The organism is Streptomyces sp. NPDC000941, assembly GCF_053599555.1.
Map to the genome: position 1 here is coordinate 1 of NZ_JBSFMM010000028.1, position 57,671 is coordinate 57,671.

The 57,671-nt window shown below is 70.1% G+C and carries 42 protein-coding genes and 4 pseudogenes (1 of these 46 running past the window's edge); 28 read left to right on the forward strand and 18 right to left on the reverse strand.

Annotation, left to right across the window (positions count from 1 at the left end; translation table 11 throughout):
• A partial coding sequence (locus tag ACWDSL_RS12045; protein WP_450484310.1) for a DUF4132 domain-containing protein occupies window positions 1-1,677 on the forward strand: 1,677 nt, incomplete at its 5' end.
• A gap of 39 nt (window positions 1,678-1,716) precedes the next feature.
• Here the strand turns inward: ACWDSL_RS12045 and ACWDSL_RS12050 are convergent.
• The gene (locus ACWDSL_RS12050) at window positions 1,717-2,364 is read right to left on the reverse strand and encodes a TetR/AcrR family transcriptional regulator (RefSeq protein WP_450484312.1); all 648 of its coding nucleotides are present in this window, start codon (window positions 2,362-2,364) and stop codon (window positions 1,717-1,719) included.
• 184 nt (window positions 2,365-2,548) lie between these two features.
• Between ACWDSL_RS12050 and ACWDSL_RS12055 the strand changes: the two genes are divergently transcribed.
• The 3 genes from ACWDSL_RS12055 to ACWDSL_RS12065 all read left to right on the forward strand — a co-directional run bounded on the left by ACWDSL_RS12055 (window position 2,549) and on the right by ACWDSL_RS12065 (window position 6,342).
• On the forward strand, window positions 2,549-3,985 hold the full coding sequence (locus ACWDSL_RS12055) for an MFS transporter (RefSeq protein WP_450484314.1): 1,437 nt from the start codon (window positions 2,549-2,551) through the stop codon (window positions 3,983-3,985).
• Window positions 3,986-4,144: 159 nt separating this feature from the next.
• Window positions 4,145-4,621, forward strand: a complete 477-nt coding sequence (locus tag ACWDSL_RS12060) for a hypothetical protein (RefSeq protein ID WP_450484316.1) — start codon at window positions 4,145-4,147, stop codon at window positions 4,619-4,621.
• A gap of 95 nt (window positions 4,622-4,716) precedes the next feature.
• A complete protein-coding gene (locus ACWDSL_RS12065; RefSeq protein ID WP_450484318.1) occupies window positions 4,717-6,342 on the forward strand; it encodes a multicopper oxidase family protein in 1,626 nt (541 codons plus the stop codon).
• Between the two features lie 70 nt (window positions 6,343-6,412).
• On the opposite strand, the gene ACWDSL_RS12070 is transcribed toward ACWDSL_RS12065, so the two are convergent.
• The gene (locus ACWDSL_RS12070) at window positions 6,413-7,183 is read right to left on the reverse strand and encodes a methyltransferase domain-containing protein (protein WP_450484320.1); all 771 of its coding nucleotides are present in this window, start codon (window positions 7,181-7,183) and stop codon (window positions 6,413-6,415) included.
• A 29-nt stretch (window positions 7,184-7,212) separates the two neighbouring features.
• Here ACWDSL_RS12070 and ACWDSL_RS12075 point away from each other — a divergent pair.
• From ACWDSL_RS12075 to ACWDSL_RS12110, 8 genes and pseudogenes are all read left to right on the forward strand, one after another.
• Window positions 7,213-7,461: pseudogene (locus ACWDSL_RS12075) on the forward strand (MerR family transcriptional regulator); the annotation flags it as partial.
• 209 nt (window positions 7,462-7,670) lie between these two features.
• A complete protein-coding gene (locus ACWDSL_RS12080; RefSeq protein ID WP_450484394.1) occupies window positions 7,671-8,447 on the forward strand; it encodes a (5-formylfuran-3-yl)methyl phosphate synthase in 777 nt (258 codons plus the stop codon).
• A gap of 8 nt (window positions 8,448-8,455) precedes the next feature.
• Window positions 8,456-9,859 (forward strand): aldehyde dehydrogenase family protein, encoded by a 1,404-nt coding sequence (locus ACWDSL_RS12085; RefSeq protein ID WP_450484322.1) that lies wholly within the window; start codon window positions 8,456-8,458, stop codon window positions 9,857-9,859.
• A gap of 2 nt (window positions 9,860-9,861) precedes the next feature.
• A complete protein-coding gene (locus ACWDSL_RS12090; RefSeq protein ID WP_450484324.1) occupies window positions 9,862-10,995 on the forward strand; it encodes an NAD(P)-dependent alcohol dehydrogenase in 1,134 nt (377 codons plus the stop codon).
• Between the two features lie 72 nt (window positions 10,996-11,067).
• The gene (locus tag ACWDSL_RS12095; protein ID WP_450484326.1) at window positions 11,068-11,976 is read left to right on the forward strand and encodes a class I SAM-dependent methyltransferase; all 909 of its coding nucleotides are present in this window, start codon (window positions 11,068-11,070) and stop codon (window positions 11,974-11,976) included.
• Window positions 11,977-12,027: 51 nt separating this feature from the next.
• Complete coding sequence (locus tag ACWDSL_RS12100; protein WP_450484328.1) at window positions 12,028-12,204, forward strand: ABC transporter permease; 177 nt, start codon at window positions 12,028-12,030, stop codon at window positions 12,202-12,204.
• 232 nt (window positions 12,205-12,436) lie between these two features.
• On the forward strand, window positions 12,437-13,078 hold the full coding sequence (locus tag ACWDSL_RS12105; protein WP_450484330.1) for a DUF4232 domain-containing protein: 642 nt from the start codon (window positions 12,437-12,439) through the stop codon (window positions 13,076-13,078).
• 120 nt (window positions 13,079-13,198) lie between these two features.
• Window positions 13,199-13,846: a TetR/AcrR family transcriptional regulator gene (locus ACWDSL_RS12110; protein WP_450484332.1), complete on the forward strand. Its 648-nt coding sequence runs from the start codon at window positions 13,199-13,201 to the stop codon at window positions 13,844-13,846.
• Between the two features lie 63 nt (window positions 13,847-13,909).
• On the opposite strand, the gene ACWDSL_RS12115 is transcribed toward ACWDSL_RS12110, so the two are convergent.
• Window positions 13,910-14,614, reverse strand: a complete 705-nt coding sequence (locus ACWDSL_RS12115) for a Clp protease N-terminal domain-containing protein (protein WP_450484334.1) — start codon at window positions 14,612-14,614, stop codon at window positions 13,910-13,912.
• A gap of 97 nt (window positions 14,615-14,711) precedes the next feature.
• On the reverse strand, window positions 14,712-15,635 hold the full coding sequence (locus ACWDSL_RS12120; protein WP_450484336.1) for a LysR family transcriptional regulator: 924 nt from the start codon (window positions 15,633-15,635) through the stop codon (window positions 14,712-14,714).
• 80 nt (window positions 15,636-15,715) lie between these two features.
• On the opposite strand from ACWDSL_RS12120, the gene ACWDSL_RS12125 reads away from it, so the two are divergent.
• Complete coding sequence (locus ACWDSL_RS12125; protein WP_450484338.1) at window positions 15,716-16,675, forward strand: DMT family transporter; 960 nt, start codon at window positions 15,716-15,718, stop codon at window positions 16,673-16,675.
• Window positions 16,645-17,085: pseudogene (locus ACWDSL_RS12130) on the forward strand (YbaK/EbsC family protein); the annotation flags it as partial. The gene ACWDSL_RS12125 and the pseudogene ACWDSL_RS12130, both read left to right, overlap by 31 nt.
• 102 nt (window positions 17,086-17,187) lie before the next feature.
• Here the strand turns inward: ACWDSL_RS12130 and ACWDSL_RS12135 are convergent.
• The 4 genes from ACWDSL_RS12135 to ACWDSL_RS12150 form a co-directional block, all read right to left on the reverse strand.
• Entirely contained in the window at window positions 17,188-18,402 is a 1,215-nt protein-coding gene (locus tag ACWDSL_RS12135) for an MFS transporter (protein ID WP_450484340.1), read from the reverse strand.
• A 38-nt stretch (window positions 18,403-18,440) separates the two neighbouring features.
• Complete coding sequence (locus tag ACWDSL_RS12140; protein WP_450484342.1) at window positions 18,441-18,974, reverse strand: DinB family protein; 534 nt, start codon at window positions 18,972-18,974, stop codon at window positions 18,441-18,443.
• A 277-nt stretch (window positions 18,975-19,251) separates the two neighbouring features.
• Window positions 19,252-20,364, reverse strand: coding sequence for a flavin monoamine oxidase family protein (locus tag ACWDSL_RS12145; RefSeq protein ID WP_450484344.1), 1,113 nt, complete (start codon window positions 20,362-20,364; stop codon window positions 19,252-19,254).
• 158 nt (window positions 20,365-20,522) lie between these two features.
• Window positions 20,523-21,479 (reverse strand): alcohol dehydrogenase catalytic domain-containing protein, encoded by a 957-nt coding sequence (locus ACWDSL_RS12150; protein WP_450484346.1) that lies wholly within the window; start codon window positions 21,477-21,479, stop codon window positions 20,523-20,525.
• Window positions 21,480-21,715: 236 nt separating this feature from the next.
• Between ACWDSL_RS12150 and ACWDSL_RS12155 the strand changes: the two genes are divergently transcribed.
• The 3 genes and pseudogenes from ACWDSL_RS12155 to ACWDSL_RS12165 all read left to right on the forward strand — a co-directional run bounded on the left by ACWDSL_RS12155 (window position 21,716) and on the right by ACWDSL_RS12165 (window position 23,709).
• The gene (locus ACWDSL_RS12155) at window positions 21,716-22,624 is read left to right on the forward strand and encodes a LysR family transcriptional regulator (protein ID WP_450484348.1); all 909 of its coding nucleotides are present in this window, start codon (window positions 21,716-21,718) and stop codon (window positions 22,622-22,624) included.
• Between the two features lie 417 nt (window positions 22,625-23,041).
• A pseudogene (locus ACWDSL_RS12160) lies at window positions 23,042-23,257 on the forward strand (sugar dehydrogenase); the annotation flags it as partial.
• Window positions 23,258-23,358: 101 nt separating this feature from the next.
• Window positions 23,359-23,709 carry a carboxymuconolactone decarboxylase family protein gene (locus tag ACWDSL_RS12165; RefSeq protein ID WP_450484350.1) on the forward strand — a complete coding sequence of 117 codons (351 nt, stop codon included), beginning with the start codon at window positions 23,359-23,361 and terminating at the stop codon, window positions 23,707-23,709.
• A gap of 219 nt (window positions 23,710-23,928) precedes the next feature.
• On the opposite strand, the gene ACWDSL_RS12170 is transcribed toward ACWDSL_RS12165, so the two are convergent.
• Window positions 23,929-24,948 carry a YeiH family protein gene (locus tag ACWDSL_RS12170; protein WP_450484352.1) on the reverse strand — a complete coding sequence of 340 codons (1,020 nt, stop codon included), beginning with the start codon at window positions 24,946-24,948 and terminating at the stop codon, window positions 23,929-23,931.
• 171 nt (window positions 24,949-25,119) lie between these two features.
• Between ACWDSL_RS12170 and ACWDSL_RS12175 the strand changes: the two genes are divergently transcribed.
• Window positions 25,120-26,052: a LysR family transcriptional regulator gene (locus ACWDSL_RS12175; RefSeq protein WP_450484354.1), complete on the forward strand. Its 933-nt coding sequence runs from the start codon at window positions 25,120-25,122 to the stop codon at window positions 26,050-26,052.
• Window positions 26,053-26,275: 223 nt separating this feature from the next.
• Here ACWDSL_RS12175 and ACWDSL_RS12180 read toward each other — a convergent pair whose 3' ends face one another.
• Window positions 26,276-26,401 (reverse strand): hypothetical protein, encoded by a 126-nt coding sequence (locus ACWDSL_RS12180; protein ID WP_450484356.1) that lies wholly within the window; start codon window positions 26,399-26,401, stop codon window positions 26,276-26,278.
• A 417-nt stretch (window positions 26,402-26,818) separates the two neighbouring features.
• On the opposite strand from ACWDSL_RS12180, the gene ACWDSL_RS12185 reads away from it, so the two are divergent.
• Complete coding sequence (locus ACWDSL_RS12185) at window positions 26,819-27,697, forward strand: LysR family transcriptional regulator (protein WP_450484358.1); 879 nt, start codon at window positions 26,819-26,821, stop codon at window positions 27,695-27,697.
• A 77-nt stretch (window positions 27,698-27,774) separates the two neighbouring features.
• The gene (locus ACWDSL_RS12190) at window positions 27,775-28,833 is read left to right on the forward strand and encodes a tartrate dehydrogenase (RefSeq protein WP_450484360.1); all 1,059 of its coding nucleotides are present in this window, start codon (window positions 27,775-27,777) and stop codon (window positions 28,831-28,833) included.
• An 89-nt stretch (window positions 28,834-28,922) separates the two neighbouring features.
• Here the strand turns inward: ACWDSL_RS12190 and ACWDSL_RS12195 are convergent, their stop codons facing one another.
• Together ACWDSL_RS12195 and ACWDSL_RS12200 are read right to left on the reverse strand one after the other, a co-directional pair.
• Window positions 28,923-30,263: a cation:dicarboxylate symporter family transporter gene (locus ACWDSL_RS12195; protein ID WP_450484362.1), complete on the reverse strand. Its 1,341-nt coding sequence runs from the start codon at window positions 30,261-30,263 to the stop codon at window positions 28,923-28,925.
• Window positions 30,264-30,442: 179 nt separating this feature from the next.
• Entirely contained in the window at window positions 30,443-31,609 is a 1,167-nt protein-coding gene (locus tag ACWDSL_RS12200) for a mandelate racemase/muconate lactonizing enzyme family protein (RefSeq protein WP_450484364.1), read from the reverse strand.
• Window positions 31,610-31,717: 108 nt separating this feature from the next.
• On the opposite strand from ACWDSL_RS12200, the gene ACWDSL_RS12205 reads away from it, so the two are divergent.
• Window positions 31,718-32,395: a GntR family transcriptional regulator gene (locus ACWDSL_RS12205; protein ID WP_450484366.1), complete on the forward strand. Its 678-nt coding sequence runs from the start codon at window positions 31,718-31,720 to the stop codon at window positions 32,393-32,395.
• A gap of 23 nt (window positions 32,396-32,418) precedes the next feature.
• Here the strand turns inward: ACWDSL_RS12205 and secD are convergent, their stop codons facing one another.
• From secD to ACWDSL_RS12225, 4 genes are all read right to left on the reverse strand, one after another.
• On the reverse strand, window positions 32,419-34,635 hold the full coding sequence (secD, locus tag ACWDSL_RS12210; RefSeq protein ID WP_450484368.1) for a protein translocase subunit SecD: 2,217 nt from the start codon (window positions 34,633-34,635) through the stop codon (window positions 32,419-32,421).
• Window positions 34,636-34,813: 178 nt separating this feature from the next.
• Window positions 34,814-35,257 (reverse strand): hypothetical protein, encoded by a 444-nt coding sequence (locus ACWDSL_RS12215; RefSeq protein WP_450484369.1) that lies wholly within the window; start codon window positions 35,255-35,257, stop codon window positions 34,814-34,816.
• Between the two features lie 80 nt (window positions 35,258-35,337).
• Window positions 35,338-36,045: a response regulator gene (locus tag ACWDSL_RS12220; RefSeq protein WP_450484371.1), complete on the reverse strand. Its 708-nt coding sequence runs from the start codon at window positions 36,043-36,045 to the stop codon at window positions 35,338-35,340.
• Window positions 36,046-36,047: 2 nt separating this feature from the next.
• Complete coding sequence (locus ACWDSL_RS12225) at window positions 36,048-37,010, reverse strand: HAMP domain-containing sensor histidine kinase (RefSeq protein WP_450484373.1); 963 nt, start codon at window positions 37,008-37,010, stop codon at window positions 36,048-36,050.
• Window positions 37,011-37,443: 433 nt separating this feature from the next.
• Between ACWDSL_RS12225 and ACWDSL_RS12230 the strand changes: the two genes are divergently transcribed.
• The 7 genes and pseudogenes from ACWDSL_RS12230 to ACWDSL_RS12260 all read left to right on the forward strand — a co-directional run bounded on the left by ACWDSL_RS12230 (window position 37,444) and on the right by ACWDSL_RS12260 (window position 52,819).
• On the forward strand, window positions 37,444-37,773 hold the full coding sequence (locus ACWDSL_RS12230) for a TraR/DksA family transcriptional regulator (RefSeq protein WP_450484396.1): 330 nt from the start codon (window positions 37,444-37,446) through the stop codon (window positions 37,771-37,773).
• 49 nt (window positions 37,774-37,822) lie between these two features.
• A complete protein-coding gene (locus tag ACWDSL_RS12235) occupies window positions 37,823-38,203 on the forward strand; it encodes a TraR/DksA family transcriptional regulator (protein ID WP_450484375.1) in 381 nt (126 codons plus the stop codon).
• Entirely contained in the window at window positions 38,200-39,030 is an 831-nt protein-coding gene (locus tag ACWDSL_RS12240) for a hypothetical protein (RefSeq protein WP_450484377.1), read from the forward strand. Before ACWDSL_RS12235 ends, ACWDSL_RS12240 begins: the two co-directional genes overlap by 4 nt.
• 215 nt (window positions 39,031-39,245) lie before the next feature.
• On the forward strand, window positions 39,246-41,708 hold the full coding sequence (locus tag ACWDSL_RS12245; RefSeq protein ID WP_450484379.1) for a carbohydrate-binding protein: 2,463 nt from the start codon (window positions 39,246-39,248) through the stop codon (window positions 41,706-41,708).
• 23 nt (window positions 41,709-41,731) lie between these two features.
• Window positions 41,732-42,526, forward strand: a pseudogene (locus tag ACWDSL_RS12250) (ThuA domain-containing protein); the annotation flags it as partial.
• A gap of 11 nt (window positions 42,527-42,537) precedes the next feature.
• Window positions 42,538-46,815 carry a discoidin domain-containing protein gene (locus ACWDSL_RS12255; protein WP_450484381.1) on the forward strand — a complete coding sequence of 1,426 codons (4,278 nt, stop codon included), beginning with the start codon at window positions 42,538-42,540 and terminating at the stop codon, window positions 46,813-46,815.
• Window positions 46,816-47,125: 310 nt separating this feature from the next.
• On the forward strand, window positions 47,126-52,819 hold the full coding sequence (locus tag ACWDSL_RS12260; RefSeq protein WP_450484382.1) for an amino acid adenylation domain-containing protein: 5,694 nt from the start codon (window positions 47,126-47,128) through the stop codon (window positions 52,817-52,819).
• Here the strand turns inward: ACWDSL_RS12260 and ACWDSL_RS12265 are convergent.
• Both ACWDSL_RS12265 and ACWDSL_RS12270 read right to left on the reverse strand, forming a co-directional pair.
• The gene (locus ACWDSL_RS12265) at window positions 52,747-56,622 is read right to left on the reverse strand and encodes a non-ribosomal peptide synthetase (RefSeq protein ID WP_450484384.1); all 3,876 of its coding nucleotides are present in this window, start codon (window positions 56,620-56,622) and stop codon (window positions 52,747-52,749) included. The genes ACWDSL_RS12260 and ACWDSL_RS12265 overlap by 73 nt on opposite strands.
• A protein-coding gene (locus tag ACWDSL_RS12270; RefSeq protein WP_450484386.1) for an MFS transporter crosses the window boundary here: on the reverse strand, window positions 56,610-57,671 show its 3' portion. Its footprint extends 171 nt past the window's final position; only the last 1,062 of its 1,233 coding nucleotides appear in the window; the start codon falls outside the window, past its right edge; its stop codon occupies window positions 56,610-56,612. The genes ACWDSL_RS12265 and ACWDSL_RS12270 overlap by 13 nt, the downstream gene beginning before the upstream one ends.

A 57,671-nucleotide genomic window follows, 5' to 3' on the forward strand; every position in this document is an offset into this window, starting at 1 on the left:
CCCGACGCCGCCGGTCCGGCGGGCGCCGCCCGCCACAGCGCCGAGCACGCGCTGCGGGCCATCGCCGCCACGCACGGCAAGGACGCCGTACTCGACGCGGCGGCCGATCACGGTCCCAAGGCGGTCGCGGTCGTCCGTGACCTGCTGTCGGCCGATCGTCTGGAGCTCGCGCTGCCGTCGAGGATGCCGGAGCCCGCCGCCTGGGCGGCCCCCCGGTTGCTGCCGCGAGTGCTGCTGCGTGACCGGACCTCGGCGCTGCCGGCCGAATCCGTGCGCCATCTGCTCACCATGCTGGCGATCTCCCGGCCGGGCGCGGTCTATACGGGCGTGGAGACGGTGCGGGAGGCGTGCGACCCCGAGTCGCTGGCCGCCTTCGCCTGGTCCCTGTTCGAGCAGTGGCGGCTGTCCGGGATGCCGGCCAAGGAAAGCTGGGCGCTGCATGCCCTGGGGTGGCTCGGCGACGACGACACGGTGCGCCGGCTGGCGCCGGTCCTGCGGAACTGGCCCGGCGAGGGAGCGCACCAGCGGGCTGTGGAGGGCCTGGACGTGCTGGCGGCCATCGGCAGCGACGTGGCCCTGATGCATCTGCACGGGGTGTCCCAGCGGGTGAAGTTCAAGGCGCTCAAGACGCGCGCCAAGGAGAAGATCGAGCAGGTGGCGGCCGATCTGGGGCTGTCCGGCGAGGAACTCGCCGACCGGCTGGTGCCGGACTTCGGGCTGGACACCGACGGCTCGACCGTCGTGGACTACGGGCCCCGGCGCTTCACCGTGGGCTTCGACGAGCAACTGCGGCCGTACGTCCTGGACCAGGACGGCAAGCGGCGCAAGGACTTGCCCAAGCCGGGTGCCCGCGACGACGCCGAGCTGGCGCCGGCGGAACGCAAGCGGTTCATGGCGCTGAAGAAGGATGTGCGGACGGTGGCCTCGGACCAGGTGCGCCGACTGGAGGGCGCGATGGTCGCGGGCCGCACCTGGACGACTGGTGAGTTCCGCGAGCTGTTCGTCTCCCATCCCCTGCTGTGGCATCTGGTGCGGCGGCTGGTGTGGCTGTGCATCCCGGTCGGGGTTTCGGAGAGGGCTCTGTACGGGGCCCCGGCCATCAGTGGCGCTGGTGCGGTGACGGCGTTCCGGGTGGCGGAGGACCGTACCTTCGCCGGCGTACGGGACGAGGAGTTCTGGTTGCCCAAGGACGCCTCCGTACGGCCGGCACACCCGCTCCACCTCGGCGAGGAGCTGACGGAGTGGGAGAAGCTGTTCGCCGACCACGAGATCCTGCAGCCGTTCCCGCAGCTCGGCCGCGCCGTACACCGGTTCACGGACGACGAGGCGGCCGCCGACCGGTTGGAGCGGTTCGAGAACATCACCGTGCCGACCGCCAAACTGCTCGGCCTGGAACGGCGCGGCTGGGAGCGCGACGAGCCGATGTTCGGGGGTGTGCAGTGTCGGCTGTCCAAGCGAGTCGCGAAGGACCGCTGGATCGTCGTCAGTCCGTCGGAGGGGTTCACGATCGGCGCCGTCGATGTCTCCACCGAGCAGTCGCTGGCATTCATAGGGCTGTCCGAGCAGCCCAGTGCGTGGGATCCGCCCGGGGAGCCGTCCAGGCTCGCCTTCGCCGAACTCGACCCGGTGACCGCGTCCGAGCTGCTCGCCGACCTCACGGAGCTGGTGGCCCGGTGACGAGAACGCACCACACGGCTGGCGGCACGGCGGTACAGGCTATGTGTCCCGTGGGCCGTAGTGATCCAGGAACATGTCGATGCTGTCGCTGACGAGACGGTCCGTCAGGTCCTCGTCGATGTGTGTGCCGTAGGAGCTGAAGACCATGTGCGGGAAGACCAGGAGTCCGTAGAACTGGATGATCGCCACCTGGAGGTCGGGGATCTCCAGCCGGCCCTGCTCGGCGAGGGAACGCAGGGCGCCGGCGACGGCGGGGTGGTGGCTCTCCGTGGCGTGGTGTTTCCAGGCCTCGCCCAGCTCGGGGAAGCGATGGAGTTCGGCGGCGACGAGATTGCGTAGAGCGGTGACCTCGTGATTGGTGCGGACGGCGTGGACCCAGGTGCGGGCCGCCTGGACGAGGGCGGTCCGCAGGTCTTCGGCTTCCGCCAGGCCCTCGAGCGCGGCTGAGGACTCACCGGCGAGCGACTCGTCGAGTGCGCTTGTGATGACCGCCGTGAACAGGGCTTCCTTGCTGCCGAAGTGGTTGTAGACGGTCACCTTCGACACGCCTGCCTCGGCGGCGATGGTGTCCATTCCCACGCCGAAGCCCTCCCGCAGGAACAGCTCGCGGGCGGCCCGGACGATGGCCTGCCGCTTGAGCTCCGCCCGAGGGCCGCTCGGTGGTCGTTTGACGCTGTCCACGCTCATGACATCGACCCTAGCATCCACCTGAACTGTACGGTTGAGTTCATGTGAACTGAACGGTATGGTTCAGGTAGGCGCCGGTCGAACGAGCGGGACCGTGCGCCAGAAAGGGGACCTCTCGCGCCCTCCCGCGGCGCGGACACGACCCACGGCCCATGACCCTGACCACGCACCAGAAGGACCCGTCATGACCCACTCCGAAGCCGGTGCACCGCATACAGCCGAACACGACGACCACCCGCCCACCGATCCGCGCCGCTGGGCAGCCCTCGCGCTGATCTGCCTCGCCCAGTTCATGCTGATTCTCGACGTCACCGTCGTGAACGTCGCCCTGCCCGACATGGCGGCCGACCTCGACCTCGGCCGGGAGGCGGTGACCTGGGTGGTCACCGCCTACACCCTCTGCTTCGGCGGGTTGATGCTGCTCGGCGGCCGCCTCGCCGACGCCCTCGGCGCCCGTCGTACGCTCCTCGCCGGACTCGCGCTGTTCACCGCCGCCTCGCTGGTCACCGGCCTGGCCGAGAACGCCCCGACACTGCTCGGCGGCCGGGTCGGCCAGGGCGTTGGCGCGGCCGTGCTCTCCCCGGCCGCACTCTCCATCGTCACCACCACCTTCCACGGCGCCGAACGCAACAAGGCGCTCGGTGTCTGGGCGGCCATCGGCGGCACCGGCTCCGCGGTGGGCGTCCTCCTCGGCGGAGCCTTGACCGACGGGCCTGGCTGGGAATGGGTGTTCTTCATCAACGTGCCGGTCGGGCTGATCCTGTTGGTGGCCTTGCCCGCCTTCGTCCCGGCCCGAGCGCCGCAGCCCGCACGGCTCGACGTCCCCGGCGCGCTGCTGGTCACCGCGGGCACCGCCGCTCTGATCTACGGTCTGGTCAAGGCGGGGGACGCCGGCTGGGCGGCCGCCTCGAGCCTGCTGCCGCTGGTCGGCGCGGTGCTCGCGTACGCGGCTTTCGCGGCGGTCGAGCGGGCCACTCGGGCTCCGCTGATGGACCTGCGGATGTTCACCCGGCGGCCCGTGCTCGCCGGGGCCTTCCTGATGCTGATCGCCACCGCCCTGCTGATCGCGTTCTTCTTCCTCGGGTCTGTGTACTTGCAGCGCATCCGGGGCTTCGGCCCGCTGCGCACCGGGTTGGTGTTCCTGCCTGTTGCGGTCGCCACCGGTATCGGGGCACACCTCGGTTCCCGGCTCGTCGGCCGGATCGGCAGCCGCCCGACCGCTGTCGCGGGCATGCTCGTCGCCACCGCCGGAACCGTCCCGCTGACCCAGCTGTCGGAGACCGGGAGCGTGTACACCGGGCTCCTGCCGGGCTTCGTGATCGCCTCGCTCGGCGTCGGCGCTGTGTTCGTCACCGCCACGACGACCGCACTGGCCATGGTGGAACACCGGGAGGCGGGGCTGGCCTCCGGAGTCGTCAACACCTTCCATGAGGTGGGTGGTTCGATCGGCGTTGCCGTCGTCTCCACGGTCGCGGCTTCCGGGTTCGAGCGAGATTCGGTGGGTGGCTTCGCCGACGCGTTCATCGTGTGTGCGGTGGCGGCGGCCGCCGGCGCCGCCGTGGCCCTGGGCCTCGTGCCGCGAGGCAAGCCGCAGTCGACCGGCGGCCCGCACGTGCACTGACCAAGAGTGGCCACCGACCAAGAGTGGCCGCTCCTCACGGTCGAGCTGTCCGTACCCCGCTGTGAGCGACCGTGCTGACGTGCCACTTACCCCGCCGGGTATATTGGCGCCACCGTCTCACCGGGAACCCAGAGGGCAGCGATGACAGCACGAGGAGCCTTGGCCCCGCGGACCAGCGCCTCGCGCGCTGCCGTCCGCTGGGCACGCGCTGCCGTCATCGCTCTGCTCGCGGCGCTCGCCGTACTGATCCACCACGAGACGGCCGTCCTGGCGATCGGACCGACGCCGTCGTCCGCCACGCATGTGATGACGCCCGGCATGGTGATGGCGGGCAACCATGCCGCACCGGCGACGGCCATGTCCGGGCAGGCGCACGGAAGCGCACCCGCACAGTCCGCCGGGCCGATGGCGACCGCCCCCGCGACAAACAGTGCCGATGGCCCGGCCTGCTCCGGTATGGCCATGCAGCACTGCTCGACCGCAAGCCTCGAGGCCGTGAAGCTCGCGGCACCGCAACAGACCCTTGTGTCGTGGGATGTCCCCGCGCACGGAGGTGTCACCGCGGGGCCGAAGGCCGCCGGGACGGTGGACCGGGCGCCGCCGGACCTGTCCGTACTTTCTCAGCTGCGCATTTAGGCCGTGCCCACGGCTTTCTCGTGCCGCCATTGGCATGCCGAGGAGCCGTTCCAGCACGCCAACTCCTTATGCGCACACTGAGATCGAGGACACCGATGAACAGCATCAACCGTCGCTCCGTCCTGCTCGCCGGGCTCGGCGTCGCGGGCGCCGGCGCGCTCGCCGCCTGCAGCAGCGGCTCCACCAGCACCCCCACCCTGATCAGCCCCTCCGGCTCTGCGGTCGCCGCGACCGAGAAGAAGCGGAAGGGCACCGGCAGGACGCAGAAGGTGACCCTGACCGCCGCGCCCGCCGTACTCGACCTCGGCGGCAGGATCATGGCCAAGAGCTGGGCCTTCAGCGGTCAGGCCCCGGGCAAGGAGATCCGCCTGTCCGCCGGCGACACCTTGGCAGCCGAACTCTCCAACCAACTGCCGAACAAGACGACCACCTCCATCCACTGGCACGGCCTCGCCATGCGCAACGACATGGACGGCGTGCCCCCGGTGACCCAGCAGGCCGTACGGGCGGGTGCCAACTTCACGTACCGTTTCATCGCCGACGCCCCCGGCACGTACTTCTTCCACCCCCACGTCGGCGTCCAGCTCGACCGCGGCCTGTACGCGCCGCTGATCGTCGAGGACCCCAAGGAGCCGTTGTCGTACGACGACGAATGGGTCGTCGTCCTGGACGACTGGGTCGACGGAGTCACCGGCACCCCCGACGAGGTCCTCGCCGAACTGCGTCAAGGTATGGGCGGTATGGACATGGGCGGTATGGACATGGGCGGTGACTCCGGCTCCGGCGGCATGGAGGGCCATGACATGCACGGCAAGGGGGGCATGGACATGGGGGAGGACTCCGCGTCCCCGTCCGCCTCGCCCACGTCCGGCGGAACGTCGATGAAGTTCATGCTGATGGGCGCCGAGAGCGAGCTGCTCGGCGGCGACGCCGGCGACGTGAAGTATCCGTACCACCTGGTCAACGGCCGAGTGCCGGCCGACCCGGACGTCTACCAGGGCAAGCCCGGCAAGCGGGTCCGACTGCGGATCATCAACGCGGGAGGTGACACCGCGTACCGGGTGGCGCTCGGCGGCCATAAGCTGACCATCACCCACACCGACGGGTTCCCCGTCGAGCACCAGCAGGTCGACGCCCTGCTGATCGGCATGGGGGAGCGGTACGACGTCCTGGTCACGGTCGGCGACGGCGTCTTCCCGCTCGTCGCGCTGGCCGAGGGCAAGAACGCCACCGGCATGGCCCTGGTGCGTACAGGATCCGGCAGCGCGCCGAAGGCGACCGTCCGCCCGAAGGAACTGAACGGCAGGATCCTGACGGCGTCCCAGCTGCGCGCGGCCGACGATGTCCGTCTGCCCTCCAAGAAGGTGGACCGGGTACACCGTGTCGAGCTGACCGGCGGCATGGACAAGTACAACTGGGCCATCAACGGCAAGGCCTTCGACATGGACGACCCTGCCGCGCATCCGCTCACGATCGAGGAAGGACAGCGGGTCCGGCTGGACTTCGTCAACACCACGGAGATGTGGCACCCGATGCATCTGCACGGCCACACCTACCAGCTCGGAAACACCGGCCCGCGCAAGGACACCGCCATCGTGCTGCCCAAGAAGAAGCTGTCCGTCGTCTTCGACGCCGACAACCCCGGCCAGTGGATGCTGCACTGCCACAACGCGTACCACGGAGAGGCCGGCATGATGGCGCTGGTCGCGTACCAGGCCTGACCGTCGCGGCTCCTGCCCGGTGCCGGGACCGGCCCGCCCGGTCGGCCCCAGCACCGGGTAGTAGCCGGCTTCATCGTGGTGCGGTCGCCGCTGCCACGAACATCGGCAGCGCCAGGAAGAGCCGGTCGGCCTCGGCCCGCTCACGCTGCTCAGCGATCCAGCTGTCCGCTTGCCCGCGCGTGACGGCGCCGACGGAGCAAGCTCCTTCGACCAGGCCGGTGAGCAGGGGCAACATCGTCGGCCCGGTGAAAACGCCCGTGTGCACCTCGACCGTCACGTCGTCGAAGCAGGCGTCCAGCAGTAGATTGCGGTATCGGCGAGCGGCACGCGGACCGGCGGTCAGGTCGGCGCGGGCGTGCACGATGGTGCGGGTAAGGGCCGGATCGGCGGAGTCGATGACGAACGTGTCCCAGTCCTGTCCGACCAGCACGATCCGCCCTCCGGGCGCAAGCACTCTGCGTGCTTCCGCCAACGCCCGCTCCGGCTCGCTCAGTTCATGGAACACCTTGTCGGCTCGGTAACCGTCCACTGAGGCGTCCTGCAGCGGCAACTCGTATGCCCCCGCGATCCGGTAGTCCCCCTCGGGCCACCGGCCGCGGGCGACGGCGATCATCCGCTCGCTCGGGTCCACACCGACGGCCTTCACGCCCTGCTCGGCCAGTTCCGCCACGGACCGTCCGGCGCCGCACCCCACGTCGACCACCGACTTGCCGGCGGCGGCGCCGAGCAAATCGCAGGACAGAGCTCTCAGCTCCTTGGCGCCCGGTAGCCGGTCGGCCGCGTCGAGCAGCGCGATGAGGTCGTCCGTCGACTGGGGTTTCTGATCTGTTTCCCTGGTCATGAGCCCCAAGACTGCGACTTAATGTCGGCATGAAGTCAAGCGAGCACGGGATGACTGCCGACGGCGGGCCCGAGCCCCTGAGCATCGGTGCCATCGCCCAACGCTTCGGTCTTGCCACGCATGTCCTGCGGCACTGGGAGTCGATGGGGATCCTCACCCCCGCACGCGATGCCGCCGGTCGGCGCCGCTACGGCAGCACCGACCTCACACGCGTCGCCGTCATCCTGCGCGCCAAGGAGGCAGGGCTCTCCCTCGACACCATCCGCCAGATGGTGGCAGATCGCATCGGCCTGGACGCTGCTCCCCACATCCCCATCAGGCCGTAGGGTTCGAACCGGCGTAGACGGCGTGCTGAGGGGCGCGGACACGTCATGCAACGCCCCGTTCGGACTCCGCGCGCTCTGCCGATGGCCACGGTCCGCGGCAATGATGAGCAGACCGCACGTGATCCAGACGACTCCGCACATCTGCCCTTCGGCAGGTGGATATGCGGTGGAAGGAATCCACGTTGTTGCTTCTCATCTCCCCGGACAGCGTCGAGGAGGCTCTCGACTGCGCGAAGGCGGCGGAGCACCTCGACATCGTCGATGTCAAGAAGCCCGACGAGGGCTCGCTGGGCGCGAACTTCCCGTGGGTCATCAGGGAGATCCGCGATGCGGTCCCGGCGGACAAGCCGGTGTCCGCCACCGTGGGAGACGTCCCGTACAAGCCCGGCACGGTGGCCCAGGCGGCGCTCGGTGCAGCTGTCTCCGGAGCCACGTATATCAAGGTCGGCCTCTACGGCTGCACGACGCCCGAACAGGCCATCGAGGTCATGCGAGGGGTCGTCCGGGCGGTGAAGGACCATCGGCCGGACGCGTTCGTCGTCGCCTCGGGTTACGCCGACGCCAACCGGATCGGCTGTGTCAACCCGCTCGCGCTGCCCGACATCGCCCGCCGCTCCGGCTCCGACGCGGCCATGCTCGACACCGCGATCAAGGACGGGACACGGCTGTTCGACCACGTTCCGCCCGACCTCTGCGCGGAGTTCGTCCGGCTGGCCCACGAGGCCGATCTGCTCGCCGCCCTCGCGGGCAGCGTCAAGGTGGGAGACCTCGGCGCGCTGACCCGCATCGGCACGGACATCGTGGGGGTGCGCGGGGCGGTCTGCCAAGGGGGTGACCGCACCACGGGAAGGATTCAGCCGCAGCTGGTGGCCGCCTTCCGGACGGAGATGGACCGGCATGCCAGGGAACACGCGGCTGCCGTCGCCGCCGCGAGCTGACCGCCGGCATGCCGGCACTTTTGCCCCGTCGCGCGCCCGGGACCCGCGGCGAGCGCTTCGCCGTTCTCGATCCGGCAGTGGGCGAGGCCTTCGACGAGGCTCCCGATCAGCACCCGGACGAGTTGGACGCCGTTGTCGAGCGGGCCCACGAGGCATGGCGCGGCTGGCGGGCCGATCCCGCCGTCCGCACCACCGCGTTGCTCGTGGCAGCCGACGCCGTGGAGGCGGCCGGGGCCGACCTCGCTCCGCTGCTCACCCGTGAACAGGGCAAACCCCTGGCCGAGTCGTACGCGGAGATCGCCCGTACGGCGGCCCGCCTGCGCTATTTCGCCGAGCTGGACGCCGGGCCCCAGCCGATCACGGACGGGCGGCCGGTACGCGGCGAGATCCGCTGGCGACCGCTCGGGCCCGTCGCCGCGATCGTTCCGTGGAATTTTCCCCTCCAGCTCGCGTCGGCGAAGTTCGCGCCCGCGCTCGCCGCAGGCAACACGGTGGTGCTCAAGCCCTCCCCGTTCACGCCCCTCGCCACTCGGCTGCTGGGATCCGTCATCGCCACCGCGCTCCCCGAGGACGTACTGACGATCGTCACCGGTCGCGAACCCCTCGGCGCCCGCCTCGCGTCCCATCCGGGGATCCGCCATGTGACCTTCACCGGTTCGATGCGCACCGGACGGGCCGTCGCGGAGGGCGCGGCGGCCTCACTCGCCCGGGTCACCCTGGAGCTGGGCGGTAACGACGCCGCCATCCTGCTGGAGGACGTGGATGTGGAGCGGATCGCGGACCGGTTGTTCTGGGCCGCGTTCCGCAACTGCGGGCAGGTCTGCATGGCGGTCAAGCGCGTCTACGCCCCGGCCCGGCTCCACTCCCAGGTGGTCGAGGCCCTGGCAGAGCGCGCGAAGACCGCCGTCGTCGGAGCCGGGCTCGACCCGGGATCGCAGCTGGGGCCGGTCAACAACGCCCCCCAACTGGCCCGGGTCGAGCGCTACACGACCCAGGCCCTGGCAGCCGGTGCCCGAGCCGTGGCCGGTGGCCACCGGCTGGACCGGCCGGGCTACTTCTTCGCCCCGACGATCCTGGCCGATGTCCCCTCCGACAGCCCGGTGGTGACGGAGGAGCAGTTCGGTCCGGTCCTGCCGGTGCTGCCGTACGGGAGCGTCGACGAAGCCGTCGAGGCGGCCAACGGCACCGGCTTCGGGCTGGGCGGCTCGGTATGGGGGACCGACCTCGACCGGGCCGAGGCGGTGGCCGACCGGCTGGAGTGCGGGACGGCGTGGATCAACCACCACGCCGAACTGTCCCTCGCCCAGCCCTTCGCGGGCATCAAGGAGAGCGGTGTCGGCGTCGCGGGCGGGCCGTGGGGGCTCTACGGGAACCTCAGGCCGTTCGTCGTGCATCGTCCGGAGGAGGCGTGACGATGAGGTTCGGCGCGGCGGTGCTGCGCTCGTACCAGAGCCGCTTCGCCGTCGAGGAGGTGATCCTGAACGCGGGGCCGGCCGACGGCGAGATCCTGGTCAGGATCGCGGGCTGTGGGATGTGCCGGACCGATCTCGCGGTCCGGCGTTCGGCGGGCCGCTCACCGCTGCCGGCGGTGCTCGGCCACGAGGGGGCCGGGGTCGTGGTGGAGACGGGCGGCCCGGACACCGGCTTGAGCGTCGGTGACCATATCGTGCTGAGCTTCGACTCCTGCGGACGCTGCCGGAACTGCGTGGGTGCGGCCCCCGCCTACTGCGACTCCTTCGCCTCGCTCAACCTCTTCGGAGGGCGCAAGGAGAACGCGGCGCGGTTCACCGACGCGGCCGGGGACGAATTGGCTCCCCGGTGGTTCGGCCAGTCCTCCTTCGCCGAGTACGCGATGGTCCCGGCCCGCAACGCCGTCCGGGTCGATCCCTCGTTGCCGATCGAAATGCTCGGACCGCTGGGCTGCGGATTTCTCACCGGCGCCGGGGCGGTCTTCAACTCCTTCGGCGTCCGCCCCGGCGACACCATCGTGGTCTTCGGCGCGGGAGCGGTGGGTCTGGCCGCGGTGATGGCGGCCACCGCCGCCGGGGCAGTGACCGTGGCCGTCGACCGGCACCCCGAACGGCTGGCCCTCGCCGAGCGGCTCCGCGCGATCCCGCTGCACGCGGCATCGGCCGACCTGCCCGGCCGCATTCAGCGGCTGACCGACGGCGGCGCGCAGTACGCGCTGGACACCACGGGCTCCGCCCAGCTGATCAACGACGCGCTCCGGGCGCTGCGCCCGACCGGCCACCTCGGCCTGGTGGCCCGGCTCCACACCACGCTGCCGCTCGAACCGGGGGCACTGGACCGGGGCCGCAGGATCTCCCACATCTGCGAGGGGGACGCGGTGCCGGGACTGCTCATTCCGCGGCTGACCGGGCTGTGGCAGGCCGGGTGGTTTCCGTTCGACCAGCTGATCCGTACGTACCCGCTCGCCGACATCAACGAGGCCGAACGCGACTGCGACGCGGGCCGCGTGGTCAAACCCGTCCTGGTTCCGCAGGGGAGGGGCGATGACCGAGGCGTTTCAACATCGCTGCCTGGCTGATGGGCCGCCACTTGGCGGGCGCCATCTGGCGGGCAGCCACGGACACCGCACCCTCGCGCCAAGGGAGGACACATGGTCGGCACAGCGCATCGGAACACCGGTGTGGAAGGTGTGGAAGGGGGTGTCGGTCTGACCGCTCTCATGGTCGCCGCGGCACGGGCGATCGAGACCCACCGCCACGACAGCCTGGCACGGGACGTCTACGCAGAGCACTTCGTGCTCGCCGCACCGGCGTCCGCAGGCTGGCCGGTCCGTATACAACAGGTGCCGGACGGGGACGCGAACCCGCTGTGGGGGCGGTTCGCGCGTTACTTCGGTTTACGGACGAGGGTCCTCGACGACTTTCTCCTCCGGTCGGTGCACGCGGGGGGCGCCCGCCAAGTGGTCCTGCTCGGGGCGGGGTTGGATTCGCGGGCGTTCCGTCTCGATTGGCCTTGCGGCTGTGTGATCTTCGAGGTCGATCGGGAGGGCGTACTGGCGTTCAAGGACAAGGTGCTCGGCGGACTGTCGGCCAGCCCGAAGGCAGCGCGCGTACCGATCCCGATCGATCTGCGCGCCGACTGGGTCGGAGCGCTGACCGACGCCGGCTTCGACGCGGCCGCACCGAGCGTCTGGCTGGCCGAGGGGTTGCTGTTCTACCTGCCAGGCGCCGCCGAGACGTACCTCATCGACACGGTGGACCGGTTGAGCACGGAGGGAAGCGCCCTGGCGTACGAGGTCAAGCTCGAGAAGGACTTGCTGGAGTTCAGCGACAGCCCGCTCTACACCTCGACGAAACACCAGATCGGCATCGACCTGCTCAACCTGTTCGATGGCGAGCCGCGGCCCGACTCGGCAGGTGATCTGGCGGGTAAGGGTTGGTCCACATCGGTCCACACCCCCTTCGACTTCACCCGCAGGCACGGACGCGGCCCGCTGCCCGAGCCGAACGACGCGCTGGCGGGCAACCGGTGGGTCTTCGCGAACAAGCCACGGCCGTAACGCTGCCGTCAAGCCTGTCGGGCGGTGCTTGGCGGCGTGGCAGGAACAGTGATGGGCACTCTGGCCACGGTCGCCTATGTGACGTATCAGGGCTGGCCGCCGGTGATCCCGCTGACCGCCATCGCCATGGGCACGGGCGGGGCGACAGCCATCGGCGTCCTGGCCGGGGTGTACCCCTCCGTACGTGCGGCACGCCTGGCACCTACCGAGGCGCTGAGCACCGCCTGATCCGCTCCACGACCAGCTCCATCGCCCCTGACACCGTTCCTCTTCATGTCCCACGTGACCCGGCGCGTCCCATTCCCGCATTCCAGGCTGCCTGAATCTCTCCTGGTCAGGGCCCGTTTTCCATCCCAGCGTATTCAATTGCCGGTCCTTCGTAGCGGCTGGGACGGATCACCCAACAGACTCCGGTCAGCCAAGCACTCCCCACTGCGCCACAGAAGGGCACAGCACCCACATGTCCAGTGTCCGGGACACCCGTACCCGCCTGCTGACCGCCACCGCGGCCGTCGCGATCGCCGCTCTCTCCCTGACCGCGTGCGGCGACGGATCGGGTGGGTCTGACGAGGGCCCGTCGGCAGGTGGCTCCCCGGCTGGCTCCTCGACCGGCTCCTCTTCCGGCTCGTCCTCCGGTAAGGGTGCGAAGTCCGGCGGCGCCGGCGCGAGTGGCGACAAGGCCGTCGCCTGCAAGGGTTCCGGCACCAAGACGGTCGCGGCCCCGGTGAATCGCCCGGTGAACCACATGCTGCTCACGGTCACCAACACCGGCAGCGCCCCCTGCGGCCTCTACGGCTACCCGGCCGCCCGCTTCGGCAAGGCCCAGTCGGTGCCACCGGTCAACGAGGACTCCAAGCCGCAGGCCGTCGTCACGCTCGCGCCGGGCGAGTCCGGCTACGCGGCCGTGAATCTGTCGGCCACCGACGGCAGTGGCACGAACGGCCACACCGTGAAGTCCCTCGCCGTCACCTTCCGGGACCGCGCCGGGGAGAACACCTCCTGGGTCGCCCGCCCGTCTCTGCCCGCCGAGGGCGTCTACGTGGATGACTCCCTGAGCGTCACGTACTGGCAGCAGTCGATGGACAACGCCCTCAGCTGGTAACACCACCGCCGCCGCGCACCGCCGCGCATCGGCTCACTTGGCGACGTCATGCCGCCTCTGGACGGAGAAGGAGAAGGGTTGATGAATGTTATGGCGACGGAGAATCGCCCTGTGGGAGGGATGAGCGAGCGGCGGCGTACGCGGCTGCGGCTGGAGATCTCCCGGGAGGCGGCGCGCCTGTTCTGGAAGCAGGGTGTGGCCGCGACCAGCGGCGACCAGATCGCCGATGCGGTGGGGTTGTCCACGCGCACCATCTGGCGCCACTTCCGCAGCAAGGAGGCGTGCGCCGAGCCGATCGTCATGCAGGGCGTCGTCACCTTGATGAGCGTGCTGCACAGCTGGCCGAAGGACAGTTCCCTCGAAGACCACCTGGCGGGGGAACTGGTCCGGCTCCAGTACGAGACGCGGCCGGTCGATCTGGCCGATGAGATGCTGGCGATGAAGATGATCCGGCTCGCCGACACCGAACCGGCTCTGCGCACGGCCTGGCTGATGGCCTGTGACCAGATCGAACAGCAGATGCGCGTGATCATCTGCGACCGGCTGGGGCGTCCGGCCGGTGATCTGGAGGTGCGGCTGCACGCCGCGGCCACCGCCGCGGTGGTGCGGGTGCTGGACGAGCGGATCGGCGTCGCCTTCCTCGCCGGCACCGGCTCCGGCACCGGCGCGGACACCACGGAACTGACCGAGGTGAAGGCCGCCGCTGTACGGTTCGCCCACGCGATCCGCACGGCCACCGGCGGGGCCGTCGGCGACCCCCTCGTCTGACCAAACAGAGACAGTCACGGGCGAGCAGGCGCGCTGCGGCACTGCGCGCGGCGGCTCGTTTCGTTACTGCTTGTCGCGCACGGCGAGCCGTTTGGCGATCTCGGTCTTGACCGTCTCGTGCAACTCGTCCGACGTGAAGCCGAGGTTGCGCAGGATCTGCGCGGCGGGGCTCTCCTCGGCGCGGATCAGGCCAAGCAGCGTGTGTTCCGTCCCGACCCAGTCGTGGCCGAGGTCGGCCGACGCGCGGTGTGCCTGCTCGATGGCCTCCTTGCTCTCCGGCCGGAACGGGATGTGACCTCGCAGCGCCTTCTGTCCGGCCGGCGGCATCGCTTCCTCGATCGCGTTGCGGATGCGTTGCTCGGACTCGGTTTTCGCTATCAGCATTTCGTACGCCAGGCCCTGCGGTTCGCCGAGCAGGCCGAGCAGGATGTGTTCGGTGCCGATGAAGTCGTGCTTGTGGGTTCGGGCGGCCTCCTGTGCCAGCACGATGCTGTGCCGGTTCAGGTTGGTGAACCGATCAAATGCCGCGGGTGTGTGGCGTTGCTGGGCGGCCTGTTTGGACACCCCGATGGCGTCGCCGATCTCGGTCCACGACGCGCCGGTCCGCTTGGCCTTGCTGACGTAGTGGTCGATGAGCTGGTCACCGAGGTCGGACAGGGTCTGGGCACGAAGTCGCGCCTCGCTGATGCGGGCCAGTTCGTCGGCGTCGGAAAGTTCCTCATCGAGACGGGCGATCAGGTCGGCGAGGCTGATGTCGAGTGGGCTCATGCGTCAATCGTAAGTTGACGCCAGCTCGGCGTCAACTTGTAATTGACGCTCGTTCCGGGTGCGCCAGCGTACGGTGTCTTTCTGGCCGTCGCCACGGTCAAGCGCGCTCAGACGCGTGGGTGTCCTGGCTTTGGATCTCTGCGGCGGCGCGGTGCAACTCGGCGAGGACGGTTCGGACGGCCCGTCGTGCGGTGCGTTCCGGTCGGTGGAGGACGTCGATGTGGCGTCGGGCGTGGACTGCGCCCAGCGGCCGCAGGACGAGGTTCGGATGCTCGCGGGCTGTCCAGCGTGGCATCAGCGCCAGGCCGCCGCCGGCGGCTACGACCTCGGCGACCACGGCGAATTCGTTGATGCGGTGGGCGATGTCGAGGCGGCGGTTGGCGACACTGGCGATGGCTTCGATGGTGGACATGAGCGGGAAGCCGTCATGGACGGTGATCCAGGGCTGGTCGGCCACGTCATGTGGGAAGAGCAGCGTTTTGGAGGCCAGCGGGTGGCCGGTCGGCAGGGCGACATCGAGCGGCTCTCGCAGCAGGGTGCCGGCGGTGACGGAGCGTGGCCAGGGTGGGCCGTGGTCGAGGCGGTGGGCGAGAACGAGGTCGTAGTCACGGGTGAGGGCGGGGAAGCGGTCCTGGGCGACATCTTCGTCGGCGAGGGCCAGTCGTGGGTGGCCCGGCCCGGCGAGGCCGCGCAGCAGCAGGGGGAAGAACGCGGAGGCCGCGCTGTGGAACGCCGCCAGCGAGACGTCGCCGTCGGGCTGCTCGGCGAAGTCGGCGATGGTGTGTCGCGCCCGGGCCAGGGCCGTCTCCACCTCGATGGCAGCGCGGGCCAGGGCTTGCCCGGCCTCGGTGAGCACCACCCGGCGCCCGGCGCGCTCGGTGAGCGGGACGGGGATCGAACGCTGCAACAGGCGCAACTGCTGGGAGATGGCGGAAGGCGTCACGTGCAGTGCCTTGGCGACCGCACTGACACTGCCCAGTTCTCCCAGTTCCCGCAGGATCTGAAGTTGCCGCTCATCCATGTGGACAGTGTAGGGGAGCTACAGCTTTGCTTTAGAAGCTGGTGATTGTCTTCAACATCCTGATGGTGCAGCGTGGGCGTATGCCCGTTGCACGCCGTACCGATGTAGCGCTGTTCCTGATCGCGCTGGTCTGGGGTTCCAGCTACCTGGCGGCCAAGACGGCCACCGGCGCGCTCCCGGTTACCACCGTGCTGTTCGCCCGGTACGCGATCTCCGCGCTCGCATGCGGAGCCTTGGTCGCCTCCCGTCGCCGGGCGCGCCGCTGGACCCGCGCGGAGGTGCGCGCCGGGTCGCTGCTGGGGGTTACACAGGCAGCCGTTCTGGTACTGGAGACCTACGGGGTCGCGCACACCAGCGCCGCGAACGCCGGGTTGATCATCAGCCTGACCATTGTGCTGACGCCGCTGCTTGACCGGACCGCGAGCAGCCGCAGGCTGCCCTGGACGTTCTTCGTCGCCGCCGGCCTGTGTGTGCTGGCCGTCGGGCTGCTCACCTCCAGCAGTGGACTGCACGCGCTACGGCTCGGCGACGCCCTGGTGCTCGCCGCCGCGGTGGTACGGGCCGGGCACGTCGCGCTCGTCGGACGGCTCACCGCCCGCCACCCCATGGATCCGCTCCACCTGACGACCGTGCAGACCGTCGTCGGCTCGGGGTTGTTCCTGGCGCCCGCCTTCATTCACCTGCCCGACCTTGCCCACAGCAGCGCCACCACATGGTCGCAGCTGATCTATCTCGCCCTGTTCTGCAGCGTGTTCGCTTTCCTCGTCCAGACCTGGGCCGTGCAACGCACCTCCGCCAGCCGGGCCACCCTGCTGCTGGGCACCGAACCGATCTGGGCCGTCGCGATCGGGATCAGTTTCGGCAACGAACGGCTCACCGTGTGGGCCTCCCTCGGCGCCGTGCTCATGATCGCCGGAACGTACTGGGGCCAGGCCATCGAACGCACCCATCGCACCGCCACCGCCACCGCCACCGGCAAAACCGCCAAAACCGTGGAAGAGGACAGAACGTGCCCCACCCCGACACCTACCAGCGTCTGATCGCCCTGTTCGACACCACCCAGACCCCCTATCGGCTCATCGACCACGAACCGGACGGCACCACGGAATCGGTCAGTGCCCTGCGCGGTCACCCCGTGTCCCACGCAGCCAAGTGCATCATCCTCAGAGTCAAGACCGACCGGCGCACCACCCGCCACGTGCTCGCGGTCGTCCCCGGCGACCGACGCGTCGACCTGGACGCCGTCCGCCGGCTGTTCGACGCCCGCTACGTCGGATTCAGCGACGCGGCGACCGCCGAACGACTGGCTCACGCCGTCCCCGGCACCGTCCTCCCCTTCGCGTTCGATCCCGATCTCGAACTCGTCGCCGACCCCGAGATCGTCACCCGGCCACAGCTCTACTTCAACGCCGCCCGCCTCGACCGCTCCGCCGTCATCTCCGGCGGCGACTACGTCCGGCTCGCCCACCCGCGGATCGAACGCATCGCCACCCCCGACGACGTCGGCGCCCAAGCACCCGTACCAAGTGTCATCCCGGACGCGGTTGCGGTATCAGACCGGCCGACGGCAGAGGAAGATCCAGAAGGCGATTACGGGCAGCACGAAAGCCGCGGCGACGGCGTTCAGCCCGCCGAAGCCAATCCAGTCCATGACGGGCCCGGCCAGGCCGGCACCCACCGCTGCGACGACGTTCATCGCGGTGTCCGTGGTGCCCTGCACTCCGGGCCGGAGAGCCGCGGGCGTGGCCTCGCTGAGCATTGCTGACCCGGCCACCAGGCTGAACGACCAGCCCAGCCCCAGGAGGAACAGTCCTGCCATCACCATGCCGACCGAGCCGTGGCTCAGGCCCGACAGCAGTGCGGACGCGATGAAAATGGCCTGCCCGGCCACCGCGGTCGGCAGATGACCGATCCGGTCGGCGAGCCAGCCGACAATGGGCGAGAACGCGTGCATGCCCAGCAGATGGCCGCTTATGGTGACGCCGACGATGCTGAGGTTCGCGCCGTCTTCGGACATGCTGACGGGAGTCATCGTCATGATGGCCCCCATGACCGTGTGGGCCACCACAATGGTCACGAACGCGAAGGCCGCCCGCGGGGCGTGGCGAAGATGACGCAGGCCCGCGCGCAGCGTGCCGGTCTGCGACTGCCCCGCCTCTTTTGTGGCCTCGGCTTGTGCCGCCTGGGAACTCGAGCCGTTTTCCGGTTGCTTGTCGGCGTCCTGGTGCTGCCGGGCCAGCAGGAGCGGGTCAGGGCGGAGCCAGACCCAGAGCAGTACCGATGCCAGCGCCATGCAGACGGTGGCCAGGACGAACGCGCCGGCCAGCCGAGGGAGGTGCAGAATCGATGCCACTCCGGCACCGGGATCGGCGAGGTTGGGCCCGATCACCGAACCGATGGTCGTCGACCACACCACGAGGGACAGAGCCTGGGCCCGGCGGTGCGGCGCGGCCAGGTCGGCGGCCGCGTACCGGCTCTGCTGGTTCGTCGCGTTCCCGATGCCGAAGAGCAGCATCCCCACTACGAGCAGGGGGATTGACCTGCTCACCGCCGAGCCCACGAGCAGGACTCCGCCGAGGGTGGCCGCGAGCCATCCGGCGCTCAGGGAGGACCGGCGCCCTCGCCGTTGCGCGAGGAGGGCAAGAGGCACACCGACCGCGGCGGCGCCCGCCGTCGTGGCCGTGCGAGCCAATCCGGCGTAGGTCTCGCTCTGGGCGACTGACTCGGCCAGCAACGAACCGATTGATGCGGCTGCGTCGGCGGACACGAGGAGCGGGGGCAGAAGAGGACGGCATGCTCCGCGCGTCACACGTAGGGGTGCAGAACGAGGTAGCCGTCGATACGGCGGACATGGTCGGAGTCCGGATCGGTGGGCAGCGCATGCCCGAGGTGCTCGGAACGGACCTCGCCGATCCACTGGTCGTGCTGGTACTCATGATTGATGAGCGCGGTCAGCAGTTGCGTCCCGACGATGGTCATCTGTGTGGGGGCACTCACCTTCCCGGCCGCGATGTCACCGATGCGGGCGTGCACCCGCTCGGCGACGGTCTCCCTGAAAGCGGTGAGCCGACGCACCGTCGGCAGCGCGCCCCGGAACTGTTCCGGCAACGCGGAGTCCATCAGGGAGTCCAGAGCGGGATCGGGACTGGGCTCGGCCGCGGTGAGATTGCGGATCATGAAGTGGGCGACATGGGCCTGGTGGCCGAGATGCCATCCGATGGCGCTGAACTCCTCGCGCGGACGCCAGATCACCTCGTCCGGAGTCAGGTCCTGCCACAGCTCGTCGGTGTAGCCGCGGGCACGGTCGTATTCACGCAGCAGCGCTTCCAGCTCGTACATGACTCCTCCTTGAAGTAGCCGGCGGGGGTGAGGCCATGAAGGCGCTGCCCGGGCCATGCCGTCGGACGGTCGCGCCACTCGGGGTGCGCCTGCCGACCGCGGATGTTATCGGGGTTCGACGCGGATGCCGTGGAACGGACTCGGCGTCAGTGCCCGTCGGGGCAGCAGTCGCCGCCGACCCATTCCCGCCAGTCGAGGCAACTGGTGGATCCCTTCTATTCGGCCAGGAGTTCCGCGGAGTTGAAATGATCGGTCGCCGCTATGTTGCTCGCGCCGCTCAGTTGCATGCCACTTCGGGCCGAACCAAGGTGTTCGGGGCGCCGGGCGCCGCCAGTACGGCCTGCGCTGCTCGCTCTCCGGCAGCGAGGGCGCCTTCGATGTGTCCGGCGTGGTCGGTCGCCGTCTCGGTCGACGCCCAGTGCAGGCGGCCGTCCAATGCCGGCCGCTGATAGAGGGGGTGCCCGAAGAGCGAGTAGTCGGTAAGACGCTGCACGGTGGACGGGGACGTCCACTGCTCGGCGCTCCAGTTCTGTATGTGCAGGACATCGGGGGTGGCCGCGGCCGGGCCGAAGAGCCGCGCGAGCTGTGCGGTGACGGCCTTTTCGAAGCCCGGGCCGACGGTGCGCGCATGCGCGAACCCGAAGAGTGCGGCAGGTCGGCCGTCGGGCCCCGACATGTCGTGGATCTCCTGGAGTGGGCCGGTCCTGCTGAACGCCGCACCGGCCAGCCCGGCCTCCCGCCAGAAGGCGGAGGGGTACTGGGCGACGACCTTGGCGACGGCCCCCATCCAGACCGGGGTGGACCGGGCGAGGCGCACGAGGTCGGCGGGAAGTGCGTCGCCGAAGTCGATGTGCTCCAGCGCCAGGGCCGGGGGGACGGCGAGAATGACGTGCTCGGCGTGCAGGGTTCCGGCCGGGGTGAGCACGGCAAGGCCGCCTTGGCCGCCCTGGCCACGCGGGCGGATGGCGCTGACGGGCGTATTCAGCCGCAGGGATTCGGTGGGCAGCGCGGCGGCGAGGGCGGTGGCGAGGCTCTGGGATCCGGCGGCGAAACGGCGCGAGGGCGCGTCGATCAGGTTGCCGGCAAAGCGGCGTGTGCCGGTGGTCTCCTGCAGCATGGCGTCGCCGGCGAGGTGCTGGTCGAAGATCTCGATGCCACTGCGTACGGCCAGGGTCCGCACGCGCTCCTCGCCGTCCCAGAACCAGGTGGCTCCCAGGTCGAGGGCCCGCTCGGGGTGCGATGTGGGGGCAGAGAGCAGGCGTCCGCCGATGCGGTCGCGGGCCTCCAGACAAACCGTGTCGCGGCCGGCGGCGAGCAGAGCGGTGGCCGCGGCCAGTCCGGAGGCGCCGGCGCCGACCACGATCACGTTGTGGCTGTCCTGGTGGGACATGTGTGGCTTCCTTTTGATCAGGCCGAATTGATCAGGCCGAACCCCGCTGTTACCGGTGGTGTTTCGGCGTCCGGCTTCTGGGGCGTGCCGAGCCGGTGGCATCAACGCAGGCGGTGGCCGCGCCGTGGCCGTGACGCGGAGCGGCCGGGAGGGTGTGGTTACTGGCCGTCGGCTGCCGGGCGCCCGGTGTCCAGGACGATGCGGAAGCGGGGAGCCCCGGAGCGCAGCCGGGTCACGGCTTCGCCGGCCTGCTCCAGCGCCATGCGCTCGATCATGGGCCGTACGCTGTTGGTGACGGCGAACTGCATCGCCTCTTCCGTCTCGCGGGCGCTGCCGGTCAGGTGTCCGGTGAGGGTGTGGCCGTTCATGACGAGTTGGGCCGCCGGAACGGTCACGGATCCCGCGTCGACGCCGACGAGGGTGAGCTGTCCGTGCACGTTCAGCCCGGTGAGCAACTCGTCCACGGGGGTGGTGGAGGAGGCGGTGTAGACGATGAGGTCGGCGCCGCCGAGTTCCGCGAGAGCGGTTCCGGGCGCCTGGGCGTCGCTGTCGATATAGCGGTGGGCGCCGAGGTCGCGGGCAAGCTTCTCGCGGTCGCCGCCCCGGGCGATGGCGATGGTCTCGTAGCCGAGCTTCGCCGCGAACTGAACGGCGAGGTGGCCCAGTCCGCCGAGCCCGAACACGGCGACGCGACTGCCCTCGCGCGTACCGCCCTCGCGTGTACCGGCCTTGCGGACGGCGTTGAAGGTCGTCACGCCCGCGCAGCCGAACGGGGCGGCGTCGAACAGGTCGAGCTCGTCGGGGATGCGCGCGAGTGCGTCAGCGGGCACGGTGATGCTCTGGGCCCAGCCGCCCGGGTAGGACAGGCCGGGCACCTTGCGTTCGGGGCAGTGGACGACGTCGCCCGCCCGGCAGTATGCGCAGTGCCCGCAGCTGCCGCCGAACCAGCCGACAGCCACGCGGTCCCCGACCGACCAGCCCGCCACCTCATCGCCCATCTCGGCGATGACACCGGCGACCTCATGCCCCGGGGTCACCGGGAAGGACGTACCCGCGCCGGTGGCCGCGGCCGTTCCGATGTCGGCGTTGCACACGCCGCTCGCCGTAACGGACACACGGACCCACCTGCCCGTCGGCGATGGCGTCTCGGCCACGGACGGGTGAACCGGGCCTCGGGGCTCGGTCACGACCATGGCCACGGCAGTGTCTGACATAGTGCCTTTCCAATCCGAACACGACGATGCATATAGCTGCTGGTTATGCTGAATGAGCAGCTGAATCAGCAGAGACCCCACCGTAGGCGGAGGGAAACAAGCCAGGTAGGGGACATCAGTGAATGGAGCGATAAGGCATGGCTATGATGGATCGCCTGAATCTCGAAGGACTCCGCTACGCGCAGGCGGTCGCCGAGACCAAGTCGTTCAGTGCCGCCGCGCGGGCCTACGGGGTCACCCAGCCAGCCCTGTCCAACGGGATCGCCAAGCTGGAGGAGCGCCTCGGGGACAAGCTCTTCGACCGGTCGCCGCGCGGCGTGACCCAGACCGCCTTCGGCACCCGGATCCTTCCACTGATCGAGCGCGCCCTGGTGGCACTCGATGCCGTCGCGGCGGAGGCCAGGCGGCTGACCGAACCAGGTGAGCAGAAGATCCGCATGGGGCTCTCACCCCTGATCGGCTCGCATCTGGTCGCCCGGGCGTTCAGCAAGGTGCGCGACCTTCCCATGCCCCGCGACCTTGTGCTGCGCGAGGCGAACATGCAGGACCTGCGCGAATGCCTGCAGACCGGCCAGCTCGACATCATCCTGATCCCGGCCGTCACCGCGATGCCTCGCTTTGAGCACCGGGTCATCGACGTCGAGCCGATTGTCGTCATCAGTCCCGATTCCGCAGAGGGGACGGAGGCGACAGAGGCGACTCCGCTCGAACTCGAAGAAGTCAGCAAGGAGTGCTTCATCCTCGTGCCGGACACCTGCGGCCTGACCACCTTCACCACACAGCTCTTCCAGGCACGCGAGATGCCCCTGCGCACCTATCCGGGAGAAGCCGCCAGCTATGGGGTCCTGGAGGACTGGACCAAGCTGGGTCTGGGCTCGGCCATGGTCCCCCGCTCCAAGCTCACCTCGCCCGATGTGCCCCACCGGCCCCTGATGGACGAGGGTCGCGAGGTGCAGATCTCCTTTGAAGCGGTCTGGAGCGCCGACTCCCCGCTCAGTGCGGACCTGCTCCGCCTTGCCGACAGCCTCGCAGCTGCCCGCCGTTAGCCATACGCAACCCGGCCCGTCATCGGCCCCTGCGGGTCGTCGGAGCGATGCTGGGGTCTCGCGTGACGAGCCGCGGTGGTGCGGCCCGGCCGCCGTGACGCCGTCACCGGCCGCCGTGATGCTGTCAACGGTGGCGGTGGCGGCGGCGGTGCCGAAGCCGAGGCCGCCGTGGCGGGAGGCCCCGATCGCCGATCGCCCCTCGTTGCCACCTCGGCCACGCGCTCCCGTCCGACCCCGCCTCGGACCGGCTCAGCCGCGTCGGCGGCTATCTCGTACTCAATCCCTACGCCTGACCGCGACACCGGACACCCCCCTTCCCTCGTCCGGGCAACCCGCCTGAAACAGGAGCACCACATGTCCACCACCACCCTCGACTTCTCCGGCCAGAAGGTCGTCGTCATCGGCGGCACCAGCGGCATGGACCACGCCGTCGCCCGCCATGTCCTCGACGCCGGCGGCAGCGCCGTCGTCACCGGCCGCACGCAGTCCAGCGCCGATGAAGCGGCGGCTGCCCTGTCCACCCACGGCAACGCCGTCGGCCTGGCGGCCGACCTCGCCGACCCCGCGGCCGTCGACCGCCTGCGCGTCACCCTCACCGAAGAGCACGCCGACGCCACTCTCCTCGTCAACGCGGCCGGTGTCTTCGCCCCGAAGCCCTTCCTGCAGCACACGCCCGAGGACTACGACCGCACACCAGGCCGTCGCCGCCACGCCCCCACTCCACAGGAGCACTCGTGTCCTACCACGACCACAACGACCATCAGTACGCCAAGGACCTCCGCGCCGGCGCCCCGGCGGCGTTCAATGCCCTCATGGCCTTCGACCGGGAGGCCCTGTCCGGGGCCGGGAAGGTCATCCCGCGCAAGTACACCGAGCTCGTGGCCGTGGCCGTGGCACTGACCACGCAGTGCGCCTACTGCATCGAGGCGCACACGAAGGCCGCGCACGCCGAGGGCGCGACCCAGGAGGAACTGGCAGAGACCACCATGATCGCGGCCGTACTGCGCGCCGGCGGCAGCTACGCCCACGGCTTCATGGCCATGAAGTTCTTCGACCAGGCCGAGCAGGCAGCAGCGGCCCAGTAGCCGCTCCTGCCCTGGTACTTCCGCCAGAGAGACCGGGCGGTCGCGCTGCCGGCCCGGCCGACGCGGGCACCATCCGACGCCCCAGCCCAGAAGGGATCCGGCCGCTGGACGATGTTGTCGTACTCGGGGCCGGGCCCGGTGGCTACGTCGTCGCCGCGCGTCGCAGTCGCCGAGGAGAAGTACGAGGGTGGTGTCTGCCGCCGCGCGCTGACTCAGATATCAGACACCGACGACGGCCAGCGCGCCGTAGCCGACAACCGCGACGAGAAGCGTGGACAAAGCCCCGAGGGCAAGACCTCGCCTTCCCGCGCGAAGCAGTGCACCGATCTTGACGCCGCTGCCCAGACCGAACAGTGCCGCGGCGAAGAGCAGCGTGGTGCCGACTTTGGCCACGGACAGCGCGGTCGACGGCACGATACCGCTGCTGCGAACCAGCATCATCACCAGGAAACCGAGGATGAACAGCGGAACGATCGCCGGGCGTTTCCCCGTCGAGGTCCCGCCTTGCCGACGCTGCACGATGCTGACACCGGCGACCATCGGGGCGAGCAGGACGACCCTGGTCAGCTTGATGACGACGGCGATGGCAACCGCCCCGGCGCCTGCCGGTGACGCGGCCGCAACGACCTGGGCGACTTCGTGAACGGAAAGCCCTGCCCAGGACCCGAGGTGCTCAGGACTCATTCCCAGCGCCTGGCCGACGAACGGTACGAGCGCAATCACGGCGCTTCCGTAAAGGGTCACGAGAGTGACAGCGGTCGCTACGTCCTCTCTGTCGCTTTCGGTGACACTGTCCATTGCCGCGATCGCCGACGCCCCGCAGATGGAGAATCCGGTTGCCACCATCAGCGCGAGCCCTTTCGACACTCGGATCAGCCGACCGAGCAGGAGCGTTCCGAAGAAGGCCACGAGCACGGTGACCACGACCGCCAGCACCTTGCCCGCGCCGAGCCCGAAAACCTCGCCGAGCCCGAGCTGGAGGCCGAGCAGGACGACGCCGAGCCGCAGAAACTTCTTCGTCGCCCAGCCCAGACCTTCCTGGGCCTCCGCCGGAAGACGACCTCCCACGGCGACCCCGAGCACCACCGCGACGGTAAGCGCGCTCACCGCAGGCACCAGCTTGTTGAGAGAGAACGCGGTAGCCGTGCCGACACCCGCCACGAGCAGCCCCGGGGCCAGTGAACGAACCGGGCTGGCAGTGGCTGTGGAACGCCCGACAACGTGTCCTGGTTTGATCATGACCTGATCGTCATCCTGATGCGCGGAGCGCGGTACCGGTCAACACATTGGGACGTCATACCCGGAGTGCATGACAGAGCGACCGCAGCCGTGGTTGTAGTAGTGAGATCGCGAGAAAGTCATAGCCAACAGGTATGACTGCTGGTCTGACCTGAGCCATACCCTGGAGCTATGAGCCAGTTGCCGGATCTGGAATCGCTGCGCCTGCTCGTCCTTGTCGGAGACGTGGGGAGTCTGAGCAGGGCGGCGGCGCAGCTCGGTTTCGCGCAGCCGTCGGCCAGCAAACGGCTGTCCACGCTGGAGCGCAGGCTCGGCCTGGTGCTGGTGGAGCGGACGCGGCGCGGATCACAGCTCACCGATGCGGGTCGGGCCGTGGCGGGCTGGGCCCAGCAGGTTCTCCAGGACTTGGACGGTCTGCTCACCGGCGCGGAGGCGTTGCGCACCAAGCGGGACGCCGAGCTGCGAGTCGGCGCGAGCATGACCGTGGCCGAGTACTTGGTGCCGGGTTGGCTCGGCGAACTGCGCCGGCTGCGCCCGGAGCTGTACGTGGGTCTCCAGGTGACCAACAGCGAGCACGTCCCCGAGTTGCTGCGCAGTGGAGCGGTGGATGTCGGTTTCATCGAGTCACCGCAGGCCCCAGCCGGATTGCCTGCTCGGCGGGTCGCCTATGACCGTCTGCTCGTGGTGGTTGCGCCGGGTCACCCCTGGGCGCGCCGCCGTCGCCCGCTGGGCGTCGCCGAGCTTGCCGCCGCGCCGCTGGTCCTCCGCGAACAAGGATCGGGCACACGCGAAACTCTGGACCAGGCGCTGCGCCGGGCGGGGGCGGCTGAGCCCCGGCCCCTGCTGGAGCTGGGGTCGGCGACGGCCGTGCGAAACGCCGTGATTGCCGGGACCGGCCCGGCAGTGATCAGCGAACTCGCTGTGCGAACGGACCTCGCCGATCGCCGCCTGGTAGCGGTCGAGGTCGAGGGCATCAAACTGCACCGTGTCCTGCGCGCCGTATGGGCATCGGAGCGCCCCCTGGCCGGCCCTGCTGCTGAACTCCTGGCCGTGACCAGGCGACACAGACCAGACGTCGCCACCACGGGCGTCACCGCGCGGTGAGCGCGCGACGAGGCGAGCCCGCGGACGACCGCCACCACAATCATCCGCGCAGGTCGCGGCGGTAGGTGCCGTAGTCGTAGCCGCGGTCGGCATACAGCGCGGCGGGACGCCGGCGGGGCGCCCGCGCTTGCCCCGCACAGGCGGAACCTGCCCTGGTCCGCCGGAGACGGCCCGGTCTTCGCGCCTGATGCCAGTCTCGTAGCCTGCTAATAGCCCTCCTGATTCAGATGTCGTGGTGGACGGAGAAGCCGTAGTGGATCGGATAGACCTGGTCGATCACCGTCGCTATGTGTCCAACTGGCAACGGCTCGTTCCGCAGCAGTGGTACGTCCAGGCCGTCCCAGCTCAAGCGGTCGAGGCTGGCCTCCTCGTCATGGACAACGCATCCACCTAGATCGATCGAGTGGACCACGCGCCCGGCGTCGACTATGGAAAGCGTCAGCTCGACGGGCGGCCTCTTGCCACCGCCAAGGAAGAGATAATCCTGTATGAGGGGCGTCACGACATCAAAGGCCCAGCGCAGCTCGTCGAGTTCGGGTATCGCCCATCGAAAAACCGAGCCAGCCGAGCCTCCGAGGGATGGCGTTTCCAGCGCGACACGGCCGCTTACAGCGAGCCGTACTTCAGGGGCCGGCCACAGCCTGACCGCGACGGCGCAGGGCGCCGACCCCCGCCCGGGCGGACATCTGTGCCCGTGCGTGCGTGAGAGGCTGCGCACGCACAGTGGCGGATCACCTGGTCGCCAGATGCGGAGTGGAGGAGGCCCGTGGATATCCGGCACTTGGAGTACTTCCTGGCGGTCGTCGACCGGGGTGGGTTCAACCGGGCCGCTTCGGCGCTGTACGTGTCGCAGCCGTCGTTGTCGCAGGCCGTGCGGGTGCTGGAGCGTGATCTGGGTACGGAGCTGTTCCACCGGATCGGGCGCCGGGCGGTGTTGACGGAGACGGGCCGGGCGCTGGTCGAGCCGGCCCGTGAGGCGGTGCGGAGTCTGGAGACGGCGCGGGCGAGTGTGGCGGCGGTGCAGGAGTTGCGTGAGGGGCGGCTGGATGTCACGGCGATGCCGTCGCAGGCGGTCGAGCCGCTGACGACGCTGATCCGGTCCTTCACCGAGCGGTATCCCGGCGTGGCGGTGGCGGTGAAGGCGGCCTTCACCGCCCGCGATGTCATCGACGCGGTGCGGACCGGGGCGGTGGAGCTGGGTCTGCTGGCCTCCGCCGGCCCGGTGCCGGACAAGGAGGTCCGCTCGCATGTGCTGGGTGAGCAGCGGTTTGTGCTGATGGCCGCGCCGGGCTCCTTCCCTGGCCGGCAGGTGGTGCGCAGTGCGGAGCTGGCGGGCCGGCGGCTGATCGTGGGGCAGCCCGGGACCGGGATGCGGGCGTACGTCGATTCCCTGCGGGATCAGGGCATCGGCTTCACCGTGGCGGCCGAGACCGAGCACCGGGTCGCTCTGCTGCCTCTGGTGCTGGCCGGGGTCGGGCTCGCGGTGGTGACGGAGTCCTGGCGGGAGATCGCCCGGCGGACGGGGGCCGATGTCCTGGACATCGAACCCGCGACCGCGCTACGGGTCGCGCTCGTCAGCCGCCGTGGCGTCCTGTCGCCGGCCGCCGCGGCCTTCTGGACGACAGCGGTCCCGTCCGGCCACTGACAGATAGGCATCGGTTATAAGGCAGATCCGGATTGCGTCTTGGACGCCCTGCCGGCTGCCTTGCTGGAATCGACGGCATGACGAACCACCGTATTGCCCTGATTCCCGGCGACGGCATCGGCGCCGAGGTGCTGCCGCCCGCGCGGCAGGTCCTCGACGTCCTGGGCCGCCGCCACGGCTTCACCCTGTCGTACACGTCGTACGACGACTGGTCCTGCGAGCGGTATCTGCGGGAGGGCGCGATGATGCCCGCCGACGGCATCGACCAGCTCCGCGACAAGGACGCCATCCTGCTGGGCGCGGTGGGCTACCCGGGGGTGCCCGACCATGTCTCGCTGTGGGGCCTGCTGGTCCCCATCCGGCGCAGCTTCCGCCAGTACGTCAACCTCCGGCCCATCCGCGTCTTCGAGGGCATCGACAGCCCGGTGCGCGGCGCCCGGGCGGGCGACGTCGACTTCGTCGTCGTCCGCGAGAACGTGGAGGGCGAGTACAGCGAGGTCGGCGGCCGGCTCAACCGCGGCTTCCCGGACGAGATGGCCGTCCAAGAGTCCGTCTTCACCCGGGCCGGTGTCACCCGCGTACTGGACTATGCCTTTGAGCTCGCCGCGCGGCGCCGAGGCCTGCTGACGTCCGCGACGAAGTCGAACGGCATCGTGCACACCATGCCGTTCTGGGACCAGCTCGTCGCCGAACGGGCCGCGGATTTCCCGCAGGTGGCCTGGGGCCAGGAACACATCGATGCGCTGGCGGCCAAGTTCGTCCTCGAACCGGCCCGCTTCGACGTCGTCGTCGCCTCCAACCTCTTCGGTGACATCCTCAGTGACCTGGCGGCCGCGGTCGCCGGGTCCATCGGCATCGCCCCGGCCGCCAACCTCAACCCCGAGCGGGAGTTCCCCTCGATGTTCGAGCCGGTGCACGGCTCCGCCCCCGACATCGCGGGCCAGGGCATCGCCAACCCTCTGGGCGCGATCTGGTCGGCGGCCATGATGCTCGACCACCTCGGCCACCCCGCCGCCGCGAAGGACATCACGGACGCGATCGCCTCGGTCCTGGCCAAGACCGATGTCCGCACCCGCGACCTGGGCGGCGCCGCGACCACCGCCGAGTTCACCGACAAGCTCCTCGGACTCCTCTGACCGTCGGCTGCGCCGGCCATGCGACGGGCGGGTGCCCGGGGAGCTCCCCGGCATCGTCCTCCAGGCCAGGCCTGAGGCCTGGGGCCTGGTCAGGTGTCGGCGCCGACCTTGGCCGTGTCGGCGTCGGCGGACGGCGGCGGTGTGCTGCCGGGGTGAAGGACCGCGTGGGCCTGGGCGGCGTCGAAGTCGTTCTCCCATTTTCCGATCACGATGGTGGCGACGGCGTTGCCCAGGACGTTGATGAAGACCCGGCCCTCGTTGAGCAGGCGGTCGATACCGACGATCAGGGAGAGGGCGGCCAGGGGAATGTGGCCGACCGCGGTGACGGTGCTGGCGAGCACGAGGAACGCGCCGCCGGCGATGCCCGCGGTGCCCTTGCTGGTGAGCATCATGACGCCGACCATCACCAGCTGCTGCTGCCAGGACAGATCGATCCCCAGGGCCTGGGCCAGGAAGAGGGAGGCCATCGTGAGGTAGACCGCGGAGCCGTCCAGGTTGAAGGAGAACCCGGAGGGGATGACGATGCCGACCACGGGCCGGCCGACGCCGAGGATCTCCAGCTTGCGCACGAGCTGCGGCAGTACGGCCTCGCTTGAGCAGGTGCTCAGGGCGACGAGCAGCTCGGCCTTGAGGAACCGCATCAGGCCGAACAGGCTCAGGCGGCAGGCGCGCATGATGGCGCCGAGCACGACCAGGACGTAGACGACGCAGGTCGCCGTGAACAGGATGATCAGGTAGGCGAGCTGTTTGAGGCTCTCGGCGCCGTAGGTGGCGACCACCGTGGCCAGAGCGCCGAAAGTGCCCAGCGGTGCAAGACGCATGACCCAGCCCACGATCCTGAACACGACATCCGACAGCGCCTGGATGCCGCGCTGCAGGGGTGCGCCGTCCTCGCCGGCCATGTTCAGCGCCACGCCGAAGGCGATGGAGATCATGAGCGCGGCCAGGATCGCGTCACCGGTGATGGCCCCCAGCAGGGAGGTGGGGATCAGCGATGAGATGAAGCCGGTGAAGGTGACGTGCTCCTGGGCGGTCGCGGGCACGTCGTTGGCGTTGAGGGTCGAGGGGTCGACGTTCAGACCGGTGCCGGGGTGGAAGATGTTGGCGACCGCCAGCCCGATGAGCATGGACACCAGGGAAAGCACCAGGAAGTAGCCGATCGCCTTCACGCCGATCCGGCCTGCCTTGCGCAGGTTGTCCATGGCGGCGATACCGGTGGTGACCACGCAGAAGACGACCGGAACCACGATCATCTTGACCAGGGCGATGAACCAGTCGTTGAGCGGCTTGAGTTCCTCACCGAACCCCGGCGCGGCGATGCCGACGACTATGCCGAGGACGGCGGCCAGGACGACCTGGAACCACAGCTCGCGCAGGAGACGGTTCGGCCGTGACCGTTGCGGACGGCCGACGGCGGTGGTGGGTGTCATCGTTGGTGCTCCCTTGCACGACGATCGTGTGTAGCCCTGTCCCGTGGGGGGTGTCCGGGGACGCGACGCGGCTCGCGTCCCCGGTGACGTACGTGGCGCATGGATGCGGCTGCGCCGACGGCAGGAGACCTGCGGCAGGAGACCTGCGGCTTTGTGAAGGCCGTCTGCCGCTGTGCCGGTCAGCTGTGCAGGTCGCGCAGCACCTTGTAGAAGGCGGCCTTGCCCTCGAAGCCGATGCCGGGGATGTCGGTCAGACCGACGCGGCTCTTTTCGACGACGGCGTCGTCGGCGAAGCCCCCGGTGGGCTGGAACTCACCCGGGTAGGACTCGTTGCCGCCGAGCTTGAGGGCGGCCGCGATGTGCAGGGAGAACTGGTGTCCGCCGTGCGGGACGCAGCGCCGGGAGGACCAGCCGTGCCGGCGCAGCATGTCCTGGATGCGCAGGTACTCCACCAGGCCGTAGGAGAGAGCCGGGTCGACCTGGATGGTGTCGCGGTCGGGGCGCATGCCGCCGTAGCGGATCAGGTTGCGGGCGTCCTGCAGCGAGAAGAGGTTCTCGCCGGTCGCGATGCGGCCGCTGTAGTGCTCGGCGACCGTCGCGTTGAGGTGGTAGTCGAGCGGGTCGCCGATCTCCTCGTACCAGAACAGCCCGTACGGCTCGATGGCCCGCCCGTACTCCAGGGCGGTGGCCAGGTCGAAGCGGCCGTTGACGTCGACCGCCAGCCGGGAGCCGTCGCCGTCGAGCACGTCGATGACGGCCTCGATGCGGCGCAGATCCTCGGCGAGGTCGGCGCCGCCGATCTTCATCTTGACGACGTGGTAGCCCAGGTCGAGGAAGCCGCGCATCTCGTTCTGGAGGTCGGCGATGGTCTTGCCGGGGGCGTAGTAGCCGCCGGCGGCGTAGACGAACACCGAGTCGTCGGGTTCGCCGTCCCCGTAGCGCTCGGACAGGTACCGGTACAGCGGCTTGCCCGCGATCTTCGACGCGAGGTCGAACAGCGCCATGTCGACGACGCCGACGGCCACCGAGCGCTCGCCGTGCCCGCCCGGCTTCTCGTTGCGCATCATGACCTCCCACGCCCTGGCGGGGTCCAGCTCGCCCTGCTCGTTGAGCAGGCTGTCGGGCCGGGCCTCCAGCAGGCGGGGGAGGACACGGCGGCGCAGGATCTCGCCGGCGCTGTAGCGGCCGTTGGAGTTGAAGCCGTAGCCCACGACCGGCTTGCCGTCACGGATGACGTCGCTCTCGATCGCCACGATGGAACAGTCCATCGAACTGAAGTCGATCCACGCGTTGCGGATCGAGGAGCTGATCGGGACGACGCCCTCGTAGACGTTGGTGATCTTCAAGTCGGACTCTTTCTTATATCTTATAAGATGCATCGGGCTGTTAGGCTGTGCCGACCAGACAGGAAATGTCAAGGGGTGTGAGCGCCCGGGAAGGAATCGCAGGGGGCGATGACCGGTCCGAGTCAGTTCCTCAGCAAGAGCGATCTCGCCTACGCGGAACTCCGCGGCCGGATCCTCTCCGGCGGCCTCCCGGCCGGCTCACGGCTCGCGCAGTACGACCTCGCCGAGTCCCTCAACATGAGCATCACCCCCCTGCGCGAGGCGATCCGGCGCCTCAGCAGCGAAGGTCTTGTCACTGTCGAGACCCACCGCGACGTACGCGTCTCCGCCATGAACTCCGACGAGGCACGCCAGCTCTTCGAGGTCCGCCTCTCCCTGGACCCCACCGCGGCCGAACTCGCCGCCACCCGCCGCACGGACGCCGACATCGCCGCCATGCGGACAGCCGTCGGCAACCTGCTGCCCGTCACGCGCCAGTGGGGCGAGGAAGCGCTTACCGCCCACCGGGTCTTCCACCAGACGCTCTACCGGGCCTCGCGTAACGACGTCCTGATCCGCCTGCTGGACGACCTCTGGGACAAATCCGACCGCTACCGCCGCCTCGGCCTCGAACTGCCGCCCGGAGACGAGCCCCGCACCCGCGACCTCGATGAACACCACCAGCTGGTCGAGCTCATCGTCGACCGCCAGGCCGCCGAGGCCGCCCAGCTCATGCGCGACCACATCACGCACAGCCTCACCGCAACCGCCATCAGGGCCCTCGAAGAGAGCGAAGGCCACGCCTGAGCCTCTGGTGGAGACCGAGGTAATCACCTGGCGGGGCGGCGAGGCGGCGCACTCCGGTGAGGATGCAACTCGATGGTGAGTGAGGCGGCGACGAAGACGGAGGAGTAGGTGCCGACCGCGAGGCCGATGAGCAGGGCGAGGGCGAAGTCGGTGAGGGTGTCGTCGGCGAGGACCGCGAGGGCGGCGAGGATGAGTGCCGCGCCCATACCGGTGTTGACGGTGCGCGGCAGGGTTTGCAGGATCGCCTGGTTCGTCAGGCGGGGAAGCGGTGTGATGCGGTCGCGGGCGAGCAGTTCGCGGACGCGGTCGAAGACGACGACGGAGTCGTTGACCGAGTAGCCGATGACGGTCAGCAGGGCGGCCAGGAAGATCCCGTCGATCGGCTTGCCGAGCCAGGCGAAGACACCGATGAGGACCACCACGTCGTGGACGAGCGCGGCGACGGCCGCGGTCCCGAAGTTCCAGCGGAACCGGACCGCGAGATACAGCAGTTGGGCGCCCAGCGCGAGGGAGAGGGCGATGAGGGCGTTGCGGCGCAGTTCGTCGCCCATGCTGGGGCCGATCAGCTCGTCGCGGATCTTCTTCGTCCCGCCGCCGAGGTCGCCGATGGTTTCGGTGACGGTGGCCTCTTCGGCGTTGGTCAGGTGCTCGGCGCGCACCGTGAGCCCGGTGTCGCCGGAGGACTGTACGACCGCGCGGGGGAACCCGGCGTCGGTGAGGGCGGTGCGGACCCGGTCGGGGTCGAGGGGGGTGCTGGTGGCGTACTCGATCAGCCGGCCGCCGGTGAACTCGATGCCGAAGTCCAGGCCGCGGGCGAGGATGCCCGACGCGGCCACGGCGAGGAGGACGGCGGAGGCGGCCAGCCAGCGGCGCGGACGGCGCATCAGGAACGGATCGCGGCGCAGCAGCCGGTCGCGTACCCATCCGGTGCTCGCGATGCCGGTGATACGCGGGCGGCGGTTGGCCGCGGGGCGGTTGACCGCGTATTCGGCGAGCACGCGGCTGATCACCAGGGCACTGACCAGCGAGGCGAGGACGCCGATGCCGAGGGTGATACCGAAGCCGCGTACCGGACCGGAGGCGAAGGCGAACAGGAGGCCCGCGGCGATCAGCGTGGTGATGTTGGAGTCGGCGATCGCGCTGAGGGCACCGCGGAACCCGGCCGTCAGGGCCGAGCGCGGGCTGGGGCGGCTGCGGGCCGCGTACTCTTCGCGGGCCCGTTCGAAGACCAGGACGTTGGCGTCCACGGCCATGCCGATCGCCAGGACGAACCCGGCGAGGCCCGGCAGGGTCAGGGTGGCGCCGAGCGCGGCCAGGGCGGCGTACGAGATGAGGCCGTAGCAGACCAGGGCCGCGGTCGCGAGCAGACCCATGAGCCGGTAGACGGCGATGATGAACAGCGCGGTCAGTGCGGTGCCGATGGCGGCGGCCCAGGTCGCGGCCTCGATGGCCGCGTCGCCCAGCGTGGCGCCGACGGTGCGCTGTTCGACGGTCTCGACGGGTACGGGCAGGGCGCCGCCGGAGATGAGCAGGGCCAGTTCGCGGGCTTCGGTGCCGTCGAAGGAGCCGGTTATCTGGGTGGTGCCGCCCGGGATGCCGGCCCCGCACGGCACGGAGGGGGCGACCTGCGGCGAAGAGATGATCTTGTTGTCGAGGACGATGGCGACCCGGCGCTTCGGATCGCCGGCCGGATGGCACGCGGCCCCTGCGGTGACCTGCTTCCACCGGTCCTGACCGGTCTTGGTGAAGTCGACGGTGACATGCCATCCGGCACCGCCCTGCTGGTCGAAGCGGGCGTCGGCGCCTTCTACGTCCCGTCCGGTCAGGTCGGCGGCCCGCAGCCGCAGGGGCTGTCCTGACTCGTCCGGCAGCACACGCTCCGCGGCGGGATCGGCGGGCGGCGTGGCGGTGGCGCCGTTGGAGGTCCCGGCCGGGCCGAGGACCGCGTGGACGGTGAGCTGCGCGGTACGGCCCAGCACATCGGCGGCCTTCTTCGGGTCATGCACACCGGGCAGTTCGACGAGGATGCGGTGGTCTCCGGAGCGGACGACGGTCGGCTCCGCCACGCCGAGCGCGTCGATACGGCCGCGGAGCACCTCCACGGTGCGGTCGGTGGCCGCGGCGTCGGCTTCGGTGGTGGGGGTGGAGCGGGTTTCCAGCATGATCTGGGTGCCGCCGCGCAGGTCGAGGCCGAGGCGGACCGGCACGGTGAGGGCGATGGCCAGCGATCCGGCGATCACGGCGAGGGCGATCAGCGCACGCGCGCAGGGACTTGTGCCGCGTGTTCCGGCTGTTGCGCTTGTTCCGGCTGCTGTTCTGGTTGCTCTGGTTGTTCCGGCGTTTCAACACGAGCCTCCGGCAGGCACGTCGCGGCGGCGGCTCGCGCGGCCGCGACGGAGAGAAGGGTGATGGGGTGCGTCAGGTACCGGAAGGCGCCGGAGGTGCCCGGCCGCGCAGGTGGGCCGATCGGCCGGAAGTGAGGGGTGCGCATGCGGAAGGCGCCGAATCGCGGATACCGGCGGCCGGGCCGGTATCCGTACCGCGGGGGCCGGTGGCGTGGGGATCCGGTGGGTACGGACGGTCGCAAGGGCGGTCGTGCCGCACCCGGGCCTGGGCCGCGCAGCCGGCGGCACCCGGGTCGTCCGCGCGGGGCCCGGTGTCCGGGCGCTCGGCGTGCGGGCGCTCGGCGTGCGTGGCCGCCGCGGCGGGGGCGGGCGCCGGACCGGAAGTGGAACGTGCGGTATCCGCGGGCACCAGCGCCAGCAGGACGGCGAGGAGCACGATGAGCGTCCGCGCGAGCCGGTGGACCCGGTGGAGCCCGTGACGACCGGCGGTCGGGACGGTGCGGGGTGCTGGGCGCATGCACCGTCCCTTTCCTGCTGGGCGTTCGACTTCCTGCTGGGTGCCCGACACGGGGTGCCCCGGTGTCGGAAGGGCGGGTGTCAGGGTTCGACGAGACCCGCGCGGATGGCGTAGCGGGTCAGCTCCAGCCGGTCGTGCAGACCGAGTTTGTGGAGGAGGTTGGCCCGGTGGCGGTGCACGGTCTTGACGCTGATGAAGAGGATCTCGGCGATCTCCTTGGAGGAGTGCCCCTCGGCGACGAGTTTGAGGACTTCCTCCTCGCGAGGGGTGAGGAACTGGTCGGGGTTTTCCTCGCCGTGCCGGACTCGGTCCAGGTAATTGCGGATGAGGGCGGTGACCGCGCCGGGGTAGAGGAACGGCTCGTTGCGCATCGCGGCCCGGCAGGCGGTGATCAGATCGCGGTCGGCGACGGATTTCAGTACATAGCCACAGGCCCCGGCCTTGAGTGCCTGGAAGAGGTACTGCTCGTTGTCATGCATCGTCAGCATCAGGATGCGCAGGCCCGGTTTGAGCGCCACCAGCTCACGGGTGGCCTGCAAACCGGTCAGGCGCGGCATGGCGATGTCGAGGATGGCCAGGTCGATCTCCTGGTTCCGGGCCGCCTCGATGGCCTCGGCGCCGTCCCCGGCCTCGGCGACGACCTCCAGATCGGGTTCCCGGTCGAGGATCAGCCGCACGCCGCGGCGTACCAGGGCGTGGTCGTCGGCGAGCAGGATGCGGATCGGCGTCGCGGCCGTGGGAGCCGGTGCCGGGGCCGTGGTGGGTTCGGGCGAGGTCAGATCGTGCATGGTCAGGACTGCTTCCTGGGGACGGGGGTGATCAGGCGGATCCGGGTGCCGGTGCCGGGTGTCGAGGTGATGTCCAGGGTGGCCCCGGCGAGCAGGGCCCGTTCGCGCATACCGCGGATCCCGGCGCCTTCACAGGCGGCCTCGATACCCCGGCCGTCGTCGGCGATCTCCAGCACCAGCGCCTCACCCGCGCGGTACAGGCTCACCTCGGCCCGATGCGCGTCCGCATGGCGGGCCACATTGGTCAGGCTCTCCTGCGCCACCCGGTACAGGACGAGCTCGCTCTCCCGGTCGAGGGCGGGCAGATCGGCGTCGAGGCGGCGTACGACCCGCAGCCCGGTGTGGGTGGCGAAGTCCTGCGTGAGCGAGGTCAGCGCACTGACCAGGCCCAGGTCGTCCAGGACACCGGGCCGCAGCCGGCGCACCAGGCGGCGGACCTCGTCCAGGCTCTCCCGGGTGATCTCCTGGGCCTGCTGGAGGTCCTCGCGCAGCGGCTCGGGCGCGTCGTCCGCGGCGCGCTTGAGCACCAGCAGGATCGCGGTCATGCTCTGTCCGACCTCGTCGTGCAGCTCCTGGGCGATACGGCGGCGTTCCGCCTCCTGGGCCAGCAGCACCCGGGCGCTGGACGTGGCGCGTTCGTGTTCCAGCCGGTCGAGCATGGCGTTGAAGGTGCGGATCAGCTCGGTCACCTCGCTGCCGCCACCGGCGCCGGGCACGGGCAGCCGCTGGCCGGGGCGGAGCAGGTCGACGGTGGTCATCAGCCTGGTCAGCCGGTCCAGCGGGGCCAGGCTCCAGCGCAGCAGGGTGCCGTTGGCGACCAGCATGACGGCGAGACCGCCGACCAGGATGACAGCCTCGGTCAGCACCACCGGCACGGAGACGGTCACCGGCGCCCACAGCAGCAGGGCCGTGGCGGTGCCGAGCACCAGGGCGTTGAGCCCGAAGATCCGCCAGAACAGCGACACCGCGGAAACTCCTCCTTCTGCGATCCGACTGTGATCACCTCTACTGTCGGTCATCCGCTGTCGGTTATCCGCTGTCGGTCATCGCACCCCCGGCGGAGCTGCCGCGACTGGTCGCGACCGATCCCGCCCCAGCCTGCCTTCCGCACCGCGCGCGGTCGATGGGGCACACCACCCATATCCGAGGCCGCCGGGTACCCATCCGCAGTTCCCCGCATCGCCTCGTGGTCACCGCTGTCCCGGGCAAATGGGGTCCGCGCCCGATGGGCTTCCGGCGCCGGGTCGAGCAGAGTCGAAGGTGACCGAGCCGCCCGGTTCGGCCCGTGCCGCGGTCGTGGAGACCGCGGCCGGCGGAACCGGGCGGCCGCTGCCGCGCGCAGCGCCCTTCTACGTTTCCACGTTTCTGCGTTTCCACGCTTCCGGGAAGGACCTCATCGTGCCGCTCGACACCACCCAGAGCGATCCCCGCCCCGGCCGGCTGACCGCTCACGAGGCCCGCCAGCGCCTTGAACACGCCCGCAACAGCCGCCTGGCCCAGCTGCGCGCCCTCGACGAGACCGGACAGAGCACGGACGACCATCTGATGTCCGCGCAGGCGGAGGCGATCCGGCGGGTCCTCACCGAGATCGACGAGGCGTTCGCCCGCGTCGACGACGGCTCCTACGGCACCTGCCAGGGCTGTGCCAAGCCCGTCCCCGCCGAACGTCTGGAAATCCTCCCCTACACCCGGCACTGCGTCGCCTGCCGGCGCCGCGCCGCCGTCTGACCGGCCCCGTCCCACCCGCCTTCGTCTCCGCCCTGCTCAAAGGGGTGAAGTGGTGAACCATCAGACCATCGGCGACCGTGCCGCGCACCTGTCGCCGCATCTGTCGCCCGAGGACCTTGCCGCGCTGCGGGAGAACCTGCGCGAACAGCGACTGTTCCGCCAGGAGCAGCTGCGGCAGATCGCCGCGGCGCCCCACGCCGCGGACCCGCTCCTGTGCCGCTCCGCGGCGCAGGCCGAAGTGCACGTGAAACTCGCCGCCTCCGCGCGCATGGTCCTCGCCGACGTGGAGGCGGCGCTGCAACGCATCGCCGAGGGCTGCTACGGCAGCTGCCACCTGTGCCGGCGCCCCGTCGAACACGAACGCCTGATGATCGTTCCGCAGGCCCGTTACTGCGCACGGTGCCAGCAGGTACGGGAGGCCGGACGATGACCGTCATCCGCCGCCCGGCCAGCTCTCCCGCCCGGCACCGGCACCAGCCCTGGCCGTTGTGCCGACAGTGCTGCGGCCTCGCCCTCGACCTGGGCAGCGCCCGTACCCGCGCCTGGATGGCCGGCCGCGGACTGATCCTCGACGTACCCACCGTCACCTTTCCCGGGGCCGTCCACCCGATCCGGCGCGGCGCCATCGTCGACGTTCCGGGAACGGCCCGGATGCTCGACCGGCTGCTCGGCCACCGTCTGCCCCGCCGCACCCGCCCGCTGGTGGTGGTCACCACGCCCGTGCTGGACGGCCCCGGCTACCGGGAACGTGCCCGCACCGCCGTGGAGGTGCTGCGCCCGCGCGCGGTCCTGACCGTCCCCACCGCACGCGCCATCGCCCTGGCCGCGGACGCCGACCTCTCCCTCCCGCTGCTCGTGGTGGACGTCGGCGCCCACCTCACCGAAGTGGTCCTCCTCGTCGACGGCCTCGTCTTCGACGCCCGCCGCACCGCCCTGGGCACCACCGACCTCTCCGGCGCCGGCACCACGGCGGAGATCAGCGAGGCCATCACCACCATGATCACCTCAATGCTCCGGCAGGACCGCACGTCCTTCACCGCCGAAGCCCTGAGCCGGGGTGCCCTCCTGGCCGGTGGCGGCGCACTGCGCCCCGACCTCACCCGCCGGCTCATCGGCGGCCTGCATGCACCGCTGCGGGCGGTCCCCGCACCGCACACCGCCGCGATCCGTGGCGCCGCCACCATCCTGCACGCCGCGCACGCCCATCCCTCGGCCGGCGGCACGGCCCCCTTCAGGGGTGGATCGCCCTGGCGATAGCGGGCGGCGCGGGCGATCCGGTCCACACAGCCGGAGACTCTGCCGCTGTCCGATCATGTCGCCGGTAACAGCATTTTGATGCACGCTTGACAAATCCGAAACATGCCTACACCCTGCAAAACATCGATCCCTGCTGCAATTTGTTGGCAGGATCACGCAATTCCCCTGCAGAGCGTCACGCCTGACATTCCATCAGCACGTCAGGAGGAAGCTCCATGCCCTCACGCCCGCATGCCGTACGCCAGGTCTTACGCCCCTTCACCTGCGTGCTGGCCTTGCTGCTCGGCGGTCTCACCGCCGCGGCCGCCCCGGCCTCGGCCGCCCCCGCCCCGCGGTCGGCCCCCGCGGCGATACCGCCGAGCGACTACCAGCAGGTCCAGCTCGCCACCGGCCCCGACGAACTGGGCGAGCCGATGTCCCTGACGGTGCTGCCCGACCGATCGGTGCTGCACACCGCCCGCGACGGCACGGTCCGCATCACCGACGCCGTCGGCAACACCAAGGTGGCGGGCAAGCTCGACGTCTACACCCACGACGAGGAGGGGCTGCAGGGCATCGCCGCCGACCCGGGCTTTGCCACCAACCGATACGTGTGGGTCTACTACTCGCCCAAGCTCGCCACGCCGGCGGGTGACGCCCCGACCACCGGCACCGCCGCCGACTTCGAGCGCTGGAAGGGCCATCTCAACCTCTCCCGCTTCACGCTCAGGTCCGACGGCACCCTCGACCCGGGCAGCGAGAAGGTGGCCCTGGAAGTGGCCAACGACCGCGGGCAGTGCTGCCACGTCGGCGGCGACATCGACTTCGACAAGGACGGCAATCTCTACCTGACGACGGGGGACGACACCAACCCCTTCGAATCCAGCGGCTACGCCCCGCTCGACGAACGCAACGACAGAAACCCCCAGTTCGACGCCCAGCGGTCCGCCGGCAACACCAACGACCTGCGCGGCAAGCTGCTGCGGATCAAGCCCACCGCGGCCGGCGGCTACACCGTCCCGTCCGGCAACCTCTTCGCGCCCGGCACCGCGAACACCCGCCCGGAGATCTACGCGATGGGCTTCCGCAACCCGTTCCGGATGTCAGTCGACAAGCCCACCGGCACCGTCTACCTCGGCGACTACGGCCCGGACGCGGGCTCCACGGACAGCAACCGCGGCCCCAGCGGCCAGGTCGAGTTCGACCGGATCACCGGCCCGGGCAACTTCGGCTGGCCGTACTGCACGGGGACGAACACCACCACCGAGACCTACACCGAGTACACCTTCCCCAGCGGCCCGTCGGGTGCCACGTACGACTGCGCCGGCGGACCGGCGAACAACTCGTTCCGTAACACCGGACTCGCCAAGCTGCCCGCCGCGCAGCCCAGCTGGATCCGCTACGGCGGCGACGCCGGTTCCCCGCCGGAGTTCGGCACCGGCTCGGAGTCGCCCATGGCCGGCGACGTCTACCGCTACGACGCCGACCTCGGCTCCTCGGTGAAGTTCCCGCGGTCCCTCGACGGCCACTACTTCGCCACCGAGTACGGCCGTAAGTGGATCAAGGCGATCACCGTGAACGCCGACGGATCCCCGGGCGGCATCGAGGACTTCCCCTGGACCGGCACCCAGATCATCGACAGCGACTTCGGCCCGGACGGGGCGCTCTACGTGCTCGACTACGGCACCGGCGGCGGCAACCAGGCCCTCTACCGCATCGAGTACGTGGGCGGCAGCAACCGCAACCCGGTGGCCAAGGCGGCGGCCGACAAGACCTCCGGACCGGCCCCGCTGGCCGTGCAGTTCTCCTCCGCGGGCAGCTCCGACCCGGAGGGCGGCGCGCTCACCTACTCCTGGGACTTCGGCGACGGCTCGACCTCGACGGCCGCCGACCCCTCCCACACGTACCCGGCCAACGGCACCTACCGTCCCACGCTCACCGTACGCGACCCGCAGGGACTCACCGGCACGGCCAGCCTCGTCGTGACCGTCGGCAACACCGCGCCGACCGTGACCCTGCGTACCCCCGACGACGGGGCGCTCTTCACCTTCGGCGACACCCTGCCGTTCACCATCGAGGCGAGCGACCCCGAGGACGGGCAGGTGGACTGCGCCAAGGTGAAACTCACCTATCTCCTCGGCCATGACAGCCACGAACACCAGATCACCAGCACCAACGGCTGCTCCGGATCGATCGCCATTCCGCCGGACGGCGAACACGACGCGGCCGCGAACCTCTATGGCGTCCTCGATGCCACCTATACCGACGCCGGCGGCCTGACCGGCCACAGCAAGCACATCCTGCAGCCCCGGCACCGGCAGGCCGAGCACTTCACCACCCAGTCGGGCATCCAACTCGCCTCCCACGCCCCCGCCGAGGGCGGGCAGACCGTCGGGTTCACGGACGACGGCGACTGGATCGCCTTCAAGCCGTACGCGCTCGCCACGGCGACCGGCATCACCGCCCGGGTGGCCTCCGGCGGTGCCGGCGGCACCCTCGAGGTACGCGCCGGCGCGCCGACCGGCACGCTGCTGGGCAAGGCCACCGTGCCCGTCACCGGAGGCTGGGAGACATACACCGACGTCACCGCCCAGCTCAGCGGCGCGGCGCCGGGCACCACCGAGCTCTATCTGGTGTTCCGCGGGCCGACCGGCCAGGGCAACCTGTTCGACCTGGACACCTTCACCGTGAGCCGCTGACCACTGGAGACAGGAGCTCCGAGATGTTCAGATCCTTACGCCGCACCGCGGCCGCCGCCGTGCCGGCGCTCACCGCCGTTCTGCTGCCTTTGGGCGGACTCGCCCAGGCTGCGAGCGCCGACGCCGCGAGCGTCGACGCCTCGTACGACGTGCTCGTCTTCTCCCGCACCACCGGGTTCCGGCACGACTCCATCCCGGCCGGTATCGATGCGCTCCGGGCCCTCGGCTCGGCGAACGACTTCACGGTCACCGCCACCGAGGACCCCACCGCGTTCACCCCGGCCAACCTGGCCGCTTACGAGGCGGTCGTCTTCCTCAGCACCACGGGCGACGTGCTCGACGACGCCCAGCAGAACGCGCTGCAGGCACACATCGACGGAGGCCGCGGCTTCGTCGGCGTCCACGCGGCCGCCGACACCGAGTACGGCTGGGGGTACTACGGCGACCTCGTCGGCGCCCGCTTCAAGAGCCACCCCGCCATTCAGCAGGCGAGGATCGTCAACGAGGACCGCGGCCACCCGGCGACCGCCCACCTCGGCACGGACTGGACCCGCACCGACGAGTGGTACAACTACCAGGCCAACCCCCGCTCCTCGGTGCATGTGCTGCAGAGCCTGGACGAGGCCTCGTACAGCGGCGGGGAGATGGGCGACCACCCGATCACCTGGTGCCATGCGCAAGGCGCCGGCCGCTCCTTCTACACCGGTCTCGGCCATACGGCCGAGTCCTACGCGGACCCGGACTTCCGGGCGCTGCTGCTGGGCGCGCTCCGGTACGCGTCCGGTGCGGCGTCCGCTGACTGCTCGGCATCCGCAGGGAGTGACCTCGCATGACTCGACACCAGCCGAGATCCTGGAGACGGCGCGCGGCAACTGCTGCGCTCGCCTCCAGTGTCATGGTTCTAGGCCTGCCCGCCGTCGGCGCGCAGGCGGCCGGTGGTCCCAACGCCGCCGCCGACGCCCCGGCCAAGTCCGGCAGCGCCCTCGGCACCCACTCGGCCGCCAATGTCGCCGACGGCGACGCCGACACCTACTGGCAGGCCGGAAAGAAGTCCGCCCAGTGGGTGCAGACCGACCTCGGCCGGACCGAGCGCGTCCGCCAGGTCGTACTGCGCCTGCCCGCCGACTGGCAGACCCGCAAGCAGACACTGGCCCTCCAGGGCAGTTTCGACGGCAAGAGCTTCGCCACGCTCAAGTCGTCGGCGCAGTACGTCTTCAGCCCCGGCAACGGCAACACGGTCGAGATCTCCTTCCCCGCGACCCTCGCCCGGTACGTGCGCGCCGACTTCAGCAAGAACTCGGTCGCCCCCACCGCCCAGCTCGGCGAGATGCAGGTCTTCACGGCCGCCGCCTCGACCCCCAACCTCGCCCTGGGCAAGACCTTCACCGAGAGCGGGCACGCCGACGTCTACGGGGCGGCCAACGCCGGTGACGGCAACCGGGCCACCTACTGGGAGAGCAAGAACAACGCCTTTCCCCAGTGGCTCCAGGTCGATCTCGGATCGTCGGTCAAGGTGAACCAGGTGGCCCTGCGGCTGCCCAGCGGATGGCCGAGCCGCAGTCAGACGCTCAAGATCCAGGGCTCGGCGGACAACCAGAACTTCACCGACCTGACGTCCTCGAAGGCATATACCTTCGAGGACGTCAGCGGCAACGACCAGTCGGCGACCATCGCCCTCGACACCACCACGACGCGCTATGTGCGCGTGCTGATCACTGCCAACGACGGCTGGCCCGCCGGGCAGTTGTCCGAGCTCGAGGTCTACGGACCGGCCACCGGCGACACCCAGGCACCCACCGCGCCGACGAACCTGAGCTACACCGAGCCGGCCACCGGCCAGATCAAGCTGACCTGGAACGCGGCCACCGACGACACCGGCGTGACCGGCTACGACATCTACGCGGGCGGTCAGCTGCGGGCGAGCGTCGCCGGGAGCGTCCTGACGTACACGGACACCCAGCCGGCCGACAGCGACATCACGTACTACGTCCGGGCCAAGGACGCCGCGGGCAACGTCTCCGCCAACAGCAACAGCGTCACCCGCAAGGGAACGAGCGGCGACACCCAGGCCCCCACGGCGCCCGGCAACCTCGCCTACACGCAGTCCGGCAGCGAGGTGAAGCTCACCTGGCAGGCGTCGACCGACAACGTCAAGGTCACCGGCTACGACGTCTACGCGGGCGGCCGGCTCGTCAAGTCCGTGGCGGGCGACGTCACGACGTACACCGACACCCCGTCAGCCGCGGCGACGGTCACCTACTACGTGCAGGCGAAGGACGCTGCCGGGAACGTGTCGGCGGCGAGCAACAGCGTCACCCGGCCCGGATCCGGTTCCGACTCCGACCTCGCCCAGGGCAAGCCCATCGAGGCATCCTCGTACACCTTCACCTACGTGGCCACCAACGCCAACGACGGCCGGACCAGCACCTACTGGGAGAGCGCGGGCGGCGCCTACCCGGCCACCCTCACCACCAAGCTGGGCGCCAACGCCGACCTCGGCCAGGTCGTCGTCAAGCTCAACCCGGACGCGGCCTGGTCCACGCGGACCCAGAACATCCAGGTGCTCGGCCGCGACCAGGACGCGACGGCCTTCACCAGCCTCGTGGCGGCGAAGGACTACACCTTCAACCCGTCCAGTGGCAACACCGTGACGATCCCGGTCTCCGGCGCGGCCGCGGACATCCAGCTGAAGTTCACCGCCAACTCCGGCGCTCCGGGCGCGCAGGTCGCCGAGTTCCAGGTGATCGGCACCCCGGCCGCCAACCCGGACCTCAAGGTCACCGGCATCACGAACATGCCCGCCGCCCCGCAGGAGACGGACGCCGTCAGCCTCTCGGCGACCGTCACCAACAGCGGCACCAAGGCGTCGAAGGCCACCGACCTGAACTTCACGCTCGGCGGCACGAAGGCCGCCACGGCGGACGTCCCGGCCCTCGCGGCCGGCGAGTCCAAGACGGTCACCGCGAGCATCGGCACCCGGGACGCGGGCAGTTACGCGGTCGGCGCCGAAGTGGACCCGTCGAACGAGGTCATCGAGCAGAACGACGCGAACAACGTCTTCACCCGCTCCGACGCCCTTGTCGTCAAACCGGTCTCCAGCTCCGACCTGGTCGCCGCGCCAGTCTCATGGGCCTCGTCCAGCCCGTCGGCCGGTGACGACGTCAAGTTCACCGTCGCGATCAAGAACCAGGGCACGACGGCCTCGGCCTCGGGCGCCCACGACGTGACGCTGACGGTCCAGGACTCCAAGGGCGCCACCGTCAAGACCCTGACCGGCTCCTACAGTGGCGCCATCGCGGCCGGTCAGACGACCGCACCCGTCAGCCTCGGCTCGTGGACGGCCGCCAACGGCAAGTACACCGTCAAGACCGTCATCGCCGACGACGCCAACGAAGTGCCGGTCAAACGGGCCAACAACACCACCACGCAGCCCCTGTTCGTCGGCCGCGGCGCGGACATGCCGTACGACATGTACGAGGCCGAGGACGGCACGGCCGGCGGCGGAGCCAAGGTCGTCGGCCCGAACCGGACCATCGGCGACTTCGCCGGCGAGGCCAGCGGCCGCAAGGCGGTCACCCTCAGCGCGACCGGCCAGTACGTCGAGTGGACCACCCGCGCGGCCACCAACACCCTGGTGACCCGCTTCTCCATCCCCGACGGCACCAACACGACGCTGAACGTCTACGTGGACGGCCAGTTCCTCAAAGCGATCGATCTGACCTCGAAGTACGCCTGGTTGTACGGCAACGAGACGGCACCCGGCAACTCGCCCGGCTCCGGTGCGCCCCGCCACATCTACGACGAGGCGAACCTGCTGCTCGGCAAGACCGTTCCGGCTGGTTCCAAGATCCGGCTCCAGAAGGACGTGGCCAACACCTCCACCTACGCCATCGACTTCATCAACACCGAGCAGGCGACCGCGGCTGCGAACCCGGACCCGGCCGGCTATGCGGTCCCGGCCGGCTTCTCGCACCAGGATGTGCAGAACGCGCTCGACAAGGTCCGTATGGACACGACGGGCAAGCTCGTCGGCGTCTACCTGCCCGCCGGAGACTACGAGACCTCCAGCAAGTTCCAGGTCTACGGCAAGGCGGTCAAGGTCATCGGAGCCGGACCGTGGTTCACCCGCTTCCACGCGCCCTCCTCACAGGAGAACACCGACATCGGCTTCCGGGCCGACGCCACCGCCAAGGGCTCCACGTTCGCCGGATTCGCCTACCTCGGCAACTACACGTCCCGCATCGACGGACCGGGCAAGGTGTTCGACTTCGCAGGCGTCTCCGACATCACCATCGACAACATCTGGGTCGAGCACATGGTGTGCCTCTACTGGGGGGCCAACACCGACTACATGACCATCCAGAACTCCCGTATCCGGGACATGTTCGCCGACGGCATCAACATGACGAACGGCTCCACGGACAACCACGTCGTCAACAACGACGCCCGGGCCACGGGCGACGACAGCTTCGCCCTCTTCTCGGCCATCGACGCGGGCGGAGCCGACGAGAAGAACAACCTCTACGAGAACCTGACCTCCACACTCACCTGGCGGGCCGCCGGAATCGCCGTCTACGGCGGCTACAACAACACCTTCCGCAACATCCGCGTCGCCGACACCCTGGTCTACTCCGGCATCACGATCTCCTCGCTGGACTTCGGCTATCCGATGAACGGCTTCGGGACCGACCCCACGACGATCGAGAATGTCTCCCTGGAAAGGACGGGCGGCCACTTCTGGGGCGCGCAGGTCTTCCCGGCCATCTGGGCGTTCTCAGCTTCCAAGGTCTTTCAGGGCATCCGCGTCAACGACGTCGACATCGACGACTCCACCTACGGAGGCGTGATGTTCCAGACCAACTACGTCGGCGGTCAGCCGCAGTTCCCGGTGAAGGACACGATCCTCACCGATATCTCCATCACCAACTCCAAGAAGAGCGGAGACGCGTTCGACGCCAAGTCCGGGTTCGGCATCTGGGCCAACGAACTCCCGGAACCCGGTCAGGGCCCCGCCGTCGGCGAAGCCACCTTCCGCAACCTGCGGATGAGCGGCAACGCCCAGGACTTCCGCAACACGACCAGCACGTTCAAGATCAACGTCGAGTAGACCGGGAACAGCACCGAACGGCACGGGGCCTCTCCCCAAGGAGAGAGGCCCCGCGTCGTCGTACACGGGCGGAGCCTGCGCGGCGCTTGGTCCAGCGGCGGGGCTTCCGCTACGAAGGGGTTGCGTCCGCCTACCTCTACATCGACGGGGGCTGGCGGGACCACGAACGCTGGGCCATCACCGCACCGAACCCCTGGACACCCGATCCGTCCCTACCCGAGGTCTGAGTCGCCCGGCGCGACGGTGCGGCGGGCTGATGATCCGCTAATCTCATCGCCTTGGCAGTGCTCCATCGGTTCCTGGTGAGGTTATGGCCGACTCAGCCCCACACGATCTGCCGCTGTCCTTCGGACAGGAGCAGCTCTGGTTCCTCGACAGACTGCGGCCGGGCAACTCGGTCCACAGCGTCGCTGTCGCCCTGCGCATCCGGGGAGACCTGGATATCGAGGCGCTGCGTCGGGCCTTCGGCGAGATCGTGCGGCGCCACGACACACTCCGGGCCCGCTTCCCCGACAGAGCCGGCGTGCCGGTGTGCGTACAGGCCGATGGCGCGGAACTTCCGCTGTCCTTCACCGATCTCGGCGGGCTCCCGGAGGACCGGCGGGAGTCCGAGGCGGAGCGGCTGTTGAGCGAGGAGGCCGACGCTCCCTTCGATCTTGCGTCGGGGCCGCTGATCCGGTTGCGGCTGGTGCGCCTGTCCGGCGAGGACCACGCGCTGGCCGTCACCGCGCATCAGATCGTCCTTGACAGCGCATCCATGGAGGTGCTGCTTCGCGAGCTCGGGCACGTCTACGCGGCGTTCCGGGACGGCCGGCCCCTCGTGCTGCCCACGCCCTCCCCGCGGTACGCCGACTACGCGCGAGAGCAGCGCGGCCGGTCGTACGCCGCCTCGCTGGAATACTGGCGGAAGCGGCTCGATAGCGTGCCCGCGATGCTGCGGCTGCCGTGCGACAGACGTCGGCCCGCCGTACGGAGCGGACGCGGGGCAGCCCAAAGCTTCGAGCTCGACCAGGAGCTGACGGCCCGGCTGACCGGCTTCAGCGACAGCCGGGGGACCACCGTGGCAACCACGGTCCTCGCGGCGTTCAAGACCCTGCTCGCTCACTACTGCGACCAGCGGGACATCGCGGTGGGCACAATCCTGCCCAACCGGCCGCAGGGCGAACCGGACAGCGCGATCGGGCACTTCGCCAACACGGTGGTACTCCGCAGCGACCTTTCCAGCGCCCGGCTCGAGCCCGGTTTCGGCGAGGTCGTCCGCCGGGTGGACGCGGCGGTGCGGGAAGCCCGTGTGCACGGCGATATGCCTTTCGAAGAGCTGATCAGAATCCTTCAGCCGGAACGTGATCCGAGTTCCACCCCACTGTTTCAGGTGCTGTTCCGCGCGTCGGAAGGCCGCGAGGAAGCAGAGGGAGCAGAGGGAGCAGAGGAGGCACCGGAGTTCGCCCGGCTCGCGGTGGAGCGCATCGACCTGCCGCGCACCTCGGCCAGGTTCGATCTCACCCTGGGTGTCAGGCATCTGGGGGAGCGGCTGGTCTGCGAGCTGGAATACAGCACCGACCTGTTCGAGCCCGCCACGATCCGGCGGATGGCCGGACACCTGCGGCAGCTGCTCGAAGACGCCCTGGCCCATCCCGACCGGCCCGTCAGCGCACTGCGCCTGCTCCTCCCGGCGGAACGCGAGCAGATCCTGACCGGCTGGAACGACACCGGCTGGAACGACACCGGCTCGGAGCGCGGTGAGCCCCGGTGTCTGCACACCCTCTTCGAGGAGCAGGTCCGCCGCACGCCGGAAGCCCTCGCGGTGGTGTGGCGGGATCAGCGCCTCACCTACCGGCAGCTGGACGAGCGCGCCAACCAGATGGCGCACGCCCTGCGCTCCCGAGGGGTCGGGGCCGAAACCGGCGTCGGCATCTGCCTGGAGCGCTCGGCCGCGACCCTGGTCGCCCTGCTCGCGGTGTTCAAGGCGGGGGGCACCTTCATCCCGCTGGACCCGGACTACCCGGCGGAGCGCCTGGCGTTCATGCTGGCGGACTCCAAGGCCTCGCTGCTGATCTCCGACGCCACCACGGCAGCGGCCCTGACCGGAGCCGACGCCGTACCCGTCCTCCTGATCGACAGGGACGACCCGGAGATACGGTCCCAGCCGACGCTCCCGCCGGTCACCGGTGTGCACCCGTCGAATCTCGCGGGCATGCTCTACACCTCCGGCTCGACCGGAACCCCCAAATGCGCGATGCTCACGCACGCGAACTTCGCCAACTACTTCCACTCGTTCGAGGAGCGCTACGGCCTGAGCCGGCGCCTGAGGGCTCATGTGCAGATGGCGAGCTTCTCCTTCGACATGTTCATGGGCGACACCATGCGCGCGCTGTTCACCGGCGCCACGCTGGTGGTGTGCCCGCGCGAGGTCTCGCTGTCGCCGCCGGAGCTGCTCGACCTGATGCGCCAGGAAGGCGTCAACAGCGCGGAGTTCGTGCCGCCGCTGCTGCGGGTGTTCCTGGACCATGTCGAGGCGAGCGGGGAGTCGCTGGAGTTCCTGGACTTCCTCATGGCGGGTGGCGATGTCTGGTACGTACGCGACTTCGAGCGCGCGCGGCGGCTGTGCCACCCGGGGACCGTGATGGCCGGGACCTACGGTCTCACCGAGTCCACCATCGACAACACCCACTTCGCCGAGGGGCACCCCGGCGACGACCCCGATGGCGCCCTCCCGGTCGGCCGCCCGCTGCCGGGCAGCCGGATCTACATCCTCAACAGCGCGCTGCAGCCGGTCCCGCCCGGAGTCGCAGGTGAGCTCTATGTCGGGGGTGACGGCGTCGGCCGCGGCTACTTCGGCCGGACGGCCCTGACCGCGACCCGTTTCGTGCCGGATCCGTTCAGCGGGGTCCCCGGGGCGCGGCTCTACCGCAGCGGTGATCTGACCCGGTACCGACCCGACGGCACGATCGAGATCGTCGGCCGGTCCGACCACCAGGTGAAGGTCCGTGGCTTCCGGGTCGAGCTGGGGGAGGTCGGGGAAGCCCTGCGCGGCCACCCGGATGTCGAGGACGTCCTGGTCATCGTGCATGACAAGGCCCCTGGGGACCGGCATCTGGTGGCCTATGCGTCGGTCGCCGCCGGACGGTGGCCGACTTCGGGCGAAACGCGGCCCACCTGGGAGCGAGAGACCAGGGCCCGGCTACGCGATCACCTCCGTGGGCGGCTGCCGGGCTTCATGATCCCTTCAGCGATCGTGCTGCTGGAGAGCATGCCGCTCAACTCCAACGGAAAGCTCAACCGCCGAGGGCTGCCGAGCCCCGAACAGGAGCTGTCCGCCCAGGTCGGCGGCGGCGCCGAGCCACGCAACCCGGTCGAGGAGATCATCGGGGGCATCTGGAGCGCCCTCATCGGGGTCGGCAGTATCGGGCTCGGCGGCATCGGCGTGCACGACAACTTCTTCTCCATCGGCGGCCATTCACTCCTGGCCACCCAGGTGCTCGCCCGGATCCGCACCGATCTGGGGGCCGAGCTCCCGGTGCGCGCGATCTACGAGAGCCCCACCATCGCGGGACTCGCCGAACGGGCCGAGGCGTCGCTGCGGGCCGGCACACCGACGACGCCGCCGATCGTGCCCCTGCCCCACGTCGCCGGACAGCGGCTCCCGCTGTCGTTCGCCCAGCGACGCCTGTGGTTCATCGACCAGTTGGAGCCGGGCAGTCCGGCCTACAACATCGCCTCTCCGCTGCGGCTGCGCGGCGCGCTCGACCGGGAGGCGCTGCGGCGGAGTCTGGAGGCGATGGTCGAACGCCACGAGGTGCTGCGTACGGTCTTCGGTTCCGATGACGGCGAGCCGTGGCAGGAGATCGGGCCCGCGCCGTTCTGGGAACTGGCTCTCACCGATCTCAGCGGGCTGGGGGAGCAAGAGCGGACGCGCGAGGCCGAGCGGCTGGTCGGCGAGGAGGCCATACGCCCCTTCGACCTGGTCAGGGGACCGCTCATGCGGTCGGAGCTGCTGCGGCTGGCCGCCGACGAGCACATCCTGCTGCTGACCATGCACCATCTCGTCACCGACGGCTGGTCCGGCAGCGTCTTCTTCGAGGACCTGGCCGCCCTCTACGCGGCCGGGGGGCACCAGGAGCGGGCGGGCCTGGCCGAGCTGCCGGTGAGCTACGCCGACTACGCGGTGTGGCAGCGCGACTGGCTGCGGGACGGGGTTCTCGCACACCAACTGGTCTACTGGAAGGAAAGGCTGGCCGGCGCGCCGACGGCCGTCGAACTGCCCTTCGATCGACCTCGTGAGGCTGCCGGCAGTTCGGCGGGTCGGGTCGTGGAATTCCGCGTCCCGGCGGATGTTCTGGACGGGATCCGCGCCGTCAGCCAGGCCGGGAGCGCCACGGTGTTCATCACCCTGCTCGCGGCCTTCCACTGCCTGATGGGCAGGCTCAGCGGTCAGGAAGACATCGTGGTGGCCGTGCCGACCGCTGCCCGGGGCCGTACCGAACTCGACCGTCTCGTGGGCTTCTTCGTCAACACCCTGGCGCTGCGCGCCGACCTTTCCGGGAATCCCACCTTCCGATCCTTGCTGGACCAGGTACGGCGAGTGGCGCTGGACGGCTACGCGCACCAGGACGTGCCGTTCGAGAAGATCGTCGAGGAGCTGAACCCGGACCGGAGCCCATGGCACAATCCGCTGGCCCAGGTGCTCTTCGTACTGCAGAACAACGCCCCGGAGACCGCCGAGCTGACCGGACTTGACGTGGAGCCCGTACCGTTCGACGTCAGCACCTCACAGTTCGACCTCGGCATGCAGCTCTGGGAGACCGACTCCGGGCTCCAGGGCGTGCTCTCGTACCGCACCGAACTCTTCGACGCGGACACCGCTGAGCGGATCACCTCCCTGTGGCGCACGCTGCTGCACAGCGTGGCGGCAGCCCCGGACACCCGCCTGTCCGATCTGCCCCTCTCTGCCACCGGCCCGCTCGCGGCACCGCCGGCCGGCGCGGAGCGCCCGCCACCGTCGATCGCCGACGGGCAGACCGCCGACGGGCAGACCGTCAGCTCCCTCTTCGACGCCCAGGTCCGGCGCACACCCGACCGGATCGCGGTGGTGTACGGCGCCACCGAGCTCACGTACGCCGAACTCGGCGAGCGGGCGGACCAGATGGCGCTGATGCTGCGAGAGGCGGGGGTGGGACCGGAGCTGACCGTGGCGGTGGCGCTCCCGCGCTCGGCCCACCTGGTGATCGCGACGCTCGCCGTGCTCAGAGCCGGAGGCTGCTGTCTTCCGCTCGACCCCGGTGCGCCACACGATCGCCTCGAACTGCTGCCGACCGACTGCCCGCCCGTTCTGACCGTCACGGATCGCGCCCATGCCTGGTTCCTCCCCGCCGACCTGCCCACACTGGTCATCGGCGAACCGCGTCCGGCCACCCCGCCGGATGTCCGTACACCGGCTCCACAGCCGGCCGGCGCCGCCTGCGTGGTCCGGGCAGCGGGCGAGGATGGCGAACCCCTGGGGGCCGTCCTCTCCCACCAGGACGTGCTGCGTGTGATCACCGGGGCCGGTACCTGGCCCGGGCTCGGCGACGTCTTCGACTTCACCGTATGGGAATGGTGGGGGCAGTTGCTGCGTGGCGGCCGCGTGACCGTCACGTCCCGCCGTTCGGCCGGCCAGGTCTCGGCCGGGCAGGTCGCGGACACCTACCCGAGTGCCGACCGGCCTCCGGCCTACGTACTGGACGGAGCGGGGCGGCGGTTGCCGCCCGGCGTCGTCGGCGAGCTGTACCTGCCCGGTCCGGGGCCTGCCCGTGGCTACCCGGGGCGCCCGGCCCGCACCGCGGAGCGCTTCGTGGCCGATCCGTACGGGCCGTCCGGCGGGCGGATGTACCGCACCGGCGCCCGGGCCCGGCTGCGCGGCGACGGCTCTGTGGATCTCGTGGGCCGGGCAGGTCAGGGGGAGAGCGCGGCTGCCAGCGCTCTTCCGATCACGGCCGACGGTCCGGAGGACAGCATCGCCGGATGAGCGCACTCGACGGAGATCTCATCGATCGTCCCATCGATGAAAGGGGTCCACTCCCTGACCGCGTCCCGGCCCTCGGGCCGGTCCAGGGCGGCGGTGAAGAAGAGGAGATCTCCCCGGTAACGCCGGGGTACGTAACCCCGCCACAGCGCACGGTGGTGCCTCAGGGCGGCCAGCACCCGCGGCATCTCGTCCGCCGCGAGCCCGTCGAGTCCACCGATCGCCTCGTGGAGAAGTTCCACCGCGTCGTCCTCCCCCCACCGGGGAAGCCGGTCGCCGTCGTCATGGAATTCCGGATAGCTGTCCAGCATGCCGAGGAACCGCACCTCCTCGCCCGCCTCTTGGAGCTGTACGGCGACGGCATGCGCGACGAGACCGCCGAAGGACCAGCCGAGCAGCCGGTACGGGCCGACGGGTTGCACCGAGACGATCTGCTCGCGGTAGTCGCGCGCCATCTCCTCGATGGTCGCGGGGCGCGTCGCCTCGTGCGACAACGCCCGGGACTGTAGTCCGTACACCGGCAGATCCGGTGGCAGATGGCGGATCAGCCCGGTGTAGCACCAGCTGATGCCACCACCCGGATGCACACAGAACAGCGGGGTGTCCGAACCGCCCGCCCCAAGCCGCAGAAGGACGTCGAAGGCCGCCCCGTCGCGCTCGCCGACCCGGCCCAGACGCCTGGCGAGGGCAGCGACCGTAGGCGCCTCGAACAGGTCTCGCAGCCGCACTTCCACGCCCAGCCGGGCGGCGATCCGGCCGACCAGCCGGGCGGCGAGCAGCGAGTGGCCGCCCAGTTCGAAGAACCCCTCGTCGGCGCCGATCCCCCACTCGGCGCCGAGAGCTTCCGCGAACAGTTCGGACAAGACCTCTTCGACCGGCGTGCCCGGTCCCCGGCACGACTTCGCGATGCCGGCCCGCGGCGCGGGCAGGGCCGCGCGGTCGAGCTTGCCGTTCGGCGTCAGCGGCAGCGCCGGAAGCGGCACCACGGCGGCGGGCACCATGTAGTCCGGCAGCAGCCGCCGCGCCCGCTCGCGTACGGCCGAGTCGTCCACCATGGTGTCCTTGGCGGGCACCACGTACGCCACCAGCCGCTGGTCTCCCCGTCCGTCCTCCCGAACCACCACCGAAACCTGGGCCACGACCGGGTCGGCGGCCAGTACGGTCTCGATCTCGCCGGGTTCGATGCGGAAGCCACGGACCTTGACCTGCTGGTCGGCCCGCCCCATGAAGTCCAGCACCCCGGTCGGCCGCCACCGTGCGAGATCGCCGGTGCGGTACATCCGCTCGCCCGGGGCCCCGAAAGGGCATGCGACGAACCGCTCCGCCGACAGTCCCGGCCGGCCCAGATATCCCCGGGCCAGGCCCGAGCCCGCGACGTACAGTTCGCCCACGACACCGGGCGGCACCGGAGCCAGCGCGGAATCCAGTACGTAGATCCGGGTGCCGGCCAGGGGACGGCCGATGGGCACCGGTCCGGGCGGGAGCTCGGCACCGGGCTCCACGGGGAAGTCGGCGCAGCTGACCGTGGTCTCCGTCGGTCCGTACACGTTGTGCACGGTCATGTCCGGGTGTCGGCGGCGCCAGCTGTGAAGCGCCTCGGCAGTCAGGGCTTCGCCGGCGAGCAGCAGCTGACCGGTGGGCGAGCAGATGTCGGATGCCTCGGCCAGCAGCGGCAGATGACTCGGTGTGGCCTTCACGAAGGTGAACTCCATACCGGCCGGCTCCGCCATCTCGGCCAGCTCCGGGATCGAGGCCGTGAACAGGCAGCCGCCGACCGTCAGCGGTGTCCACAGGGCGGTGACCGTCAGATCGAACGAGAGCGACGTATGGAGCAGAACCGTACCGGCGGTCGCCGGGTAGGCCCGGCGTGCCCAGGCCAGGTAGTCGGCCAGAGCTCCGTGGGTGACGATGACCCCCTTGGGGCGGCCTGTCGATCCTGAGGTGTAGATGACATAGACCGGATGACCGGGAAGTGTCCGCACGGCCGGATCGGTGGCGGGCCGGCTCTCCAGCTCGGCCTGGACCGGGGAGCTGTCGAGGCACAGCCGGGGGATGGTCGGCTCGGCCGTCGGGTCGGCCTGTGCCGTGGTGAGGACCAGCTCCGGCCGGGCGTCACGGAGCATGGCGCCGAGCCGTTCCACCGGATAGCCGGGGTCCAGCGGAAGGTAGCCGCCCCCTGCCTTGAGGACGGCCAGGAGCGCGATGACGGCCTGCGCGGAACGGGGCAGGGCGACCGCGACCAGCTTCTCCGGGCCGATTCCGCGTGCGGCCAGCAGATGCGCCAGCTGGTTGGCCCGCGCGTCCAGCTCCGCGTACGTGAGCACCAGGCCGCCGTCGGACACGGCCGGTGCGGCCGGGGTCCGGGCGGCCTGGGCCGAGAAGAGCGCGGGCAGGCTCGGGGCGGGTGCGTCCAGGCCGGTGTCGTTCCACTCGGTCAGCACATGATGGCGCTCGGCGGCGTCGAGGATGTCGATGCGTCTGACGGGAAGCTCCGGGTTCCGCGCGGCTGCGGCCAGGATCCGTACCAGACGGGTGGCCATACGTTCGGCCGTCCCATGGTCGAACAGGTCGGTGCGATACCGGAGTTCCCCCGAAAGGCCGACCGGTTCACCGTCGCCGCCGAATCGCTCCCTCAGACTGACGGTCAGATCGAACTTGGCGCTTCGCGTGTCCACCTCTTCGAGGCCGACCCGCAACCCCGGCAGGTCGGGGACGGCATCACCCTCAGGCTCGAAGACCAGCATCACCTGGAAGAGCGGATGCCTGGCCAGGGACCGCTCGGGGCTGATGAGTTCCACGACTCGTTCGAACGGAAGCTCGCTGTGTGCGTACGCCTTCAGGGTCCCGCTCCGCACGCGCTCCAGCAGCTCCCGGAAGGTGGGGTTGCCTGAGGTGTCGGTACGCAGGACCAGAGTGTTGGCGAAGAAGCCGACCAGTTCCTCCAACGCCACCTCGTCGCGGCCCGCCGTCACGGTGCCGATCGGGATGTCGGTGCCGGCCCCGAGCCTGGTCAGCAGCAGCGCCAGCGCGGCCTGGACCACCATGAAGGAGCTGGCCCGCGCGTCCCGTGCCAACCGGGTCAGTCCGCGGTGGGCCTCGCCGCCGACCTCGATCGGTACGGCCCCACCACGAAAGTCGCTCACGGCCGGCCGGGCCCGGTCGGCGGGCAGCGACAACTGCTCCGGCAGGCCGGTGAGTTCGGCGGACCAGAAGGCGGACTGCCGGGACACCTCGCTGTCCGGGTCGTCCTCGTCTCCCAGCATCTCCCGCTGCCAGAGGGCGTAGTCCGCGTACTGGACCGGCAGCGGTTCCCACTGCGGTGCGCGGCCATCCGCCTGGCACCGCGCCCGGTACGCGGTCCCGAGGTCACGGAAGAGCGGGCCGATGGACCAGCCGTCGCAGGCGGTGTGGTGAATCACCAGCGCCAGTACCGATTCCTCCGGTGACAGCGGCAACAGCCGGGCGCGGACGGGCAGCTCGCGCGCCAGGTCGAAGGGGCGCGCGCCGAACTCCTCGAGGTCATGGGCGAGCGCCGCCTCATCCGTCTCACCCACCTCGTACGGCACGCTCAGCGCCTCCGGACCGAGGATGTCCTGGTGCGCGGCCCCCTCCTTCTCGGTGAACACCGTGCGCAGACTCTCGTGGCGGACCATCACATCCCGCAGGGCGGCCTCGAGGGCGGCATGGTTCACCGGCCCGGAGAATCGCAGCGCCAAGGGGACGTTGTAGACCGCGCTGGGCCCTTCCAGCCGGTCGATGAGCCACAGGCGCTGCTGGGCGAAGGACAGCGGAATCAGGCCGGCCATCCGGACTCCCACAGTGTGCGGTTGAGGGTTACGGGTACCAGAGCGACCGCCAGTACCGCCGCGAGCAGTGTGAACATGACGCCGGGCGAAAGGAAGTCGAGCAGCAGACCGCTGCCGAGCGTCCCGGCGGGCATTCCAAGGGTGAAGAGCATGAAGGTCGCGGCCATGACCCGGCCCCTCAGCTCGTCGGGGACCTGTTGGAAGATCAGCACATCGGTCATCACATCGAGCGACGGGTCGCTGAGCAGCATCACCGCGAGTACGAAGAAGACCAGGACCGGGCTGCTGGACAGCGGCAGCACCAGGAGCGGCGGCACATAGAGCCAGGACGCGGCGATCAGCAGCTTCCCGGGGCCCATCAGCCGGTGCAGCCGGCTGACGAAGAGCACCCCGACGATCCCGCCCACCGCCTCGCCGGACAGGGCGAGGCCGATGCCGGCACTGCCGACCCCGTCGCGCTGCAGGAGCACCAGGCACGACAGCACCGTGGCGGAACAGACCAGATAGAGCGCGAAGGTGATGCCCACCGTGGCCCGCAGCAGCGGGCTCCGGGCCAGGAAACGGATTCCCTCCAGGGCTCCGCCGCGCGCCTTCCCCCCGCTCGTCTCCGCCTTGCCGTCGAACGGGACCGCACAGGCCGCGCCGAACGAGAGCAGCGAACCGACAGCCGCGCCGATGAACGGAGCCGAACGGCCGAGCCCGAAGAGGAATCCCGCGAGCGGCGGCCCCAGCAGACCCGTACCGTTGGTCCGCAAGCCGTCCTGGGCGAGTGCCTGCCGCAGCTGGGCCTTGGGCACGACCGAGCGAATCGCGAGCGTCCGGACCGGAAACGCATAGGCCATGGTGGCGCCGACCACCACCGCGACCAGCAGGATATGGGTGAGGGTCAGCCGGTCCATCGCGAGGGCGAGGGGGACGGTCAGGGACGCCAGGAATCGCAGCCCGTCGGCCACGACGAGGACCACCCTGCGGTCGTGACGGTCCGCGACAGTGCCCGCGTGGATCCCGAAGAGCACCTGCGTCAGAAGCTGCACTCCGCTGAACGCTCC

What these genes read in the sequence shown, in the direction of transcription:
- ACWDSL_RS12095 (WP_450484326.1), top strand. Translation starts at nt 11,068, where the DNA reads ATGGTCGGCACAGCGCATCGGAACACCGGTGTGGAAGGTGTGGAAGGG.
- ACWDSL_RS12260 (WP_450484382.1), top strand. Translation starts at nt 47,126, where the DNA reads ATGGCCGACTCAGCCCCACACGATCTGCCGCTGTCCTTCGGACAGGAG.
- ACWDSL_RS12175 (WP_450484354.1), top strand. Translation starts at nt 25,120, where the DNA reads ATGAGCCAGTTGCCGGATCTGGAATCGCTGCGCCTGCTCGTCCTTGTC.
- ACWDSL_RS12065 (WP_450484318.1), top strand. Translation starts at nt 4,717, where the DNA reads ATGAACAGCATCAACCGTCGCTCCGTCCTGCTCGCCGGGCTCGGCGTC.
- ACWDSL_RS12090 (WP_450484324.1), top strand. Translation starts at nt 9,862, where the DNA reads ATGAGGTTCGGCGCGGCGGTGCTGCGCTCGTACCAGAGCCGCTTCGCC.
- ACWDSL_RS12120 (WP_450484336.1), bottom strand. Translation starts at nt 15,635, where the DNA reads ATGGATGAGCGGCAACTTCAGATCCTGCGGGAACTGGGAGAACTGGGC.
- ACWDSL_RS12205 (WP_450484366.1), top strand. Translation starts at nt 31,718, where the DNA reads ATGACCGGTCCGAGTCAGTTCCTCAGCAAGAGCGATCTCGCCTACGCG.
- ACWDSL_RS12050 (WP_450484312.1), bottom strand. Translation starts at nt 2,364, where the DNA reads ATGAGCGTGGACAGCGTCAAACGACCACCGAGCGGCCCTCGGGCGGAG.
- ACWDSL_RS12070 (WP_450484320.1), bottom strand. Translation starts at nt 7,183, where the DNA reads ATGACCAGGGAAACAGATCAGAAACCCCAGTCGACGGACGACCTCATC.
- ACWDSL_RS12195 (WP_450484362.1), bottom strand. Translation starts at nt 30,263, where the DNA reads ATGACACCCACCACCGCCGTCGGCCGTCCGCAACGGTCACGGCCGAAC.
- ACWDSL_RS12080 (WP_450484394.1), top strand. Translation starts at nt 7,671, where the DNA reads ATGCGGTGGAAGGAATCCACGTTGTTGCTTCTCATCTCCCCGGACAGC.
- ACWDSL_RS12055 (WP_450484314.1), top strand. Translation starts at nt 2,549, where the DNA reads ATGACCCACTCCGAAGCCGGTGCACCGCATACAGCCGAACACGACGAC.
- ACWDSL_RS12190 (WP_450484360.1), top strand. Translation starts at nt 27,775, where the DNA reads ATGACGAACCACCGTATTGCCCTGATTCCCGGCGACGGCATCGGCGCC.
- ACWDSL_RS12140 (WP_450484342.1), bottom strand. Translation starts at nt 18,974, where the DNA reads ATGTACGAGCTGGAAGCGCTGCTGCGTGAATACGACCGTGCCCGCGGC.
- ACWDSL_RS12085 (WP_450484322.1), top strand. Translation starts at nt 8,456, where the DNA reads ATGCCGGCACTTTTGCCCCGTCGCGCGCCCGGGACCCGCGGCGAGCGC.
- ACWDSL_RS12145 (WP_450484344.1), bottom strand. Translation starts at nt 20,364, where the DNA reads ATGTCCCACCAGGACAGCCACAACGTGATCGTGGTCGGCGCCGGCGCC.
- ACWDSL_RS12240 (WP_450484377.1), top strand. Translation starts at nt 38,200, where the DNA reads ATGACCGTCATCCGCCGCCCGGCCAGCTCTCCCGCCCGGCACCGGCAC.
- ACWDSL_RS12170 (WP_450484352.1), bottom strand. Translation starts at nt 24,948, where the DNA reads ATGATCAAACCAGGACACGTTGTCGGGCGTTCCACAGCCACTGCCAGC.
- ACWDSL_RS12110 (WP_450484332.1), top strand. Translation starts at nt 13,199, where the DNA reads ATGAGCGAGCGGCGGCGTACGCGGCTGCGGCTGGAGATCTCCCGGGAG.
- ACWDSL_RS12105 (WP_450484330.1), top strand. Translation starts at nt 12,437, where the DNA reads ATGTCCAGTGTCCGGGACACCCGTACCCGCCTGCTGACCGCCACCGCG.
- ACWDSL_RS12100 (WP_450484328.1), top strand. Translation starts at nt 12,028, where the DNA reads ATGGGCACTCTGGCCACGGTCGCCTATGTGACGTATCAGGGCTGGCCG.
- ACWDSL_RS12245 (WP_450484379.1), top strand. Translation starts at nt 39,246, where the DNA reads ATGCCCTCACGCCCGCATGCCGTACGCCAGGTCTTACGCCCCTTCACC.
- ACWDSL_RS12265 (WP_450484384.1), bottom strand. Translation starts at nt 56,622, where the DNA reads ATGGCCGGCCTGATTCCGCTGTCCTTCGCCCAGCAGCGCCTGTGGCTC.
- ACWDSL_RS12125 (WP_450484338.1), top strand. Translation starts at nt 15,716, where the DNA reads ATGCCCGTTGCACGCCGTACCGATGTAGCGCTGTTCCTGATCGCGCTG.
- ACWDSL_RS12255 (WP_450484381.1), top strand. Translation starts at nt 42,538, where the DNA reads ATGACTCGACACCAGCCGAGATCCTGGAGACGGCGCGCGGCAACTGCT.
- ACWDSL_RS12215 (WP_450484369.1), bottom strand. Translation starts at nt 35,257, where the DNA reads ATGCGCCCAGCACCCCGCACCGTCCCGACCGCCGGTCGTCACGGGCTC.
- ACWDSL_RS12115 (WP_450484334.1), bottom strand. Translation starts at nt 14,614, where the DNA reads ATGAGCCCACTCGACATCAGCCTCGCCGACCTGATCGCCCGTCTCGAT.
- ACWDSL_RS12220 (WP_450484371.1), bottom strand. Translation starts at nt 36,045, where the DNA reads ATGCACGATCTGACCTCGCCCGAACCCACCACGGCCCCGGCACCGGCT.
- ACWDSL_RS12155 (WP_450484348.1), top strand. Translation starts at nt 21,716, where the DNA reads ATGGCTATGATGGATCGCCTGAATCTCGAAGGACTCCGCTACGCGCAG.